Below are 57,237 nucleotides of genomic sequence, written 5' to 3' on the forward strand. Positions count from 1 at the left end.
TGAATTTAAATTCATTTTAAGCAAATAATTAATTTGTTTGTGTACCAGCGCCGTGCGCTGAACGACCCGCGGTGCGACCCAGACAATACTGCTACCGGCAACGACGCCGAGAATTTCCGGCAATGCGTGGTAATCCAGAATTCTCGCGACGACGCGACCATAACCTGCCGCCGTATGGATAAGGATAAATTCGCTATTATGTTCAACGCTGACGACCATTTCGGCTATTGAACGTCCGGCATCCGGCGAAGGACGCCGCTGGGGATTTACGGAATAAATCTTTTGTCCCTTCGTATTTCTGATTTTTATTGCGCCCAGCAGCTTGAGCAGGCGCGAAACCGTAGACTGACTGATACCTTCAAATCCCTCATTTTGTAAATCGCGGCGAATCTCCTCCTGGGACAGGTAACTTTTTTCACTAATCAGGCGCTGACAAACCGCCAGTTGCTGTTGTTCTTTGGCGGAGTAATCATCGTATTCCTTCATAAATGCACCTTATCTTTATTATTAATATCAACGGACTGGCGAAATTCATCACATTTGTCACATTGATTGCGGATCAATCGGGCGGTTTTGCAGGAAAATGAGAAGCCGATCAAAAAAGGTGACGGCGTGCCTGATGGCGCTGTGCTTATCAGTCCTGTCGGATAAGACGCGTCGCCATCTGGCTCGTTACATCATCGCTCCGATGCTCAGTACCGCCATATTCAGCAATGTCAGGATCAGCAACAGCGGCGCGACCCATTTCAGATAGCGAACATAGGGAACCCGCGCGATAGCCAGACCGCCCATGACCACGGCGGAGGTGGGCGTAACCAGGTTCACAATCCCGGAGGCCGACTGGTAGGCGGTTACGACCAAATCCCGCTGTACGTGGGCAAAATCCGCTAACGGCGCCATAATGGGCATCGTCAATACGGCAAGACCGGAAGAGGAGGGCACCAGGAAGGAGAGCAATACTTCCAGCCAATAGGTTACGTTTATGAAAATGGTGGTAGAGAGGCCGGAAACCAGACTTTCCGCGCTGTGCAAAATAGTGTGGGTAATCATACCGTTATCCATGACCACCACAATGCCGCGCGCGATACCAATAATTAGCGCCACGCCGAGCAAATCCCGCGCGCCGTCGATAAAGGTACTGGTGAACGCTTCCTCGCCCATCCGCGTTATCACGCCAACGATAATCGCCGCCGCCAGAAAGACGCCGGAGATTTCCGCCATCCACCAGCCGAGAACCGCCACGCCGTAAATCATCACCGCGAAAGAGGCGGCGAAGATCAGCAGCACCCATTTCCGGGTAGCCGTAAACTCCAGCAGAGTATTGGCTCGATTGCCGAGGAAATGGGCGCGGTTTTCCTCCATTTTATCTGCCACGATAGAAAGCTCAGGATGGGCGCGGACTTTGCGCGCATAGCGCATTACCCAAAACACGCACAGTACGTAGCCGACAATTAACAGCAGTACTCGCATCAGCATTCCCTGAGTAAAAGGGATGCCGGCGGCGTTGGCGGCAATGACCGTGGCGAAAGGGTTAATGGTCGAACCGAGCGTGCCTATCCCCGCGCCGAGCAGTACGGTTGCCGCCGCCACTAACGGATCGAAGCGGGCCGCCATCATGACCGGCACCAGCAGCGTGTAGAAGGGCAACGACTCCTCCGCCATGCCATAGATAGTGCCGCCTGCGGCGAACAGCGCCATCAGAATGGGGATCATCCACTCATCTTTGCCGTTGAGTTTGATAGTTACCCGTTCAATACCGGCATCAATCGCCCCCGTTTTATTCACCACCCCCAGAAAGCCGCCGATAATCAAGACAAACAGCGCGACGTCAATGGCGCCGGCGGTGTAGGTTTCGTGGTTATAGAGGCCGTCAATCGGCGCCAGTAAAACAGCGGTAATCCCTTGCGGATGCGCGTCCACGGGGGCATACGTTCCCGCCACCGGCACCTCTTTTCCCAGCGTGGCGTTCATCGCCATTTGGTATTTTCCCGCCGGCACAATCCAGGTCATCACCGCGACCAGGGCAATAAGAATAAACAGGATGGTATAAGCGGTGGGAAATTTAAATTTACCCATGATGTTCTCTCCTGATATCACGGATATGCGCCGCGAGGGCGCATATCCTGTGGGATTAGTCGCCGAGCGTCGCCACCATGACTGCTTTGATGGTGTGCATCCGGTTTTCCGCTTCATCGAAGACTATCGAGCCTGCGGACTCGAACACCTCTTCCGTGACCTCCAGTCCTTTCAGGCCGTAAGCCATTTCGATTTCGCGTCCCACTTTGGTGTGCTCGTTATGGAAGGCGGGCAGGCAGTGCATAAACTTCACATCAGGATTACCGGTAGCGTTTACCACCTGCTGGTTGACCTGATATGGCGTCATCAGACTGACGCGCTCCGCCCAGGCTTCTTTGGGTTCTCCCATCGAAACCCAGACGTCGGTATAGAGGAAATCCACACCGTGAACGCCATCTTCAACGCTCTCCGTTAAGGTGATACGAGCGCCGGTAACGCTGGCGATTTCCCGGCACTGCGCGACCAGCGCGGCATCAGGCCAGAAGGACTTTGGCGCTATCAGACGGATATCCATGCCCATCTTCGCCGCGCCCACCATCAGCGAATTGCCCATGTTGTTGCGCGCGTCGCCCAGGTAGGCGAAGCTCAGTTCCGGCAGCGTTTTGCCCGGCGCATGTTCCAGCATGGTCATCAGATCGGCCAGGATCTGTGTGGGGTGAAATTCATCGGTCAGGCCGTTCCAGACGGGAACGCCCGCGTATTCCCCCAGCTCTTCCACAATGTGTTGACCAAAACCGCGATATTCGATGCCGTCATACATCCGCCCCAGGACGCGAGCAGTATCTTTCATGGACTCTTTATGGCCGATCTGCGAGCCGCTTGGGCCGAGATAAGTCACCTGCGCGCCCTGGTCGAACGCGGCGACTTCAAACGCGCATCGGGTGCGGGTAGAGGTTTTTTCAAAAATCAGCGCGATGTTTTTGCCGATCAGTGTTTGCTTTTCGCATCCGGCTTTTTTTGCGGCTTTCAGCTCAATAGCCAGATCGATGAGGTGTTGGATTTCCGCCGGGGTGTAGTCAAGCAGCTTCAAAAAGTTACGATTTTTCAGTGAAATAACCATTACAATATCCTTGTTAAAATGAATTGCCTGATGGCGCTGCGCTTATCCGGCCCACGGTTATGCGCGCTCTGTAGGCCGAATAAGGCGGAAGCCGCCATCCGGTAAAAAGCCTTATGCGTCAACGTCGGCGGTTTCACACCGAATCAAAGTACCTTTCTCGCCCGCGAGAATGGCTTGCCCATCCGCCAGCGAGCCGATTCCGGCAATGCCGCGGCAATGGCTGACAAACTCAGCGCAGGCGGTCACTTTCGGGCCCATCGAACCGGCGTCGAACTGCATTTCACGAAGCAGCTCCGGCGTAACCTGCGCCAGCGGGCGTTGGGTGGGCTTACCCCAGTCGAGATACACCGCGTCGGCATCGGTCAGAATGAGCAGCGCGTCGGCGTGAATTTGGCTGGCAAGTAGGGCGGCGGACAGATCTTTGTCGATCACCGCCTCGATACCGTGGTAGCCATCGGCTTTTTCCACGACCGGTACGCCGCCGCCGCCGTTACAGATAACCAGGTGATCGCGGCTAATCAGCGCGCGGATGGCATCGTTTTCCACAATGCGTTTCGGCTGCGGGGAGGGCACAACGCGGCGGAAGGCGTTACCGTCGGCTTTGAATACCCAGCCCTTTTCTGCCTGTAACGCACGGGCTTGCGCTTCGTCGTAAATGGGGCCGATATATTTGGTTGGATTGAGGAATGCCGGGTCGTTGGCATCGACTTCGACCTGGGTGAGCAGGACGCTGATTTCACGCTCCGGCAGATGATTCTTCAGCGCCTGTTGCAGCATGTAGCCAATCATGCCCTGGCTTTCCGCACCGAGAATATCGAGCGGGTAGGGCGTAACGTTAGCGTAGGCGCTATTTTGTAGCGCCAGCAGTCCTACCTGTGGGCCGTTGCCGTGCACTAACACCACGCGCCATTGCCGCGTAAGCTGGGCGATGGTTCTGGCCGCCAGTTCGATATTTTTACGCTGAATATCAGCCTCCAGCGGTTCGCCGCGTTTGAGCAGCGCATTGCCGCCCAGCGCGACGACCAGTGTGCGTTTGTTTTCCATAACGTCTCCTTTAAATACCATCGCGTTCCAGTGGACAGCTCATGCAGCGTGCGCCCCCGCGCCCGCGACCCAGTTCATCGCCGGGAATGGGAAGGACGGTAATGCCGGCTTTGTCGTATTTTTCGTTGGTCCAGATGTTGCGCTCATAGCCCACCACCACGCCGGGACGCAGGGTGAGCACGTTATTGGCGTCATTCCACTGTTCGCGCTCAGCTTCAAATGCGTCGCCGCCAGTGGTGATTAAGCGCACCTGATCGATGCCAAGCGCTGTTTCAAGAGCATGAACCAGCGTGCTCTCCTGGGTTCGTTTCAGACCGCCGCGTCCGTCTGGCGTCAGCGTCCAGCACTGAACGTCCGGGCGAACGACTTCCGGATAGACGGAGAAGGTGTCGATATCAATGTGGGTCATGACGGTGTCAAGGTGCATGCAGGAGCGATGTTTTGGCAGTTCAACGGCAATGACGCGTTCCGCCTGACGATGTTTAAACAATGCCTGCGCCAGGAACTCGACGCCCTGCGGCGTAGTACGTTCAGACATACCGATCAACACCGCGCCGCGGCCAATCACCAGCACATCGCCGCCCTCTAAAGTGGCGTGGTCGTAATTAATGTCCTCGTTGCCGAAATATTTAATGAAATCACCGCCTGCGAATTGAGGATGCCAGCGATAAATAGCACGTAAATTATTCGTTTCACGTTGGCGTGCAGGTTTCGCCATGGGGTTAATTGAGACGCCGTTATATATCCAGCAGGACGTGTCACGGGTAAATAGGTGATTCGGTAATGGCTTCATAATAAAGTCATTAATATCGTGAGTATCGACCACCATATTTTTTATGGAGGCGGGGATTTCGCCGTAAGTTAAACCGCCGCTTAAATGGCGAGCCAGTTCACGGTGCGGCATATCCGCCAGCCAGGCGCGAATATCTGCGGCAAAGGTGGGCCCAAGGCGATAATCGGAAATTTGCGTATCCAGTAGCCAGGCTTTAGCGTCAGCCACATCCAGCGTTTGGGTGAGCAGGTCGGTTAACAGCAACACTTCTATCCCTTGCTGGCGCAGCGTGTTGGCAAAAATGTCATGCTCTTCGCCAGCGCGCTCTACGGATAATACATCGTCAAAAAGTAATTCCTGACAATTTGAAGGGGTAAGTCTTTTTAGGCTGAGATTGGGCCGATGCAACATTACGCTGCGTAATTGACCGATTTCAGAACCGACAAAATGCTTTTCCATCATTATACCTTTTACATAATTTCAAGAATAAAGAAGGAGTGGCTGCAAATATTTAGCGTGCTTGCAGTCGCGGCGTTTCAGTTAAATTCGGGAGCAATGATTGAATTTTATTTGGGTTGTTAATGTGATGAGATTCACATCAATCAAGGAGTGCTATTTTTCTTACTTAATATATGAGCTGGGTCAGAGAAATTCAAAAAACAATAAGGCATTAAATGAATTACTACGCAGCTATATGGTTTGTTATTTTTCTATTGTTAATTATTTGTTTGCTGTATTGAATGATATTTAAATCTTAACTCATTGAAAATAAAGTGATTATTTTTAATGATTGCATAACTATGCGTGAGGGGGATTTTATTATCGGGGATATTTAAATAATTTAAAAATAACTATGGATAGAGAAGTCATTTATGCAGGGAGAGCGAATTGTGATCGCTAAAACGTTTTTATGTTAACGCCTTTAATATCAAAGCATTGTTAGTGATGGCAATTTGGCGCCGCTGGGGTTTATGCATAGGCACTGCATAAAGTTGGGCGAACTATTAACAATATAGAAACACCGCTGGCGATAAACATGCGCTGGCGCAAAATCGATGAGAGTAAGGGTAGTATGGCAGCCATTTTTCTCGTATAAAGAGAAAAATAAAACGCTGTTTTAACTAAGGGGATGCGATGATTATTGGCAATATTGAACATCTGGAGGCCTGGCTGCCGACGGCGTTACGGCAGGCGATTGAGCACGTCAATGCGCATGTCACGGCAACGACCGCGCCAGGTAAGTATGATATTGACGGTGACAGGCTGTTTTATATGATTTCTGAAAATATGACGGAGCCGGGCGAATCGCGCAGCGCAGAGTATCACGCCCGTTATCTTGATATTCAGATTGTGCTACAAGGTCAGGAAGGGATGGTATTCAGTACCCGGCCTGCGGGAACGCCGCACACGGACTGGCTGGCGGATAAAGACATTGCATTTTTACCGACGAGCGTCGACGAGAAAACCGTCGTCCTGAACGAAGGCGACTTTGTGGTGTTTTATCCCGGCGAAGTGCATAAGCCCCTGTGCGCGGTGGGAGAACCGGCGCGGGTACGTAAAGCGGTTGTGAAAATGCTGATGGCGTAATATTTTGTGCCGGATGGCGGCGCCTGCACGTTGTGATTTTGTAGGCCAACCGCCATCCGGCATCATAACGACATTATTTAGACAGCGTCGCTACCATTACTGCTTTGATGGTATGCATTCGGTTTTCCGCTTCATCAAAGACAATGCTGGCCGCAGACTCAAAAACCTCGTCGGTCACTTCCATCCCGCCATGTAAACCGTACTCTTCGGCCATTTTTTTGCCGAGCGTGGTTTCGTCATCATGGAACGCAGGCAGACAATGCAGGAACTTAACCTGCGGATTGCCGGTTAACGCCATCATCTGGCTGTTGACCTGATAATCACGCAGCAGGGCAATACGCTCCGCCCATTTCTCTTTGGGTTCGCCCATAGAGACCCAAACATCGGTATAGATAAAATCCGCGCCTTTTACGCCTGAGGCGATATCTTCGGTCAGGGTGATGGCGCCGCCGTTCTTTTTCGCCATGGCGCTGCACTCCGCCACTAACGCGGCTTGCGGCCAGCAGGCTTTTGGCGCGACCAGACGGAGATCCAATCCTGTTAACGCGGCGGCTTCCAGCATGGAGTTACCCATGTTATTACGCGCGTCTCCGGCATAGACCAACGTCATCTCGTTAAAGGCTTTACCCGGCAGATGTTCCTGCATGGTGAGCAGATCCGACAGTAATTGCGTTGGGTGATACTCATCGGTTAAACCGTTCCATACCGGCACACCGGAATATTCAGCCAGCGTTTCGACGATCTCCTGGCCATATCCTCGATACTGAATACCGTCAAACATCCGGCCCAGGACGCGGGCAGTATCTTTGATGGACTCTTTATGGCCGATCTGGCTCCCGCTGGAACCCAGGTACGTCACGCGCGCCCCCTGATCGTATGCGGCAACTTCGAAAGAGCATCGTGTCCGGGTCGAGTCTTTTTCGAAGATGAGCGCAATATTCTTACCCACCAGCTTTTGTTCTTCTTTACCGTTTTTCTTATCGGCTTTCAGTTTGGCGGCAAGCTGCAACAGAGCAGTGAGCTCGCTGGCGGTGAAATCAAGTAACTTTAAAAAAGGTTTTTGGTAAAACGTAGACATACTTCCCTCACATGGCTTAGGCCTCTCATTGAATTAAAATTCACTTTATATGAATGATTATTCATTTGCAACCCTGTTTGATAAAACTTTTCTCGATAAGGTGGAGGCAACGTCGGCGGTATGTGACAATAAGAGTATCGGCAGGACATCTATGAGGAACGAGCTATGGCAAACCCGGAATTACTGGAAGAGCAGCGTGAAGAAACGCGGTTAATTATTGAAGAGTTACTTGAGGACGGCAGCGATCCGGATGCGCTGTACACTATCGAGCATCACCTTTCCGCTGACGATTTCGAAACGTTGGAAAAAGCCGCGGTAGAAGCCTTTAAACTCGGCTATGAAGTGACGGAGCCGGAAGAGCTGGAAGTGGAAGAGGGCGATACGGTTATTTGTTGCGACATCCTCAGCGAGTGCGCGTTGAACGCCGAACTCATCGACGCTCAGGTTGAGCAACTGATGAACCTGGCGGAAAAATATGATGTCGAATACGACGGCTGGGGAACCTATTTCGAAGACCCTAATGGCGAAGAGGGTGACGACGACGATTATGTCGATGAAGATGACGACGGCGTTCGTCACTAAAGCTGCATAGTATGACGGTACGGCAGCGTCTGCTGTCGTATTTTTTTACAGGTTACGTATGAATTACCCGCAAATACTCTCTCCGGTGCTTAATTTCCTGCATTGCCCGACGCCGCAGGCGTGGATTGTCCAGGCCCGCGATCCGCAAAATCTTCCTCTTCTGCTTACCGATCACCTGATCTGCGAACTGAAGGCTGCGCAAACCGCGTTGCTGTTGGTGCGTAAATATGTCGCCGATAAATCGGGCGCTGACGCGCTGCTCGCCTGGCTGCAACCTTACGAGGCGTTCGCGTTTCGTCAGGGGCCGGAGCCGGATTTTGTTGCCCTGCATAAACAGATTAGCAAAAGCGCCATGCCGCAAACTGATGACCCCTGGGGTCGTCAGCTTATCGACCGTATGGTGTTATTGATTAAAGAGGAGTTGCACCATTTTTGGCAGGTACGCGAGGTCATGCAGGCCAGAAACATTCCTTATGTGAAAATCACCGCCAGCCGCTACGCGAAAGGAATGTTGAAAGCGGTACGCACGCACGAACCGCTCACCTTAATTGATAAGCTGATTTGCGGGGCGTACATTGAAGCCCGCTCCTGCGAACGTTTTGCCGCTCTGGCGCCCTGGCTGGATGAGGATTTACAGACGTTTTATCTCTCGCTTCTGCGCTCCGAAGCGCGGCATTATCAGGATTACCTGGCGCTGGCGCAGCAGATTTCCGCCGAGGACATTTCTGCGCGCGTGCGCTATTTTGGCGAGGTAGAAGCTGACCTTATCTTGTCGCCAGACCGCGAGTTTCGTTTTCATAGCGGCGTGCCAGCCGCCGGATAAAGGGTAAAATTAAAGATTAGCGTTTTTATCTTTTACGCTGTCGCCACCTGCGTGGTCATCCGCCCGACATCAAACTGCTGGCGAGCAGAAAAAGTCATTTTCATGATATTCTGTCCTGAGTAAAGCCTGCCCTGCGGCAGGCAAAAAGAACTCACTCAGTGTTATATTCCCGAAAGGTGACCGTGAACAATGCCATTTTTGCATCATCACTACGGGTTCTTGTGTTGAAATACTTACTGTTTCACGCCTTTTGACGCTTCAGAGCAGGTCTTGCCAACAAAGGTTTGTTTAATTTTGTTGATGGAGGTTGTTTTATTACCTCCTGCATCGACATCCGATTTCATGGTCATCGCAAATTCTGTATCGCTTATTTTCGTCGTTTCTACAATAGAGTGCGATTTGACATCAGGATTATTACACACAGTCTCATTGATCAGTTTGGTATCCGTACTTTCTACAAATGTTGTCGTGCAACCGCCTGCACTGGTAGAAAAACCCTTCACCATTTTTTTAGAATCTTCAGACATTTTAGGGGTATAACACATAAGCGTCGCTATGCCCGAATTTTTTTCATCCATTAATACTTCTTTTGTATCTGGATTGATGGTGCGCATTTCTATATTTTCCATTTTCCATTCGCCGGGCTGTATATCTAATGCATATACATTAGAGATACTAATAAACATAGCGGGGAAAACAATTGCTGATAATAGGCGTTTCATTTATAACTTCCTTGAATAATAAGTGATTCCCGGATAACAGGATGTTTCCGGGATTACTTATATCAGCAAAAATAATACCTGGCGAGGATAAATAAACGCCTGGCTTTCAGAGATCCTTTAACATCCTCACTTCGCAATCGACATGTCCGGTGCAGCCGAGCGGTTCGCTAATATGTTCAAATCCTAAACGTTCGTATAGCGCAATCGCCTCGCGTAAAAAAGCCGTTGTTTCCAGATAGCAGCGTTTAAAACCCTGTTCACGGGCATGATCCAGCGCCATTAGCGCCAGCTTTTTCGCCAGCCCCTGACCACGAATCACCGGTAAAAAATACATTTTTTGCAGTTCACAAATGTCTGGTTCGCTACAGGATAACGGCGCCACGCCGCCGCCGCCCACCACACAACCGTTTTGCTCTACCACCCAGTAGGCCGCGCCCGGTTGGCTATAAACCTGATACAGCTCATCCAGATTGGGGTCGGCAACGGTATAACCTTTATCGGCGGTAAGTCCGTATTCCGCTGAAACCTGACGGATGACACGGGCAATAGCGGCATTGTCAGCGGTAGTGATTCGGCGCACCGTGAGCGTTGGCGAGGCGACATTATTCATAATATGGCTCAATTTTTAAAATTTATTTATAGATTACTTTAATACCACCGTCTTGAGTTACGCGCAAGGAGATCCTGAATCAGACAAAATAAAAGGCGGAAAAATTAAACAAAAATAGTATCGTAGTCAAATCAGTAACAATTTACTGGTTTTTATTATTAATTCTAATAGATTGTAATTCAGGGATATGATTCATGAATAACGTTATCAGTAGTAAAGATAACCATAATCACACGTTGGTGTTTACAGGCAAGGGCGGAAAGTATTTTGTTATTTGCCTTGTGAATTTCTTGTTGACGTGTATCACGTTGGGAATCTATGCGCCGTGGGCGATGGTGAAATGTCGACGTTATATTTATACTAATATGACGCTAAACAATCAGCCTTTTGCTTACAAAGCCACGGGCGGCGCATTATTTATTAGTGTGTTGTTAGTTTTTATTATTTATATTGTTAGCTTCTCTCTTATTGAACACGGTCATCCCGGTCTCGGTTTTACGCTATTCGGCTTATTAATTGCGATTATTCCTTTTATGGCGGTGAAAGGATTACAGTATCAGGCGATGATGACTTCGCTTAATGGCGTACATTTTGGATTCCAGTGTTCCATGCGGCGCGCCTGGTGGTACATGTTCGCTCTCCCGGTACTCCTGATGGTGGCGCTTTATATTGTTCTTTACATTATCTCACTGGTAACCATCGCCGTCGGCGGTTTAGTGTTCAATATCGTTTTTCTCGGTTTGCTGGCTATTATTGGGATAGGGGTCATTAACGGTATTACCTACAGCAAATGGATGACCTTGTTTGGCAATGGCGCAAACTTTGGCATTCATCGTTTCTCGATTCAGGTTAATGTTAAAACGTGCATCAGAGGGTGCGTGTTGGCAATGTTGACCCTTTTCCCTTTTGCTGTCGTGATTGGTTATCTAATCGCGCCGGTGTTCACCGACATGATTCTTTTGAGTATGATGGGGAATGCGCAGGCAGGAGGGGCGCTTATTCTGCAATATTATGGCCAGATAATGGCATGTTATTTCCTCTATTTTCTCGCGATTATTGTGGTAACCAGTTACTTATATGTGGCGTTACGCAACCTGTTTTTAAACAATTTGTCACTGGCGAACGATTCGATTCGTTTTCATTCCTCTGTCACTGCACACGGTATGCTGTGGCGGTTACTGGTGGTGTTTGTGATTTCCGGCGTGACCTTAGGGCTGGCTTATCCGTGGTTGAAAATTTGGCTGGTGAGCTGGCTGGCGCAGAATACACAGGTCCAGGGCGATCTGGATTCGCTTGAGTTAACCAATGATGAGAAGCCGCTGGAAAACAGCCTGCTAATGTGGATTTCTCGTGGCATCATGCCTTACTTCCCGTTTATCTGATGTAAAAAGGCCGACGTTTACGTCGGCCCATAATTCATGTTGTCGGATGGCGGCGTGAATGCCTTATCCGGCCTACCGATCGCGCCATTTCAATAAGCGAACGTGTAGGCCTGGTAAGCGAAGCGCCATCAGGCTTTCAGATTACAGCGCGCTAATAACCGCCTGCTGCTCAATCAGCTTCGCTTTTGCTTCTGCATAGCCTTCCAGCTTCTCACGCTCTTTGGCAATGACCGCTTCCGGCGCGCGAGCAACGAAACCTTCGTTGGACAGCTTGCCTTCGATACGGGCAATCTCACCTTCGATTTTTGCCACTTCTTTCGCCAGACGCGCCAGCTCATCGTCTTTGTTGATGAGGCCAGCCATCGGGATCAGCAGTTCAGCGCCGTCGATGATTTTGGTCACGGAAACCGGGCCTTTGTCATCGGCTGGCAGCACGGTGATGCTTTCCAGACGCGCCAGGGTTTGCAGGAAGCTACGGTTGTCGTTAACACGACGAACGGCTTCTTCACTACAGCCGCGCAGCAGCAGTTCCAGCGGTTTGCCCGGGGCGATGTTCATTTCCGCACGAATGTTACGTACCGCAACGATCGCCTGCTTCAGCCACTCGGTATCGGCCAACGCGGCTTCATCCACCTGTGCGGCGTTATATTCCGGGAACGGCTGCAGCATGATGGTGTCGGCAGTAATACCGCAAATGACCTTCACACGCTGCCAGATGGTTTCGGTGATGAACGGAATGATCGGGTGCGCCAGGCGCAGCAGACCTTCCAGTACGGTGACCAGCGTATTGCGGGTACCGCGCAGTTCAGACTCGGAACCCCCGGTCATCACCGGCTTGGTCAGCTCCAGATACCAGTCGCAGAACTGGTTCCAGGTGAATTCATACAGAATGCCCGCGGCGATATCGAAGCGGAAGCTGTCCAGCGCGTCGCGGTAGGCTTTAACGGTCTGGTTGAATTCCGCCAGGATCCAGCGGTCCGCCAGCGACAGCGTCATTTCGCCGCCGTTGAAGCCGCAATCCTGCTCTTCGGTGTTCATCAGCACAAAGCGGCTGGCGTTCCACAGCTTGTTACAGAAGTTACGGTAACCTTCCAGACGCTTCATATCCCAGTTGATGTCGCGGCCGGTCGAGGCCAGCGCCGCCAGGGTGAAGCGCAGCGCATCAGTGCCGTGCGGCTCAATGCCGTTCGGGAACTGCTTCTCGGTACGCTTGCGAATTTTCTCCGCCATCTGCGGCTGCATCATATTGCCAGTGCGTTTTTCCAGCAGTTCCGGCAGGGAGATGCCGTCCACCATATCCAGCGGGTCGATAACGTTACCCTTGGATTTGGACATCTTCTGGCCTTCGTCGTCGCGAATCAGACCGGTCATGTAGACGGTATGGAACGGCACCTGCGGCTTGCCGTTTTCATCTTTGATGAAGTGCATGGTCATCATGATCATGCGGGCAATCCAGAAGAAGATGATGTCGAAGCCGGAAACCATCACGCTGGTCGGGTGGAACTGACGCAGGGCGTCGGTGTTTTCCGGCCAGCCGAGGGTAGAGAAAGTCCACAGCGCGGAGGAGAACCAGGTATCGAGAACGTCTTCGTCCTGACGAAGCTGAACGTCGGCGCCGAGGTTATTTTCCTGACGCACTTCTTCTTCGGTACGGCCAACGTAGACGTTGCCGTCGTTGTCATACCATGCCGGGATACGGTGACCCCACCACAGCTGACGAGAGATACACCAGTCCTGGATATCACGCATCCAGGAGAAGTACATGTTTTCGTACTGCTTCGGCACGAACTGAATGTCGCCGTTCTCAACCGCTTCCACCGCCGGTTTCGCCAGCACGTCAGCACGGACGTACCACTGGTCGGTCAGCATCGGTTCGATAACCACGCCGCCACGGTCGCCGTAAGGGACGGTCAGATCGTGCGGTTTAATTTCTTCCAGCAGGCCCAGCGCGTCGACGGCAGCGACGATGGCCTTACGGGCAGCAAAGCGTTCCAGCTTTTGGAACTCAGCCGGAATCTCGCTGGAGTAAACGTCGGATTCCTCACCTTTGGTATCGAACACTTCCGCGCTTTCGCGAATGTCGCCGTCAAAGGTCAGGATGTTGATCATCGGCAGGGCGTGACGTTTCCCGACTTCATAGTCGTTAAAGTCGTGCGCCGGGGTGATTTTTACGCAGCCGGTGCCTTTTTCCATATCGGCGTGTTCGTCGCCAACGATTGGAATGCGGCGGTTAACCAGCGGCAGAATAACGAATTTGCCAATCAGATCTTTATAACGCGGATCTTCCGGGTTCACGGCCACGCCGGTATCGCCCAGTACGGTTTCCGGACGGGTGGTGGCGACAACCAGGTAATCTTTACCGTCTGCGGTTTTCGCGCCGTCGGCAAGCGGATAGCGGATGTGCCACATCGAGCCTTTGGACTCGCGGTTTTCCACTTCCAGGTCAGAGATGGCGGTACGCAGTTTCGGGTCCCAGTTCACCAGGCGTTTGCCACGGTAAATCAGGTCTTCTTTGTACAGGCGGACAAAGACTTCTTTCACGGCATTGGAAAGACCTTCGTCCATGGTGAAGCGCTCGCGCTCCCAGTCAACGGAGTTGCCGAGACGGCGCATCTGACGGGTAATGGTGCCGCCGGATTCCGCTTTCCACTGCCAGATTTTGTCGATAAACGCATCGCGGCCGTAGTCGTGACGGGTTTTACCTTCTTCAGCGGCAATCTTGCGCTCAACCACCATCTGGGTGGCGATCCCGGCGTGGTCGGTGCCGACCTGCCACAGGGTGTTTTTACCCTGCATACGCTGGTAACGGATCATGGTATCCATGATGGTTTGCTGGAAAGCATGTCCCATATGCAAACTGCCGGTGACGTTCGGCGGCGGGATCATGATGCAGAAGGACTCTTTGCTTTCGTCGCCGTTAGGCTTGAAATAGCCCTGCTTTTCCCAGTGCTCGTAAAGCGGCTGTTCGATATCTTGGGGGTTATATGTCTTTTCCATTATTTCCAGGTTGCCGTATTCAGGTTAAAACCAGCCACGCGGTAGGCTTTGTAGCGTTCGCGCGCCAGTTGTTTCAAAGTTTCTTCGTAAGGGACGAAGTCTACCACTTCTGTGAAAGCGGTGGCAAAATCTGCAAAGCTTGTACGCAGGCTGATTAAAATATCGCGCGGGCTGCTGTTGCGTTTTTGCGGCCAGGCGATTTCAACCGGCGCGCCGCCGCGTGGGCCTTCGCCTGCCAGATTGTGCGGGACAAAACTTTCCGCCGGTCTTGCCCACAGCGCTTCATCCAGCCGAATGGCCTGCTTCTCATCTTCGCAGGCGATCAGCACGCGCTTGCCGGCGCGCCAACGTTCTGCGGCAATTTCACACACCAGTTGTTCAACGGCGCTTAAACCGTTGACGGTGGTGTCATTGTCCAGAAGATAGAACGTCGCATTCTTCATATATGGGGCTTCTTGTGGTGGATTTAAATGCGTTGCCATGATGCCTCCCGTAGGCCGGATAAGCGCAGCGCCATCCGGCAAAACGCCTGATGGCGGCGCTAATGCGCCTTATCAGGCCTACGGGGTAATCTCAAACTTACTCTTCGCCGTTAAAGCCCGCACGATTGAGCAGGAACTGCGACAGCAGCGCTACCGGACGACCCGTCGCGCCTTTCGCTTTGCCGGATCGCCAGGCGGTGCCGGCGATATCCAGGTGCGCCCAGTTATACTTACGGGTAAAGCGCGACAGGAAGCAGCCCGCGGTGATAGCGCCGCCAGGACGACCACCAATATTCGCCATATCCGCAAAGTTGGACTCCAGTTGTTCCTGGAACTCATCGCCCAGCGGCAGACGCCACGCGCGGTCGCCCGCTTGCTCGGACGCGCCGATCAGTTCATGCGCCAGCGGGTTATGGTTCGACATCAGACCGGTAATGTGATGGCCCAGCGCAATCACGCAGGCGCCAGTTAGCGTCGCGACGTCAATGACGGCTTCCGGTTCGAAGCGCTCAACGTAGGTCAGCACGTCGCACAGTACCAGACGGCCTTCGGCGTCGGTGTTCAGGACTTCAACGGTTTGACCAGACATGGTGGTCAGCACGTCGCCCGGACGATACGCGCGTCCGCCCGGCATGTTTTCACAGCCCGCCAGTACGCCGATAACGTTAATCGGTAGCTGAAGCTCGGCGACCATACGCATCACGCCGTAAACCGCCGCCGCGCCGCACATGTCGTACTTCATCTCGTCCATCCCTTCAGATGGCTTGATGGAGATGCCGCCGGAGTCGAAGGTCAGGCCTTTACCCACCAGCACGATCGGGCGCGCGTCTTCGGACGGATTGCCCTTGTACTCAATCACCGACATCAGCGATTCATTCTGCGAACCGTGGCCGACCGCCAGATAAGCGTTCATACCCAGTTCGCGCATTTGCTGTTCGCCGATGACGCGGGTGATGACATTTTTGCTGTAGCTGTCAGCCAACTGGCGCGCCTGTGACGCCAGGTAGGCGGCGTTACAGATATTGGGCGGCATGTTGCCGAGATCTTTCGCTGCCTTAATCCCGGCGGCGATGGCCAGACCGTGCTGAATGGCGCGTTCGCCGCTGGTGAGCTCACGGCGGGTCGGCACATTAAAGACCATCTTACGTAGCGGGCGGCGCGGCTCGCTCTTGTTGGTCTTGAGTTGATCAAAGCTATAAAGCGTCTCTTTGGCCGTTTCGACGGCCTGACGCACTTTCCAGTAGTTGTTGCGGCCTTTAACGTGCAGTTCGGTCAGGAAACAGACGGCTTCCATCGAACCAGTATCATTCAGAGTATTTATCGTTTTCTGAATAACCTGCTTATACTGACGTTCATCAAGCTCGCGCTCTTTGCCGCAACCAATGAGGAGGATTCGCTCGGAAAGAACGTTAGGAACATGGTGCAGCAACAGAGTCTGCCCCGGTTTTCCTTCCAGTTCGCCGCGACGCAGCAATGCGCTGATGTATCCGTCGCTAATTTTGTCGAGCTGTTCTGCAATCGGAGAAAGGCGACGCGGTTCAAAGACGCCCACGACAATGCAGGCACTCCGCTGTTTCTCCGGGCTACCGCTTTTTACACTGAACTCCATGCACTATGCTCCTGAATCTTAAAGACAACAGTGGTGGCTACAGCTATACTCGTCGTCTTTCAAGTTGCAGATGCGTTGGCTGCGCCTGCTCACCCCTGTCACTTACCTGATGTAAGCTCCGGGGCTCCACAGTTCTGCCGCCTGCCTGCAACTCGAAATCCATTAGAGTATAGAAATTGAAAGCTTTCGTAACTCATGTCCGCTGTTGCGGTGACTTCGTGTTAATCTTAACGTTATTACGGCATTGGCACGTCAGAACAAGTTCTGAGAGGTGAATCCGCTGAGTATAATGATCTTAGCGATGATTTCGACGACTCAAGAGAATAAATGACGTTTAAGCCATGAAACAAGCTAAATTCCAGCAAAAAAATGGGTTTTTACGGGCGTATTTAAAGTGATAATCATAAGATATCTGGTGCGGGAGACGCTCAAAAGCCAGCTGGCGATACTCTTCATCTTACTTTTGATCTTCTTTTGTCAAAAGTTAGTGAGGATTCTCGGCGCGGCGGTTGACGGCGATATTCCCGCAAATCTGGTGCTCTCGCTTCTGGGGCTGGGCGTACCGGAAATGGCGCAGCTCATCCTGCCTTTAAGCCTGTTCCTGGGGCTGCTGATGACGCTGGGCAAACTGTATACCGAAAGTGAAATTACGGTCATGCACGCCTGTGGGTTGAGCAAAGCCGTGCTGGTAAAGGCCGCCATGGTACTGGCGTTATTTACCGGTATCCTTGCGGCGGTTAACGTGATGTGGGCCGGCCCCTGGTCGTCAAAACACCAGGATGAAGTGCTGGCGGAGGCGAAAGCGAACCCCGGTATGGCGGCGTTGGCGCAGGGGCAATTCCAGCAGGCGACCAACGGCAGCTCGGTGCTGTTTATCGAAAGCGTTGACGGCAGCGACTTCCACGATGTTTTCCTGGCGCAAATTCGCCCTAAGGGCAATGCTCGTCCTTCTGTGGTAGTGGCCGATTCCGGACACCTTACTCAGTTGCGCGATGGTTCCCAGGTTGTCACCTTAAACAAAGGGACGCGTTTTGAAGGGACGGCGTTGCTACGCGATTTTCGCATCACCGACTTCCAGAACTATCAGGCGATTATTGGTCATCAGGCCGTGGCGCTGGACCCGAACGATACCGACCAGATGGACATGCGCACGCTGTGGAATACCGACAACGATCGCGCTCGCGCCGAGCTGCACTGGCGTATCACGTTAGTCTTTACCGTATTTATGATGGCGCTGATGGTCGTGCCGCTCAGCGTGGTGAATCCACGTCAGGGGCGCGTCTTGTCTATGTTGCCCGCTATGCTGCTTTATCTGCTGTTCTTCCTGATCCAGACCTCCATTAAATCGAATGGCGGTAAAGGCAAACTGGATCCGGTTATCTGGATGTGGGCGGTCAACCTGATCTATCTGGCGTTGGCGATTGGTTTAAACCTGTGGGATACGGTGCCGGTCCGCCGTCTGCGTGCCCGTTTTCTGCGTAAAGGAGCGGTATAATGCAGCCATTTGGTGTACTTGACCGCTATATCGGTAAAACCATTTTTACCACCATCATGATGACGTTGTTCATGCTGGTGTCGCTCTCCGGGATCATCAAGTTTGTCGATCAGCTGAAAAAAGCGGGGCAGGGTAACTACGACGCGCTGGGCGCGGGTATGTACACCCTGCTCAGCGTACCTAAGGATATCCAGATCTTCTTTCCTATGGCGGCGCTGCTTGGCGCGCTGCTGGGACTGGGGATGCTGGCGCAGCGTAGCGAACTGGTAGTGATGCAGGCATCGGGTTTCACCCGTATGCAGGTGGCGCTGTCGGTGATGAAAACGGCTATCCCTCTGGTGCTGTTAACCATGGCGATCGGCGAATGGGTCGCCCCGCAGGGCGAGCAGATGGCGCGTAACTATCGTGCGCAGGCGATGTATGGCGGTTCGCTGCTTTCCACCCAGCAAGGTCTGTGGGCGAAAGACGGGAATAACTTTGTCTATATTGAACGGGTGAAGGGCGACGAGGAGCTGGCCGGCATTAGTATTTACGCTTTCAACGATCAGCGTCGTTTGCAGTCGGTGCGTTACGCCGCTTCGGCAAAATTCGACCCGGAGCATAAGGTCTGGCGTTTGTCGCAGGTAGATGAGTCCGATCTGCAAAACCCGAAACAGATCACCGGTTCGCAGACGGTGAGCGGCACCTGGAAAACGAATCTGACGCCGGATAAGTTAGGCGTGGTGGCGCTGGACCCGGATGCGCTTTCCATCAGCGGTCTGCATAACTACGTTAAATATCTGAAGTCGAGCGGACAGGACGCCGGACGTTATCAGCTCAATATGTGGAGTAAAATCTTCCAGCCGCTCTCCGTGGCGGTGATGATGCTGATGGCGCTGTCGTTTATCTTTGGCCCGCTGCGTAGTGTGCCGATGGGCGTGCGCGTGGTGACAGGGATTAGCTTCGGCTTCGTCTTCTACGTCCTCGACCAGATTTTTGGCCCGCTGACGCTGGTATACGGCATTCCGCCGATTGTCGGCGCGCTGCTGCCGAGCGCGTCTTTCTTCCTGATTAGCCTGTGGCTAATGCTGCGTAAGTCGTAATCACAGGCCGCCATCCGGCAATGCAGTAAAGCGCAGTGCCTGATGGCGCTGCGCTTATCAGGCCTACTCCGGACCCGTAGGCCGGATAAGGCGTTAGCGCCGCCATCCGGCAGATAGCATGGTATTCCTCGAATGATGTAGTGCGTAACCTGACGCGTGGCGCTTTTGGCTACGCGTTAAGCTCAGGCAAGCTGCGGGAAAAAGTAGAACAAAAAATTTATAACGTGCTGCCGTGATAAATCTGATAACCCAAATCAATCGTATTATGGTTGAGATCGTTATTTTTAATTTTGTTGAGCAACATCTGCGCGGCTCTGCGCCCGATCTCAAAACGAGGGGTAATTACGCTGGCGAGGCTCGGTATCATTTGCCTGCCCATCTCCAGACCGTGGAAGCCAGCGATGGAGATCTGCTCCGGTACGGCCAGTTGACGCTCTCGGCACCACAGTAGAGCGCCCATTGCGATATCGTCGTTAGTACAAAAGACGCCATCCACGTCCGGGTGCGCAGCAAGCGCATCACGCATTAGCTGTATCCCCAGATGGATAGAGGAGATAGCGCGGGGATTGATGCGCAACGGCGCCAGCCCCCGGCGCGTCATCGCATCGCAGTAGCCGTGATAACGCTGCTCATCACGGATATCGTCTTTTGAACCCAGATAGAGAATTTTCCGCCGCTGGCGTTTATCCAGCATGGTACTGACCATATCAAAGGCGGCCTGACGGTTATCAAATCCCACCTCCATATCTAAGCGATCGCCCTGGATGTCCATAAGTTCTACAATCGGAAGGGTTGCTGAGCGCAGGAATTTGACGGTTCTGAGGGTATGATATTTTTCTGAAAGAATAATGCCGTCGATATTGTAGGACAGTAAATTGATAACGGACTCTTCTTCCGAATCGCGATTGTAATTGTAATTCGCAATGAGAGTTTGGTAGTTATGACCCGACGTTACGGATTCAATCCCGGCAAGAATGTCGGCAAACAACTGGTTCTGAAAAGAGGGGATCAGCACGCCCAGAGTGTAACTTTGCGCGTTTAACAGCATAGCTGGCGCGCGATTTGGTATGTAGTTAATTTCCTCCATGATCTGCGCAATACGCTCGCCGGTTTCCCTGGCGACTTTTTTCGGCGAGCGGATGTAACGGCTCACCGTCATTTTTGTCACGCCAGCAAGCGTAGCGATATCCTGCAAAGAAATTCTGTGATTCCTCATGTTTTCTCCAGTACCGGGGGCGGGAACGTCGCCCCCATGGTTAATTGGGCTGCGGATGATGAATTAATGCAGAACCGCATTCAGCGCCAGTACGCCCAGCAACCCCATGACAGAAATCAATGTTTCCATAACGGTCCAGGTGCGTAGGGTTTCCCCGACGCTAAGATTAAAATACCCTTTAAACAGCCAAAAACCGGGATCGTTAACATGTGATGCAATAACGCTTCCTGCGCCTGTCGCCAGTACCATTAACGCCGGATCGGCGTGGGTTACGTTAATAATCGGCAATACGACGCCCGCTGTGGTTATCGCGGCCACGGTCGCGGAACCTAACGCAATACGCAGCACGGCGGCTACCGTCCAGCACATTAATAACGGAGATAGCGAGGTGCCGGTCATTAATTGCGAGATATATTGGCCCACGCCGCTATCCACCAGCACTTGCTTAAACGCGCCGCCGCCCGCGATGATAAAAACAATCATCGCAATAGCGCCAATGGACTCGCCGACGATATCCATCACCTGCTCAACCGTACGTCCATTGCGTCGGCCCAGCGTAAAAATGGCGATGATAATGGCAATAAACAACGCCACTGCTGGATTACCAATAAATTCGAAGAAAACCCGCACGGCATTCGTTTTTGGCAGCGTGATTTCACATACCGCTGCGATGGCCATCAGAATGACCGGGATCACGGCGGCAAAAATACTGTTCCAGAATGACGGCATCTCCTCTTCACTGAATAGGTGAGGATTAAATAATCCTTCAGGCGGCGCTTTCTCAAAGCGCGCCAGCAATTTTGAAAACAGAGGGCCGGCAACAATCACGGTCGGTATGGTAATGATTAACCCATACAGCAGGGTCGTACCGAGATTTGCCTCAAAAATTGTCGCAATAGCGGTAGGGCCGGGATGCGGCGGCAGGAAGCAGTGCGTAACGGATAAGGCGGCGACCATTGGAACCCCGACATACAGCAATGGCAGTCCCGATGAGGCCACAATCGTAAAAACGAGCGGCAACAGCAGTACGAATCCGACTTCAAAAAACATTGCCAGGCCGACGATAAGCCCGGTGATCACCAGCGCCCATTGCACGCGTTTTTTGCCGAACGTATTAATGAGCGTCGTCGCAATGCGCTGCGCGGCGCCGGTATCGGAAATTAATCTTCCCAGCATCGCGCCAAAACCGAGGATCATGGCGAGTCCGCCCAGAGTACCGCCAATTCCGTTTTGTATGGAGTGCAGGACGTCTTGCGCGCCCATCCCTTCGGCAAATCCCACCACGGCGGCAACCAGAACAAGGGCGATAAAGCCGTTAACTTTAAAGCCAATCATTAAGACCAACAGCAGCGCAACGCCTGCCGCAATAATTATTAATGGCATATTCGTCTCTCTTATTAGCGCCAAAATAGCAGCGCTTACGCGCTGCGTCGTATTTCCCTGCTCAGACGGCAACCAGCATACCGCCATCGACAAACAGCAGATGTCCGTTAACAAAGTCGGAGGCTTTTGACGAGAGAAACACCGCTGCGCCAATAAGCTCCTGGGGATCGCCCCAGCGTGCGGCAGGCGTACGTTTGCATAGCCAGGAGGTGAAGGCTTCATCTTCAACCAGCGCTTTGGTCATCTCCGTTTTGAAGTATCCTGGCGCAATACCGTTGACCTGGATATTATGACGCGCCAGCTCCACGCACATGCCGCGAGTCAGCATCTTCACGGCCCCCTTCGACGCGGCGTATGGCGTAATCGTGTCGCGGCCCAGCTCGCTTTGCATCGAACAGATGTTGATCACTTTTCCTGCCTGCCGCGCCACCATACGGCGCGTAACGGCCTGAGAGACGAGAAAAACCGCGGTCTGATTTACGGCGATGACGTCATTCCACTCCTGTTCGGGAAACTCAGTAAACGGATGACGGCGCTGGATACCGGCGTTATTTATCAGGACGTCAATGACGCCGATATCTTTTTCGATATGTTCAACCGCAGCTTCAATATCCTGTTTATGGGTGACATTAAAGGGAGCGGCAATAGCTTTTATCCCTTCCTGCTGAAGTTTCGTCACGGCTGTTTCGGCGCGCTCCGGGGTGATATCGTTAACAATAATGCGCGCGCCATAGCGACCAAGACCGGTCGCCAGCAAATAACCAATTCCCTGAGCGGCTCCGGTGATAAGGATATTTTTACCTGCCAGTGAAAAAAGATCGTTCATGATAGTGTCCCTTATTTTACTTTCTCAGAAAACGAGCTGAACTTTTGCCGCCTGTGTTTTGTCTCCGGCAAAGATCAGCGCCGCTTCCAGGTCGGTAAATGGATATTCCGCGCTCAGTAACGGCAGCGGATTGATAACGCGGTTGGCAAGCCAGGAAACCGCAGTATTAAATTCGGTAGTAAAGCGGAAAGAGCCTTTCAGCGAGATCTCTTTGCTTATTAGCATCATCATCGGGAAGTTGGGGACTGCGCCGCCCATGCCAACCTGCACCATCATGCCTTTGGCCCGTGTGACTTCCAGACACGTTGAGATAGAGGAAGGATGCCCAGAGACTTCAAAACTGATATCGAAATACCCTTTTTCTGCTTTCCAGTCATCGAGAGAATCATGCTGTGGGTTCACCAGCGTATCCGCGCCCATCTGCCGGGCCAGCGAGAGAGAACGGGTACTGATATCGGCACATACCACTTCCGCCGCGCCCAGCGTTTTTACCGCGCTAACAATCAGGCAGCCGATAGGGCCAACGCCGGAGATAAAGACGCGTTTGCCCTGCAGATCGCCCGCCTCATGAGCCGCATGAATGGCAACCGCCAGCGGCTCGGCAAAGGCCATGGCTTTTTCGTCCGCCTGTTCCGGCCAGGGAATGCACTGAGCGGTATCGACAGCTTTAAATCGGGTAAAACCGCCATCGACATGCGGAAAATACATGGCGCTGCCAAAGAAACGCATTTCAGTACAGTGGTTTTCTTCATGCTGCAGACAGTATTTGCAATGACCGCAAGGCTTCGATGGATTAATTGCTACCGGTTGTCCTTCACGTAATAAATCTGAGTCGCTATGAACGATTTTGCCAATCACTTCATGACCTAAAATCATTGGCGCTTTTACTGTAAAATTGCCGACTTTGCCTTCCTGATAATAATGTAAGTCAGACCCACAAATGCCGCCTCGGGTAATTTGTACGAGTGTTCCTTTATTATTCCATTCAATATTTTGTTCCGTAACGGCAACAGCACGCTTACCCGCAACAACGCAGGATTGAGTTTTTACTTCCATAAATTCCTCACTGGTCAGGTAGTTACCCTGAACGCATTTAAGCGGTTTTATTTGTCACTATTTGTGACTTATGTCACGCTGGAAAATTGTTACACTACAATGTTACGCATAACGTGATGTGCCTTAGAGTTCTTCTCTATGGAAATTAAAAAACGTGAAATTGTCGAACGTAGAGGCGTAATATTGTGGAGTGGAATATGACTCAGAGGTATTTAAATGGCCGGGGAAAGCTATATTTTAATGGGTGTTTCAGGTAGTGGTAAGTCTTTAATAGGCAGCAAAATTGCAACATTATTTTCTGCGAAGTTTATTGACGGCGATGATCTCCATCCGGCGAAAAACATTGATAAAATGTCTCAGGGAATACCGTTAACTGATGAAGACCGCTTACCCTGGCTGGAACGATTAAATGACGCTTCATACAGTCTTTATAAAAAAAATGAGACGGGATTTATTGTCTGCTCATCATTAAAAAAACAGTACCGCGATATTTTACGTAAGAGCAGCCCTAACGTACATTTCCTGTGGCTGGACGGCGATTACGCTACCATTCTGCAGCGAATGCAGCGTCGTGCCGGGCATTTTATGCCGCCAGACCTGCTGCAAAGTCAGTTTGACGCGCTGGAGCGACCGTGTGCCGATGAACATGATATTGCGCGTATCGATGTTAATCATGACATCGAGCACGTGACGGAGCAGTGCCGACTGGCTGTACAGGCTTTTCGTCAGGCACTCAGCGCTTCCTGATCATTGTCAAAGCGCTGAGTCAGGCGGTCAGAAGTCAGCTTTTAGCACTACACGATAGCGGGCTTTGCCGTCGCGAACGTGCTGAATAGCCTCGTTGATTTGTGACATTGCGAACAGTTCCGTGGTGGGCGCGACTTTGCTGCGACCGGCGAATTTCATCAGTTTGCGAAGTTCATATGGCGTTCCGGTTGCCGAGCCTGAGATACTGCGATCGCCGGCAATTAATGTAAACGCCGGTACGGGCAGCGGCTTCAATACGGCCCCAACGGTATGGAAGTTGCCGCCATAGGTCAGCGCTTCGAAGTAGGGTTGCCAGTCGAGATCGACGTTGACCGTGTTGATAATGAGATCGAACTGACCCGCCAGTGCTTTTAACGCTTCCGGATCGCGGCTGTTCACCACGTTATTGGCCCCCATCGCCAGCACTTCCTGCTCTTTCGATGGATTTGAGCTGAACGCGGTGACTTCGCAGCCCATTGCGTGTAACAGCTTTATGGCGATATGCCCCAACCCGCCAATACCGATGACGCCAACGCGGCTGGTAGCAGTAATATGGTGCATCAATAGCGGTTTAAAGACCGTAATACCGCCACATAACAGCGGGCCTGCGGACGCCATATCTATATTCTCCGGAAGAGGAATTACCCACTGCCAGCCTGCGCGAAGCTTCTCGGCAAAACCGCCACGATTGAGGATAGTGGGCACAGCGCCTTCCAGGCAGTTAATTTGATTGCCGCTGATACAGGCATCGCAGTGTCCGCAGCTGCGCGCCGTCCAGCCGATTCCAACGCGCTGGCCGACTTTTAGCCCCTTATCCTGTGCCGCGCTGCCGAGTGCGGCCACCCGACCGATGACCTCATGTCCGGCAACCAGAGGGTATTGAGAGAACCCCCATTCATTGTCGATCATCGACAGATCGGAATGGCAGATCCCGCAGTAGTCGACCCGTACCTCGACATCTTCCGGTTGGAGTTCTCCCGCGTCATATTCATAGAGTTCGAGTTCGCCGCCCGCCTCTTTGGCGGCGTAGCTTTTTATTATCGTCATTGTGCTTCCCTTAATGTGGTGTTGAACTGAAAAGTGTAGAGCATGGAGGCAAGGGACGCCCGGCGTTAATCTGCTGGAGAAGGCGGGAAGTAGCCTGATTATTCTATTTAATCCTCAACGCTGCTGAAATTTTCAGCACTTAGCGATACAGGTGTATGCTCGTGCTTGCATGGCGGCGTATGACAGGTATAATCCACAACGTTTTCCGCATACCTCTTCAGTGCCGAAGTGGCGAAATCGGTAGACGCAGTTGATTCAAAATCAACCGTAGAAATACGTGCCGGTTCGAGTCCGGCCTTCGGCACCAATCAAGTCTTTTTTTTCGTCTACTAAAGTCTATTTACGTATACAAAATCAATAAGTTAGATATCATACCTCTCGTTTCAGGTCTATTAAAGTCTACTGTCGTATATCAACATCTACCAACAAATGATGGTATAACTGTTGGTAGCTTCGGTTCGATTGAAATTGATACCAACACGGGGAGGGGGATCTATGGCTCTTACTGATATTAAAGTCAGAACAATTAAGCCTGCAGACAAACCTTTCAAACTTACCGATGGGGAGGGGATGCACCTGTTGGTTAACCCCAATGGCGCAAAATACTGGCGTCTTCAATATCGTTTTAGTGGCAAACAGAAGATGCTGGCGTTAGGGGTTTATCCAATGGTTTCATTGGCAGAGGCTCGTAAGAGGCGCGATGCTGCAAAGAAACTGGTATCTGATGGTATCGATCCCTCTCAAAAGAAAAAAGAGGACAAGATTGAAGAAAGCGGAGCACTAACCTTTGAGGCTGTAGCAAGAGATTGGCATGCATCCTGTAGCAAAAAATGGTCGGAGTCCCATAGTGAGCGGGTGCTTAAAAGCTTAGTGGATAATCTTTTCTTTGCGTTAGGTAAACGTAAGATTTCGGAACTGAAAACTCGGGATCTACTCGCTCCAATAAAGGTAGTAGAGGCGAGTGGGCGGTATGAAGTAGCTTCGCGCCTCCAACAGCGAACGACTGCAATTCTGCGTTTTGCGGTACAGAATGGTCTAATTGAATATAATCCAGCTCAAGACATGGCTGGCGCAATCGCTGTAGCTAAACGTGTGCATCGCCCAGCTCTGGATTTCGAACGCTTGCCCGAATTGCTTGATCGTATCGAATGCTTTAAAGGTCGAAAGTTGACTAAATTGGCAGTGAAACTAACACTGCTGGTATTCATACGTTCAAGTGAACTGCGTTTTGCAAGATGGGAAGAAATCGATTTTAAAAATGCGCTTTGGACGATACCTGCAGAACGAGAACCTCTGAAGGGCGTAAAGCACTCACATCGTGGTTCTAAGATGCGTAGCCCTCACCTCGTGCCTCTAAGCCGTCAGGCATTGGAAGTGTTAAAAGATATAAAACAAATCAGTGGGGATTACGAGTTGGTCTTCATCGGCGATCATCAGCCGGATAGGCCGATGAGTGAGAACACTGTTAACAAGGCTCTTCGCTCAATGGGCTATGACACTAAAACGGAAGTTTGTGGACACGGGTTTAGGGCGATGGCCTGTAGTGCGTTGACCGAATCAGGGTTATGGTCAAGGGATGCTGTTGAGCGGCAAATGAGCCATCAGGAACGCAATACCGTTCGCGCGGCTTACATCCACCTTGCTGAACATCTCGATGAGCGCAGGCTAATGCTACAGTGGTGGGCTGATTATCTAGATGCGAATTGCAATAACATGGTTAGGCCGTTTGAGTTTATCTATCGAGAATAGAAACTTAGATAAGAGTAGTAACTTAACTCTTGTAAAAATGTAACACTATGTTTTTTTAATATATTTTAATACTTCATTAAAAACCAAGTGCTTTAGGGTACAATCAGAAGCACTTGATAGATTGGTTTAGATTGGTAAATTACTATGCTCAAAAAAACAGCTCGTTCTGGAACATTTGCAGACAATATGAAACTGCCTGTTCATCGTTGGTTTCGATACTCAGCAGGGTTTTCTGCTGAGTGGGTCAATTCTGAGATTTTAAAATACCAAGAAGAAACTGGTAATAAAGCTATAGTACTTGAACCGTTCACAGGTTCAGGAACCACAAATATATCTTCTGACTCATTAAAAGTTAAGTCTTATGGATTTGAAGGACATCCTTTTATTGTAAGAATTGCTAAAGCAAAACAGTTATGGGATACAAGTATATCAGATTTTAATGAGGCAGGAAAAGCGACCCTTAATTATGCAATGTCTATTAAATCGGACGCTAAAATTGATAGATATGAAAATGACAATCTTCTTGGAAAATGTTATTCGTTTGAATCATTCGAAAAACTGGATCGGTTGAAAAGAGCCTATGAAAAATTATCAACAACAGAACCCGTTTGGGAGCTAATTCGATTAAATATTACATCGATCCTTCGAGCTTGTAGTCACGTAGGTACTGCACAGTGGCAATATGTATTGCCAAATAAGTCTAAATCTAAGGTTCTTGATCCCTTTGAGGCTTTCTCAGGAAAACTAGAATTAATGAAGTCTGATATGTTGCATGCTGTTTCTTCTGGATGGGAAAGCTGTTCTAAAATAGAACATCAAGATGTAAGACGTCCGTTTCAAACTGAAAAATGTAATTTGCTCATATCATCACCACCATATCCAAATAATTACGATTATGCTGATGCTACGCGATTAGAAATGATGTTTTGGGGAGAGATCAATGGCTGGGGTGATCTAAAGGATGTTGTAAGACCATCTCTTATGAGGTCTTGTTCTCAACACTCCGCTGCTGATAAAATTGACTTAGATGAATACATTTGCAATCCATTATTATCCCCAATCAAAGATGAAATAGCTGATATTACAAAGCAATTAGATATTATTCGTCACACAAAAGGCGGAAAAAAAACATACCACACCATGATTGCTGCTTATTTTTTGGACTTGGCACAGACATGGGTAAATTTACGAAAAAATATGGATAAAGGGTCAAAGGTCTGCTTCGTTATTGGTGATTCAGCACCTTACGGAATTCATGTTCCAGCAGAACGATGGCTGGGAGATTTAGCTCTTTCCGCTGGTTTCTCTGAGTATAGTTTTGAGAAATTAAGGGATAGAAACGTTAAATGGAAAAACAGGACACATACAGTACCTTTACATGAAGGTAGACTTTGGATAAAAGGATAAAAAATGGCTACATCCCCATCACATAAATTAGGTCAGCTTTTAGGTAATATGCTTGAAAGCATTTTCATCCCTCTACTTCAGGGAGTTGCAGATAGACATGGCATGTATCTGGATGTTGTTGGGCAACCACGGGAAGGAAGAAAGGGCAAAAAAATAACTTGGGCCGATTCTTACGGAAGCACTCATGACTTGGATTTTGTGTTTGAATATGGTGGATCATCTACACAATTAGGAAGACCTGTCGCATTCATTGAATCGGCGTGGAGAAGATACACTAAACACTCCAAAAATAAAGCTCAGGAAATTCAAGGGGCTATTCTACCAATTGCAGATAAATATTATATCGAATGTCCTTTTAAAGGGGCTATACTTGCTGGAGAATTCACTGAACCTTCACTAAAGCAACTAGCAAACTGTGGGTTTCATGTGTTATATATCCCTTATTCAAATATAGTTTCGGCTTTTTCTCAATCTGGCATAGACATGTCTTTTGATGAGAGCACTTCTGAAGTTCTTCTTAGCCAAAAGGTTTCTGCGATTGAAAATATAAGCCAAGAGCAGCTTCTTTCCATTAAAAAAATTATTATTGATTCAAATAGAAATGATATAACTACTTTTATTAATATACTGGAAGGGAAAATAAGTAAGTCTTTGAAAAAGGTAGTTATAACTCCACTTTATGGAAATAACTATGAATTCAATAGTTTAAGTGATGCTAAGAATTTTATTAGTGGTTATAATATACAACATTCTGCAACAGAGAATTATGTATTTAATAATTTTTTAATATATGTTGTTTACATGAATGATGACCATATAAAAGCTGAGTTTTCATCAAGCACAGCTGCAATTAATTTTCTAAATGCAGTAATAGTATGAGAATAGAGTATTGATTTTTTTAATCAATCATAACGCTGTCAATATTTTAGGGCCTATTGGCCCTATGCCATCTCTATTAAGAGAACTAATTACATGTTTCCCCTGATGTGGGACAACCAAATCAACCCATTAGGTTGTAAACAACTCCCCATATGTTGGGCAATCAAGTATTTCATGAAGTGAATGTTCTCGATGAACTCTTATTAGAGTATTGATTGTCAAATTTATATTTCTGTTGAAATAGAATACTGTCATAACAGCTCAACAGTAAATTAATTTAACCACCCTGCATAATTTTTTAAGGATCGAGTGAGTCAAATTCTCAATTACAATTTACAATAAGCATGATTTTATTATTAATATGTCTCTGCTTGATGAATAAATATAATTATCTGTATATTGTCTTTTTCATAAATATGAATGTCTTGTATTAGTGGTTTTTTAATATACGTCATGGATTCTAGCTTCCATATCTGAACAATATGATAAATTAAGTATCATGGATTTATTTAACTGAAGAATATAATACCACTATATCCGTGTAATGTAGGTACACCCCTGAATATTTTTTCAATCTACCTTAGCCTAGGGATAATTATAATTAGACACTAGTAAATATGTACTCTTATATTTAATGGAAATAATAAATTCATTATATATCAATACTTATGTTGGGGAGTAATTCATTTATAGATGTTTAATAAAAAATATTGTATAATGTAAAATAGATTTTATGAAAAAATTCGTAGGTGTTGAATGTATACTAAAAATAATAATGCTGAATATAAAAAAATAGATTTTTCCTATTTGATGTTGAAATTTAAGTACGAAATGAAATATCTTGAAGGTTATTTATCTTTTACGAAAGATTTAGTAAATGACAAAGGTACTCGATTATCTGAGGAAATGTACAATGACACCAAACTGGCCCCAGAAAATGAAAGTTTGATATTGGATATTTTTGAGAACGAAGGTAAGTCTTTATTGTGCTACTATCACCACTCTGCTGTAGTTTTGATTTATTCAGTTCTTGAGACGGTGCTATCTGAAATCTGCTATGAAATTTTTACAAACACTAGTGCGAAATTTTCTCATGATGATTTATCAAGTGGTAGTTTAATAGGTAAAGCAAAAGACTATCTTGTCATTACTTCTGGTTTGGATTTTTCATTAATTAGTGGGGAATGGGCTGAAATAGGAAAGTATCAGAATTTACGTAATATTATTGTTCATCAGAACTCTTTTTTTACAAAAGGTAGAAAAGGGTTAAAACAAAAAACGAGTATTAAAAATAACTTCCCAGATATTGAGATCTCTAATCTTGGAGATAAGTTTTATATAGTTAAAAGTAGCACTTTATTGAAGTTTATAAGAACAATAGAGATATTCATCTATAAAATATTAAGCTATGTGGAGCAGGTTGATTTTCTCACTAAATATAATGATTATCCTATTAACTTGTCAAATGAAGATATGCCATTCTAAATTAATTTGAAAGTAATGTCCATCTCAGATTCTGTTTTAGAATATTATTGTCTCCCTGAGATATCATCAATGAATTTTTCTTCTTGTATTTTAAATACAACCTTATCCTCATTACTGACATTTTGAAAATAGATTAATATCCCTGCACAAACTCCTTGTAGAAATCTTCTATTTTACAGCCGACAACTTTAGCTACTTCTGCAGATGTGTTTGATATAAGATCATATGATCTACTTGTATTAAAACATAATCAACCCCAAACCCAGTTTGCGGTGCAGTCTGTAGTGCCTGATTGATTATTATTCTCAGGTGTGCTGCCAGTTATAGAAATCCCCTTAAAGTCAACAAATACGTTGAGAGTACCTTTAGCCCAACCAGTATCCATACCAAAATTTGAAGATACTCGTGTATATAACTGACCTGATTCATCGATTTTAGCCATATAGATTCTTCTCCCGCTACCTGAGCTATTTCGGGAAGTACACTGTATGGTTTGAGGCGGTGGTGCTTTAAAGAAGCCACTTCCTGTTCCTTGCCACACTCCATTAACACAAGATAATAGTTGTCCAGTACTGGTCCTTCCCTGTAAACCATTTGGTGAACAACCTCCGCCACTAACGGCAACACCATTGAGTTGAAGATATTCACCAGCACTTAATCTACCATTAGCGTCTATATTCCCGTTAGAATGAATATAATTAGAATTGACATTTCCTGATGCCCATACATATGCTGTGTTTAACGTGCCATTAGCATCTATATTTCCGGTTGACTTTAAATAACCACCATATATACCTGCAGATGTTTGAATATTTTTACCTCCATATGCTTGTATGGTATTAGCATCTATCATATTCCACCCACCACCCCATTTCTGGAAATATACACCACCATCGCCCATTGTTCTGAACCAGTTCTGCGTGTAGGTTTCACCACGAGACGTGAGCGTAGTACCTGAAACAGTGTTATTTGAATTGATAGTTCCATTTACTTGAGCATTACCTCCAACGTTCAAATTTACTCCAATATTTGTATCTCCGGTAGAATGCAATGTGTTTGTTGTTATCGTTCCTGCTGCTGTTATATTTCTGGCATTATTTATATCCTGATTACCCATGTTTAAATTACCTGTCATAGGTAATGTGCCATCACGACGCAAATACACTGAGTACATTGAAGAATCGTACCCAACACGATACGCCAGTAGACCCGCTGCAGTAATATTATTAAAAGCTGATGATGTCTCTGTCCATGCCCCCTGTAGACCTGATACTAAAGCAGCTGATTTCGTCATTCCACTATCAATACCAGCAATTTGCATAGCCTTTCCTAACAAGTCATAACGATACCTCCCGCCTTCCAGCCAAGGAGAGGTTGTTGTAATAAGACCATTGATAACATAGTTAGGAGCTGTTCCTGAACGTTTTAACATTATCTTGTAAGAAGACTTTTGCATGTTAACGCCTGTATAACCTACAGGTAGAAACCCTTCGTTTACTAACGTTTGATATGTAATTTCACAACCATTAGAGGAACATGTTCTTGGTCCCGGATCACTGGACTGACTGCTACTTGATGAAAGTGTTGATAATCTGTCATAGTGGATACTAATATAGCGATTTACCGCCTCTCCTACCTGTTTTATCTGATTACCAACAGTATCAGCCATCATGTTTTCTTGATTAGTTTTCATGTCTTGAAATTTTACGAAAGCAATCACTGTTCCAATACTTAAAACCAATGTTAGCTCCAATAAAGAAAATCCCTTATTATTTATTCCTTTCATTTTTATCATCCTCTTTGACCCCATCATCAATTAATTAACAAAAATAAAAAATTGGTCAATGGACGTTGTGTTATTTATGATAAAAAATGATTGTTAGAACAATCAATAGTTTTTATTAATGGTATGGGATTACATAACGCCTTTTGATTAACTTTCTACTATCCTACTCTGTTAATAGTCCATAAACTCAACAAGCCAATATTTATACTCCACATTATAACGTTTGTACTCATTAAGATTAATGCGATATTATCCAGTTCACCAAATTGCACATTCATATCCTTATTATTTAATAATAGCACAGTTGTTATTCTTGTCTGCCAATCATATCTGCAAGGAATCTTTTTCCAAGTATCTGAAATTTTATCTTATCTTCAGCGCTCACGCTTTGAAAATATAATATTAGTCCAAGCACAAACTCCTTATCGACATCTTCTACTTTACAACCTACTGCTTTAGACACTTCTGCGCCAAGAATGATCTTCAAACGTGTCTCGGCACTCTTTGTTAATAATTTCTCTTTAGTCTTTAGACGATTCAAACGCATCTGCGCTGATGCTATTTTTTGCTTTACTGTTTTTTCTGATCTTGGTTTTCTGTTTTTATCACTATCACTCATAATTACTTCTCCTTCTAGTTATTAAAAACATGCAATACAATTAAAAAGGAGAAAGGTCAAACCATAGACAGTAAGATGAACGTTTTTATTTAAGATTCAATCTCGCAGCACCAAAGGATTGTTTAAAACAATCATTGCTGAACAAGTTTATCTTGTCCATGATGGGATTCATCCCGAAAAATGGTGTTTTGGTTTTGAAAATGAGATAACAGTAAGGTCAAAATAAAAGTGTGCAACACATACGAGCGCAACCACTGACTTAAAATATCTAATACTCTCCGCGTTACTTATTTTATTAAAACAATAAAAACAATGTCATCTGTTATCTTTTGATTCTTATTTCTGTTCTTAACCTGTGAATTGTGCAACACGTAAAAATAATTTTTATTTTAACTATTTTACCTTAATTCAGTTTTCCCGCCTTACGGCGGGGGGGAAAAGTACTCTTTTTGTCCTTACGGGTGCTATCTAAACACAAAAAACTAATATTATTATACTACTTCAGCCGTTAATCCGATTCTAGCCTTATTAATTTCACAGGCATTGAAACTAGCGTTATTATTTAACTGTAGAAAAACTTTATACATAGTCGTTATTTTTAGCTCCTTTAGGAGATATAAAAATAAAGCAATGCCCACCTATACACTCACTTCGTGAGCGTGTGGGGTCTACCGACGGTTGCCTGCCGCAGGCTAACACCGTTTCCTACGGAAACAAGGTCAACGTCAACACCAGAGTTTTTCTTGCGAAAAACTAAAACCAGCATAGTCGCATTGGAGATTTATATTTTAGTTTGATATTTAAATTTATATTGAGGTTGTTTTTATTGTATGGCTATTTTTCATCTTGATTTTAAAATTGTGAAACGAAGTGAGGGCAAATCTTCCGTTGCGAAAGCTGCCTATCATGCTCGTTGCAGAATCACAGATGAAAGAACAGGTGATACCTATGATTATAGTCGCCGTACTGATTTATGCGGGCATTTCATTTTAGCACCTGTTAATGCTCCAGAACATATTGTTAAAGATTCTACAGCATTGTGGAATGAAGTTGAAAGGGTCGAGCGCCAGCAAAATGGTCAGACAGCCCGTTATTTCGATGTTGCCATTCCTGCCGAGTTAAATAATGATGACAAGAAAAGATTTGTTCTTGAATATTGTCAGAAAAATTTCGTTGATAAAGGCATGATTGCTGATATTGCTTTTCACGATCTCGATAGCGATAACCCACATGCTCACGTTATGTTAACATTAAAAACCATAGGCCCGAAAGGTTTTGGTAAAAAAGAAAGAAGCTGGAATGACCGAAAAATGTCTGTCCTTTGGCGTGAATCATGGGCATCAATGGCTAATAGCTATCTTGCTGCTGCTGGTTCATCAGAACGTATTGATCATCGTTCCCTTCAGGTCCAGCACGAAGAGGCATTAGAAAAAGCGGCGGTTGCTCTGGATAATGAAGAAAAAGCACTATGGCTTGCCAAAGCCGCTGAAACAAACCGTCTTCCAATGAAGCGTATCCACAGTGCCAAATGGCGTAATAAAGCTGTTCAGGAACAAAGAGCCGCAGAACAGGCTGTTCGTGACGCAGCGAAGCAGGAAGCGGTTGAAGTCTATAAGACCTTCAGCGAACTTGACCTTGAAATCGTCGTTGATGTCAGAAGCTTTACTGTTTCTGTTCTTGCTGAACCAGAACAGATTGTATTACCAGAAACGCACTCTGGTTCGTCTACCAGTGAAGCGCAAAGACCTGTACTGGTAGTCCCAGCACCTCATATTCGTATGCGTGGAGTTAAGTCTTACCGTGATAAAACAAAAATCAGTAAGGTCGTTGCTGCTAAGAAGCCATCTGTCAGTATTTCTGACTCTGGAACAAATACTCTTTTGAAAACAACCTTTTCTAAAACCTCAAATAGGGCATCCAGAAGCGCCCCTAGCAAAATTAATAAGAAAACAGCTACTCTGCGTCAGGATAATATTTTCAAACGTTTCACTGCCATTTTAGTTGGTTTTATCAGGGATAAATTTATATGGGCTAAAACAGACAAAACTAAAGTTGATATTATCAGTAAGGAACATGATAAACGCATTGCTGAAAATTATTTCTTTGACGAAGTATTAGGTCATCCTGTTCCACGTGCTGAATACGAGAAACGAGCTAAGTTTAACCAAGATGACTACAAGCCAACACCGGATGAGATCAGGCGTTTTCCGAGTCGTCCCAAAAATGAAATACCGAAACACGATAATAGTTTTGATCTCACTCAATCTATAGATAATACATTAAAGTTAAAATCCCCGGGCCACAGAGAATGAGAATAAAAGACTCTTTTTAATTCTCAGCCAATAATGTATATTACCAAAATAAATCATCTTACCCAACCAAGGATATATGTTGCTAACGATTACCGAAATTCAAGATGAAGCTGTAAAGTTTCGAAAATTGATTGAGACATGTGATAAAGAAAAAACCAGTCTTGTAATAAGCGACTTCCCTGTTATGAGTTGCAAGCTTACTTCAATGCTTCTTTCCTTTCATTTTCTACAATTATGCCCTGAGCTTGTGATAAAAGGTATAAGCGCAGAAACAGGCAAAGATGATCACATAACTCATTACTGGCTTGAGATAAATGACATTGTGATTGATATCACTGGCGACCAATATAACATTATTGATGATAAAGAACTTAATAATAAGATTATAAACAGCAGACCTTTTCCTGAAGTTCATGTCGCACATAAGAAAGACAGTTATTTACACAAGATATTCAAGAACCGTGAAGAAGAATATCTGATTTCAGGATTTCCAACTATTAAAGAAAGTTTTATTGAAAAAATGAAACGTGGATATAGCCAGTTATTAAATAATAAACATATTGAAAAATAATTTAATCCCAAGAAAAATAAATCATCGTAAATTAATATATTGGCGTGGTTTATTAATTTGTCGGCGACATCCTTAACATGGCTATATCATTATCAGAGAAAATCGCCTTACCCACTATAACACCCACAATAGCAATGAGCGGCAAGCTGATAGCAGCCCCAGCCATTGCTGGTTTTAACAAGAGTCGTAACACTATCAGAAATTAGCATTCATGCCCTGTCATTGGTGAGTGTTTATGTTTTTTATCTATACAAAAATCCGTTAATCAGATAAGGATTTATCTCATTCAGCCCTGTCGTAAAAATAAAAGGACCAAGCATCACAAAACCATTTGATACTTTTATCATCAGATGGATATTCATATCCTTTAAGATTTTCTTTGAAAAAAGATATTTGTGATGGCGTCAACTTCCCAACAAGTATCCTTATTAGGTCTTCTGAAGGATATTTATCAAACTCATCTTTGTTAATACCTGTTTTTTCTTCAATGATTCCTACAGCTTTAACTATCTCACATAAAACATCATCTTTTTTATTGTTCATTATTATCTCCTTTTTTGTTTTATATTTAATACCATATAAATAAAACAAATGTCAAAAAAACTTAAAGATTATTTAAAGATAATTAACATGAAATTTATTTAACATATTACCCAGTACAATAAGCCCTGTATCAAACAGGGCCATATGAATTAAAGATTACAAATTAAAACAGCTTACAAGTTATCATTATTTCGCGTTTCAATAGCATCACGATAACGCTGTTGTTCCACAATATCCAGATTTGGATCAAATAATACACTTGATCCTTTCACAGCTATATCGGCATCAATCTCTGATTGGGGAGCGTAGGCTATATGACCATTAGGCTGTGAAGTGGCTGTGTGGATATATGTCCCATAGTTTTTGCTATTCCCGGAACAACCGATATAAGCCAACAGGCAGGCGAACAGGAAGAAGAATGTCCATACTGTGTTATAGCCGTTAATCGTATATCCACTTCCATCCACATCTGAAAACACGCCATTAAATCTGATGGCATAGACAATCAGGAATGATGTGAGGATAACAGCCCTGCTTTTACCTACGGTTAAATGCTTACGCATGAATTTCACCGTTGGAAGAAGTGTGACCACAAACAGCCCAATAGCAACAACGACCAGCCATACAGGAAACAGCCCGTATTTTTGCGTGGTGTTCTGCGATAGCGTCACAAGGGACAGCACCAAGAAAGCGTTAAGCAGAAACAGTCTGAATGCCAGCGATACCTTCACCTTCTTTGATATCTTATTTAGAAACAGCATCGGAATCAGTGATGGTATGTTTATCAGCAGCCCCATGAAAATCACCCAAGAGATCGAGTTCATAGCTTCTTCCTGTAATTACCTTGCGGCTTAGCCGTTATTGGTTTTCACCAGAACAATTTTGGCTTCTTCTGGTTCAGACATCCCTTTCACGCCAGAGAAGGCATTTTTATCAACCCAGCCCGGCACGCCATCCAGTTTCCACGTATAGGTCACTTGCGTCATTTTAACGCCATTACCCTCACTCGGTTCAGTCCAGCTTTTAACCTCAGCTACGGCACGGTGACCAACACAGGCACCTTTCTCACGGTCCCAAAACTCAACCTCTTGGCCTTTGTCTGTTACTTCCAGAACATCGACACTACTGAAACCATTAGCTTGTTGAGAAACATCAAGCAATCCCTGATTAGCCAGACCTTTTAAGATTTCATCGCTGGCACTGTATCCAGTAGAACGATAGCCGTGATTAACCCGGATGGGGAAACCTTTATTAAACACAATGTCATTGTCCTGCAGTGAGTAGCACAGCTTTGATTGCGATATTTTCGCGTTGATCGCTTTCTCAAAATCCCCTTTTTCACCGCATCCCGATAAAAGAGCAGCAAGACCTGCTACGAGTAAAAATTTACGCATCGTGTTATCCCAGAGTTATTTGTTGATAGTGCCGTTTCTCAGAACAACCAGACGAACTGGCATATCGGCGTTGTTGACGGTAGCGAATCCCCGGACTTCGAAATTGTTTACCGTTCCGGTGACGCTGACTTTCTGGCCCTTCTTATAAGTGAGAACGGCATCATCAAGGCCGGAGTAGTAATCGATCCATACCATGCCGCCGCAGTAGCTTGTATCAGCTGTTTTAAAGAGCAGATAATAGTTAGGGTTAGATTTGGGCATTCCCGTCATCATATCGCTGGCACTTCTGCCCTTCGTAACTTCAAGAACAGTGGCATTGGTGATAGAGATCCTTTTGCCAGTCCATTTCTTTTCTGTTGCCATCGCATTTTCTTCATAGTCTTTGCAGACAGCACCAAGGCCAGATACAGACGATACCGGGCCAAGGCTTTGAGTGGTGGCGGTTCCCCCCAGCGCTTTACCTACTGAAGACAACGAAGAACTGATTGCTCCATTAACTGTATTCACGCCATCGTTGAGCTGCTGGCATCCTGTCAGTGCCATTCCTGCCACAAGTAAGATTCTCTTCATTTTCATATCCCATAGGTCAATACATACAAAACGGTATGTACTGGTATGGGTCGCGTGAACTTCTCCAGATATCGCTTTTGATAGCATTGAGGTTATCTGTATCGGCAAACCAGTACATCATCACAAGCAAATACTACGTTAAACGTAGTATCGAAAACAAGGAAAAACTACGATTCTCGTAGCTCTTAATGATGAGAGTATTTATGAACCAGCGAGAATCCCATAGAGACATCTTTTGTAAGCGTTTAAAGGAAGCGCGGCTTGCTGCTGGTTTGTCTCAAAAGAAGCTGGGCATTGCAGCCGGGATTGACGAATTTGTAGCAAGCACCCGCATTAACCGATATGAAAAAGGAGTACATGAAGCAGATATCCATACCGCTCAGAAATTAGCACAGACGCTAAATGTCCCATTAGCATATTTTTATGTGGAAAATGATCAACTTGCTACTATTGTGATGAATTTTGATAAACTATCTGAGGAAGATATAGAAAATATAATTATCAAAATCAAAAAATCTAATTAGTAGAAGTTATAGAGACCGCTTCCTCGTTGTTAATAATAACTTGTATCTTCCCTCGGATATAGACGACTCACACATTAATGAACTCATTATTTACTTTAAACATGTCAAACATCAATTTCCCGTATGGGCCTGTAATATATTATTGGTATATACAGCTCTATATTCTCATATAGGCTAATAGGTATATTTTTGATGTTGATAGAATATCTATTTTAGCGATAAAGTTTTAATCAATATTTTCTCATACCATCTAAAACACAGTTCAAAAATATTATACCCCAATATATCATCTAAAAGTTTCATACATTCTTTAAATGTTATCAAAGTTAATCGAAAAATTCATGATGAAATAACTTATTTAAATAAAGCAGAGCCATAACTCTCACATGGCCCTAACTTATTTCATGCATAAGTGTTCAATCCATCCAAGTCACCCTTATCCATTTTGGATGTCTTTTTTTATTCTTATTGCCAACTCAACAATTTCTTTCAGATATAACTGATGATTTGCTACTTTTTTTAACATCAATGCCCCCAGAGATATACCTAATAAAAATGCTAATCCGAACATGATGACAGTATTAGTGGAGTTCGTGTTAGAAAGATCACCGATAAATGTTTTACTCAATGTATCAAATCCAATTGATGCCTGTACTGCCGAATAGCAAAGACCCAAGATTGATAATACCGCTGTTTTTTCACCAAAAAAACTACTAACCCTCACTGTTATTCTATTTATCTTAAGTTGTAGCCAATGAATTGCATATAGAAGTTCAATTTCTGAATAACTTATAAGTAGTTTTGCATTTTCTTCATCATGCGAGATTTCACAAGTAAAATCATTAAATGATTCTCTTTTCCAGTCTATTAAATGCTTTACTCCTAAGATAGGTGGCAATATCATTATTATTAGCCCAATAAACATTATAGTAAAATATAACCCATAGATAACATTTACCATTACATCAGTTTTAGCGAAACTAGTTAACTTATATAAAGCAATGCATAAAGCTAGCGCAGCAATAATAATAATTACAATTGCAAGCAATCTACCATGTATTTTGTCGATTACTTTATCTGTTTTACTTTTGTATGTATAAGGTGCATACGGCTTCATATCACTAAGAATTTTAATTATTTGATTAATCCTTAATATATCATCTCCTATTAATAGCTTAATGTGTTTTTTATTTCCTCTTGCATTCATATAACTTAACACAAATCGAATAAAAATACTTCATTTTTAAAACACACAAAAGTATGATTAGTAAATTTGATGACAAAAAAATTACTTATAACGAACAATAGTCAAGGTATTAAGAGCTTAGCTATATTAGCTTCATGGCAATGATACAATAGAGTTTGCTTTTTAAAGTTCGAAAATTAATCATTCATTTCCTCCGCATTATCAGATAAATTATTTTACCAGACACTGCTTTTTACCACATTCGACTTTAACCTGACGCATTTTCATTGATAAATATGGATATAGGTTCAGTTAAAAAATTGATTTATGAATAATTACACTAACTATTTAATATCATACAGCAGGTTTGAGAAACATATATAATACCTGTAAGATATTGTAACTAATAACTCAGATTATAACATCTGTGATTTTATAGTTTCTTCACTTATCAGAGTGGGTTCTGAAACCATACGAATATAAATATTCTTTATCCTGTCTTTTTCGCAACGACTTACAGACTCAGATAACAGCTATAATTATTGACACAAATGTCATTACCATTTTCAAGAGTAAGTTTTATTCCATGTTCGGTATCTTCCACTTTGTTTACAATACAGATCATGAATGGTGTTTTCTCATAAGGATGAAATAGTGTTATTATTTTAATATTGTTCATTTCGTTATCTCCTATTTTATTTATTACTATTTAATACTCTAGCGTAAGCATTAAAATCAAATATATTTGTGTTTTATCCAAATTTTTAAACTTCTTTTTGAAAAGATCTTTATCTCTGTGCTTACGCACGGCTACGCCCTGATACTGGCATTTATTCATTAACTTCAAGATTGTGGTTTTTTAGAATAATCTATCCGGTCATTATTAAATTTATTTTCACTATCAAGTTAGAATTAACATTCTATGTTTAAACATATTTTTCCCTTTAGATATATAGCATTTGCTCTTAAACGTATAGGAAAACTATATCCTTGGCAGCAGCACTTCGTGATTGTTCGCAACAATCACTCTGCTGAACAGGGCTTGCCCCTGTTAATATTGGATTTATCCAAAAAAGATCTCGTCGAAGACGCACACAAAGTAAAAGGAAAACTAATTAATCTCTCACAATAAAAGCAGCAATTCGTGATTGTAGAAAACAATCACTCCGCTGTAATAACATTATAGTAAAAATAAAATAGGTAGCACAAGGTACCATTTTCATAAGGCACAAATAAACTCCGTCGCAAAACATTTCTGAACATAACAATTAAGGAAAGTTTTAATGCCACTCATTTTCATACTGAAAACCTCCAACGCCTTTCATAAAACAGCAGGTGCCATTCAACAGGCACACATTCCCTTTTACTATATTAAACTTATTACTATATTACAGCCATTATTTCTTATACAAAACAATAGATTACTGAGGAAGGGTTATAGATTCCTATAACTATGTTTATCGATATCTATAACTCGGGTTATAGTTTTCTATAACCATAGTTAGCAAAAGCTATAACTATAGTTCCGTACTGAAACTATTATTTAATAACTGGCGGATATTCCATTCTCAGTAAACTTATTCCAGCCAGAAAGTAATGAGCCTTTATCCATCATACTCAATGGATAGCTCTCCACTATTTTAAAACTTTTTCCATTTATTTTTGACTTTGTTATTGATCATAGTGTTTAATCTGTTATGTATTAATAAAAACAATAACAAAAGGAAAAATACAATGACACAAATAGATTTTCAATCCCTTAGCAGTTTATCCCCCTTTCAGCTAACACAGTATATTGATGATCATCTTTTCACTAATGAACAGAAAGTGCAAATATTCGAACATTATCACAGCACACATAAAGACACTACCAATATCTATTCGAGAAAAGAAAACATTAAATCTATTAAGAAAGATGTTGATTATGTCCATATGTTCACAAAAAACTTCCAGCAACTCGCAGAACTTGATATTTCCAAGAATGAGTTGAAGGTTATCGCAAGGATTTTAAACATCATGGAATTTGGAAACTGCTTTCATATATCGCAAGCAAAGCTATGCCGCGACTTAGATATTAAAAAATCAAATATGTCTCTTGTCTTTAAAAAGCTCAAAAAGAAAGGGATCATTATTGATAAAGATGGAGATCTCTTTATGAACTCCAACATATTTCTTAAGGGACAAGCGCATTCTATCAATGCCAAACAACGCCCTAATGTTAAAAAGGCACAGGGATTTAACGCTAATAATGAACCAGTATTTGATAATGTTTATATATTTAATAAAACAAATGATTCTGACAATCAACCTACAGAGGGAACGACTATATCTGAGCCACCAAAAACATCTGATAGCTGTTCTAACAAAGAAACAGATCCAGCACTGACGCTGCAGTATCCTAAAACAGCAGAGCCAGCTTATGATGATGTTTAATATATAAGCGAAGAAGCAACATAGTGACTGGCTACTGCCAGTCAATGAGATCCTCTGGTGATATCCTATCCTTCTCCATCAATTTGAGGATCTTTTTCATTTTTAACTTACGTGCCTTTTTCTCACCAATCTCCAGATAGTATTCTTCCCGCCGTTCCGCTACTACCTTGCGGAACTTCTTCAAGAGTTGGTTCAATGTCTTTATATCAGTGGTAGCCGCTTCAGCTTGGATTTTTCTATACATATACATAACGTGGAATTCATCAATCATATTGGTTATCTCCGATTCTTTACAGGATTATTTCCCTCTGCACGAGGGAATGTTCATCATGCTTTAATATCAAATCACTGTGAACTTTAACTTCCAATAAATAGGATCTTGATTTTTATCTTGCTTTAGATTTCTCATAACAAGTTCAATAATGTGTTCTTGATGCCAATATAATATTGTGGCTTTTAAATCTCTTCTATTGATATCAGATACATCATTTTTGACAGAGTATTTCTTCATCTCACGAGCAATCAAAACGTCATATGTGATGCCTGAAAGGAAACCATCATTCAAAATATCTATTGCTGTTTCAGGATGTTTTTCATAAATACCATATATCTCATCACAGTATCCTTGTAAGATGTTAGCAATAAGTTCGTTTTTTGTTTCCTCATAACTATTCAATATAATCTCTTTCATCTTTAATCCTTTTATTTTGTTAATGGTTAGTAAAAATAATTAGTTGTTATAACCGATATTGATGATAACGGAGCCATATTCCAAATCTAACTCATCAACTAAATCGTTATTGACATGTCTATTTAAAGCATCAATCAAGTTCTTATCCCCTATCATTTCTTCAACTGAATACCCACTTAGAGCAACAAATACATCAAAGCTTTCTTGAATAGTATTCATTACGTTAGGAGTTCCTTCGCACAGCATACTTACTACTACAGATATTTTATTTGTCATTTATATTTTCCTTTATTAATAATCTTAGCCCCTTGCGGGGCAAAATGGATTCTTATTTTCTGAAGCTGTCTGAATATCTAACCAACATAGCAGCAACCATTTCAAAGTTAACCTGATTAATATCACCGTTATTACCCTCTTGGGCAGTGAATATTTCAAAGTTGTTCTGAATGTGGTCAATCACATGGATAATAAATGGACTCATAAAATCCGGGTCATCTAGATAATCATTAGCATCCCCATCGCCATTAACCTCCATGAACATATTCCAGCTTGTGGCAAATGATCTACATGCAAGGTCATAGAACAGTTCAGTTGATTTATTAATACCTATCTTCTCTTTAAACATATTTATATCCTCATAGTTAATGCTTATTTAATTCATTGTGTTTTTTATTAGCCCCTTCCGGGGCCGAATACGCGGTTATTAGCTCATACTAAAAAGTAATGCTTGAGTATGTACATATCTCATTTCATGCATAACTTTATCCATATCAACATAAATCAGTCTTTCTCTTTTACCTGCCTCTTCCATATGTTCATCAAAGCGCTTTTCCAGATATTCTTTAACATGCAAAAGATATGATTCAGTTCTATTACTATCTAACATTATAGCTTCCAATACCTCATACTCTTCCTGCTCTTTATATATACGTATTCCTGTGATATAAAGATTCTTCGCCATAGCAGTAAAAACTTTAGTTGATGAGTCCTTAATGTTATTTAGTTCTTCAGTATTCATATAGTTACTCCTTATTTTTTAAATGTATAACTCCCTGCATTTGCATGCATTACTTTGAGAGCAGATTATTTTTTCGTTTTATTATGATGCTAAGTTCGATTGTGTTTACATATGACCTCCTACGTTTATATTTTTAGTTAATAGACTAACCAGCTACCGAAACCATTATGATTTTGTTTTTTATGCTACTTTATTACGTGATATAGAAATCTTTTCATCAATCCACTTATCTATATCACTCTCTAAGAATGCTATTGCTCTTTCACCAAGTTTTATTGGCGATGGGAATTCATTACGGCTAATCAGGCGATAAATCCAAGCCTTACAAAGGCCAGTTCTATTTAGTACTTCAGGTAAACGGATAAATCTTTTTCTTTCGTTCATATATTTCCTCGTCGTTGTTTTGATGAGGTTATTATTCGAATCTCGCTTATGACAATCAACACCTGTTTTTTCGGAATTATTGCGTAAATGAGTGTTTTTTGTACAAATCAGAAAGGAATGGTTTGAATGCTGTTACAAGACGGGGCTTAGAAGGCTTTAGCAAAAAGTGCTATTTTTAGAAGCGGAAAAAGGATTTTAGAAATGTATCTATTTATCAATTAATTATGATAATTCAGTTTAAATTCTGTACTGCGGAGGATACCCCTTGTACAGCGCATCCCTCTTTGCTCGCAAGAATGCGTTTCATCTGTTGTTCACTTCAAAGCCCGTATGAGTTAGTAGCTGTCAGCATCGTGCACAGAGTTTCCGTACGCAACCACATAGATACGATTCCGGGTATGAAGTGGAACACTGACTTCGCGCATGACCTAGGGGACAATAACTGACACGCCATTTCTATCTAATATTACTTTAGCTTCCTTATACGGAATGTCAGAGTTGTTCTTGCCAACAGCTCGTTAAGAGATTTAAGCTGTAGGTATACTAATGAGTTATCACGCTGTTCGATAATCACTGAATGGGACTGTTGGTATATTTGTTGGTACTGAAAATTGTCTTTTAAATTTTATTACATTTTAACATAGGGTTAAATGCGATGTTCGAGTCCGGCCTTCGCACCAAAAGCATATAAATGGACCTCAACTGAGGTCTTTTTTATGCCTAAAATCCAGAAGTTACCTACCTTTCTCGGTTGAGCGCTGTGTTTTTTCCGTTGTTATCAGAATGCTAACTGTCAGTACAGAGCCGACAGACAAAAAGTATGTCTGCAATAATGTCTTGAATGTACATATAGTTGCGAGCATCATCGCAACTATGTGCTCATGGATTCTTCAACGTAATGACCTCTGACAAAACCCTAAAGCAAGCGATATCAAATATTACTATTTGGCGCAAAGGCGAACAGCGAGCGCCGCATAAGCCGTTATTGCTGTTATATGTCCTCTCGCACTATCGGCAGGGTCACGATCGCCTGTTTGATTATGGTTCTGAAATTCATGAGCAATTGCTGGATTTGTTGGAGCGCTATGGGCCACAGCGCCGTGAACAGCGCCCGGATATGCCGTTCTGGCGTTTGAAGGGCGATGGTTTCTGGGAATTGCAAAACGCGGAATTCTGCTCAACCAGCGGTAGCCGCCAGCCACCTAAACGTGAACTCATTGAATATAATGTTGCTGGTGGGTTTGATACCGTCAATTTCGCGTTGGTAACAAAAAAACGTAAGCTAATCGACACGTTGGCGCAGCAGATCCTTGAGGCGCATTTTCCGACCAGTATTCAGGAAGACATCGCTGACGAGATGGGTTTTGATATTCGCACCTCTCTCCGTCAACGCGATCCGAAGTTCCGCCAGGCGGTGCTACGAGCTTACAATTATCAATGTGCGGTTTGCGGCTTCAATATGCGCCACGACAACGCCCCTATAGCCCTTGAAGCAGCCCATATCAGATGGAAGCAGCATCATGGTCCTTGTGAAGTGCCTAATGGCCTGGCGTTGTGCGCAATTCATCATAAAGCGTTCGACCGTGGTTCGATTGGCCTGGATGAAAATATGCGTGTGGTGGTTTCCGACGCGGTGAATGGTGGCGGGGTGGTACAGCGGCTGTTCTGGGATTTTGCGGGGAAAGAGATCGCGTTGCCGCAGATGAAAGAAAATTATCCGGGTGAACGGTTTGTGGAATGGCACAAGAGGGAGGTGTTCAGAGGAGGGCATTGATCTGGGGGAGTATTTTGAGTGGGGTATACGTTATCTGTAAAAAATAGCTCCACATCAAAGGCATCAAAGTAATCGGCCACGGTTCTCGCACTATGGTCTGTAGCGCGCTGGTGGAGTCACACCTGTAGTCAAGCGACGCGTAGAGCGCCAGATGAACCATTACGAGCGCAAGCAGAATTTATAAGGGCGGTGCCTTAAAGAGCACAGGGAGATTGTAAGTAGCCCGATATTGCTGGCTTTTGCTTAGCTTGCTGACGGGATTCGTCGTATGAAACATGAAAATTACCTCATGTTTTATATAAGGATTCGACACTATATCAAAACCGGTAACTCTCAATCTTTCAAAGCTATGTGTCAGATCAGGTCGTGATAAGACACATAAATTTAAAGATCTATATATCTGGCCAGATAGACTTTTTTATAACAGCTTTATAAATTAAACAAATCTGCCATAGAGACAGATTTGTTTAATTTATAATTAGAGGTTTGCAACGTTATGATATACTTTTTGCACATCATCATCATCTTCAAGGGCATCAACAAGTCCTTCAAAGATTTCTAAATCTTCTGGTGAAAGTTCAACTTCTGATTGAGCAATCATTTCTAATTCTGTTGTTGAAAATTCAGTAATTCCAGCTGCTTTTAGCGCTGCAATTCCTTTGTGCAGGTCTGTCGCTTCAGTATAAATAACGATGTTTCCTTCTTCTTCGGTTACATCACGAACATCAACTTCAGCATCAAGCAAAATTTCAAAAATATGGTCAGGGTCTGTTCCTTTAAATACAATCACTCCAGTATTGTCAAACATATAGCTGACAGCACCTGCCGCTCCGATATTCCCGCCTTTTTTATTAAAAATTGTGCGGATATTAGCAATCGTACGGTTAACATTAGACGTCAACGTTTCAGCGATAACCATTGAACCATTTGGTCCAAAGCCTTCATAACGCCCTTGCACGAACGTTTCATCTCCGCCACCTTTGGCTTTATCAATGGCTTTATCAATAACATGTTTTGGAACCTGTGCTTGTTTCGCACGTTCAATAACGAATTTTAAAGCTGAGTTTGATTCCGGGTCTGGTTCACCTTGTTTAGCCGCAGCATAGATTTCTACACCAAATTTTGCATATACTCTGGACGTTGCACCGTCTTTAGCCGTTTTTTTAGCAACAATATTTGCCCATTTACGTCCCACTGGAAACATCTCCTCAAAGAATTATTTACATTAATGGCAGGTTAATAACCTGCATGTTTTTCTGCCGTATTATATCATAATATATAAATTCTCGTCTATGAGAAATAAAAAGTTCCAGCTTTTACGGAGGATTACTTTGATTTTAACAATGGCTAATATGGTGGGTAAGTCATTTTTTAATTTTCTTCTGGTTCTTTTTTTATTTTTAATAATTGAATCGCAGCAATAACGTCTTATTGATGGTGGTTTCGCTCATCAGGTGAGGTGGAACGCTTGCACGTCTTGCGACATATTGTGGCAGAAACTTAATGGCGAAATTAAGAGCCTATCCCATTAGGGCTATTTTACTTGCCATTTTGGACCTGGGCAGTGCTCAAAATCCTCACGTACTACGTGTACGCTCCGGTTTTTGTGCGCTGTCCGTGTCCAAACTGGCTGCGCCAATAACGCCTGGTGGGATAGTCTCTAAGACGATATATTCCCGCCATGAGCCGTGTTAATTTGTTGAATACTTTTAAATGGAGGTATACCTCTTGTAGGCTATACCTCCTGCTTTACGTTATCGCGCGATTAACGCAAATACGCCCCAGCCAAAGTATTCTCGCGTCCAGGTGACGTGGCGTTTGGGAGCTACCGTCAGTTCTGTTCGAACCTCTTGTGCAAACGCATCGTCAGGGTTTTCCTCCAGCCAGCGGCGCATGGTCATCCACTTCGCGGCTTCATATCTGTCCCAGCCTTGCGGGTCTGCCAGCACCATTTCCACTACGTCATAGCCGAGTTGGTCGAAAAAGGCGACCAGCTCGGGCAGGGGACGAAAATCGGCGACGGATGAGACGCCACAGGCGTGGGCGATCTCTTCCGTTGCGGGGATCCGACGCCAGTACGGTTCACCGATGAGAATGATCCCGCCTGGTTTGAGGCTTTTGGCCAGCAGATCTATTGTCCCCGCGACACCGCCCGCAATCCAGGTAGCGCCTACGCAGGCCGCCACGTCATATTTTTCCTCGTCGATATAACCGGCCGCGTCGTTATGAATAAAATGTACATATTCACTGACGCCGAGCTCTTCTGCACGTTGTTTTGCCTGTGTGGTGAAGAGCGGGCTTATATCAATGCCAGTACCTGTAACACCGTAATCGCGAGCCCAGGTGCAGAGCATCTCACCCGAACCGCTACCGAGATCGAGAATCCGCGTGCCTGGTTTCATGCGTAACGCATGGCCCAGCGTGGCGTACTTTTCCGCTGTAAACGGATTATGGATACGGTGTTCGCTTTCGCTAATGGTAAAAATACGTGGGATATCCATTGGGTTATTCCTTTTACTGAGGGCGATTCCCTCAGCGGGAGGGGCTTTTTCAGCCAGCAGCGCAAACAGCTTGCCTGCAAAAGTCTCGCCGACCGGCCAGGTGTGACTGTCCGGGCGCTGCAACACAGTGAAGCCAGCATCACCAAGCAGGCTGATATATTCATCATCGCGCCAGGCCTTCATTTGACTGCCGAAACGGGTGGTACAGCCGTTTTCCGCTATCGCCCAGAACTGCGTTGAGCTGGTTTGGGCCTCTTCATCCCAGGCATTTTCCGTTAACAGCAGATGAGGCACGGCAAGAAACAGGCCGTGCGGACAACGCTGCCAGCCTGGCTGCGCCATGCCCTGGCGTTTAACTTCATCGAAGGTATGCGCTTCAACAAGCAGTTTGCCATCCGGTTTCAACCACTGAGCGCAATGACTGATGAGGCTTTGCGCATCCGCAGCGCTAAAGACATTCAGTTCCCCAAACGTCATCATAATGAAATCAAAAGGTTCCGTGGGGTGGTATGTACGAATATCCTGCTGAATGTAGTCAATATTCAGGTTTGCGGCTTGCGCCTGCTGGCGAGCCCATGTGATGGATGCCGGAGAGAAATCTACGCCTGTGCAGTGAAACCCACGCTCCGCTAACAGGCGGGTATAAAAACCGGGGCCACAGCCGAGATCCAGAATGCGGGCGCCAGCGGGTAACTGACGGGTAATCCATGTTACCTGTTGCTCAATCACGGTTAGCCGGCGGCTGGCCCAGTCGTGGTCCTGCGACAGATGATTTTCCAGCATGCGTTGGCTGAAGGCTGGCTCGTCCCAGGGGATTTTGCCTTCATCGGGTAATAGCCGAATGTGATGCGTTGCAAAAATAACGGCGCTGATATCCATCATCATCTCCTTAGCGATTGTCAGGCTGGGCGCGAACGCTGTTCAGCCCGGTTGTATTAATGCGGTAGGGCTGACCGTTAACGGATTTGATCAGCTTTTTGGTTTTGAGTTTTTTGAATACAGCGAGCGTGCAATCGGCGAGCAACAACCCTTCGCGGCTATAGCACTCAACGGCGGTGACGCGGCCTGACGCATCGCGGATGTGCGTAATGCGTCCGCCTTTGGCGAGAACGTGTAAGGTACGTTGTTCCTGACGGGATAAATTCATGCTGAAGAACCTGTTTAATCATCATAGGCAAAACGTGCAAACACACTGTAGTGTCCGCATTCGATTTCGGCGCATTGATAATCAGCCCGGCCTGAAAAGGTCGGGGAACTGATTATCAGATGATGACATTCTCCAGCATCAAAGCCTCGGGTTGAGTTGAAAGGTATTTACGTCGTGAATGATAACACCTGATTTCTGTAAGTGAATAACCGGGAGTGAAAAGTGTGATCTCAAAGGGAGGATCATGCGTTTAGTAAGTCAGTTGAATAGATCCCGCCGCTACCATAATGAATATTGATTAAACTCATATACCCGATAATGGCCGCTTTGATAATCTCGGCGTATCTTTTGGCCATTGACAGGGTTGTAGCGTTGGAAATCTTTTTTTAACCCACTGAAAAATATCACTTAAATATTTTTCATACATAAACATTTATGGTCCGCTGAGTTCGGATCCGGTTTTGTATGGGTTAAAAAAGGTACGTTATGAAAGTCATATGGACTGTCACTCCTGTGGGGTATCAGCGCATAGCGAAACGTTGCCCTTCATGCAGCGTAAAACGGGACTTCACGCCTTCTGGGGCATTTCGGGTTAATTCGCAAAAGAAGGTACTCGATGTCTGGAGTATCTATAAATGCACACACTGCGATTACACCTGGAATATCTCCCTGTTCTCGCGCCTGCCAGTCAGCAAAATTAACCGCGATCTTTATGGCCGACTGATGGCGAATGATGCCGCCACGGTGCAATATTTTGCTTATGACAACGCGATCCTGAAGCGAAACAATGCTGAATTATCGGGGCAGCCTGATTTTCACATTCAGGAACGGTGGCTGGTCAGTATCGCCTCCCACAAGCAGGTCAGTGTTAGCGTCAGGATTTCCCGTTCTTTTCAGGTCAGCCTGCTGTCGATTTTGAAGAAGCAACTCCTGCTAAGCGCAGCCGAAATCAAGAGACGGATTGAAACAGGGCAAATAAGTGGCGTCACGATGAAAATGCTTAAATCGCGAAAACTGAAGAATGCGAAATATGATTTGCAGCTCTCAGTTGAAACACTGTATGACCGGCGAAGGATTGTTCTGACCCGTCGATAAAAATAATAAGCTCACCTTACGTTTAAGTGTGCTGGTATGGCAACGACGTAACGGAATGAAAGAAGGACTAAGGGACAGGTGAGCTTTAGTTGAATAACCCTTGTCTGTGGCATTCAGTGAAGGCTGAATGCCATGGATAATCCAGATTTTCGCACCAGTGATGATCAGCAGAATGACAAATGGCGATGGGTTATAATTAACAGTAGAGTAAATAAATATTCACTCAACACCATTAAAAAATAAGAAAAAATGGCTCACTGTTGAGCTGATATTAATACCTGAACCACTGAATTAGAGTAATGTGGCGCTATTCATAGCGTAATCTGTTCTGTTGCGGTTACAGGGGGAGGAATGCACACCTTTAGACCATACTCACTAAGGCATAGCGATCTGTTATATGAAGATATTCCGTTAGAAATACGCGAGCAAATAATCTTATTGATTATCAATACGCTAGGAAACTGCTCCTCTTTTTATGATATGACATTATACTGCTATCATAATAGTCATTCTGACGAAGTTTATCGAAGAATATGTAAAACGTTGCGCAAAGAGTATGGCTTATTCACCTTATATGCGCATTCAACGTCATATCTGGATGAAATGAGTAATCTGTTATTAAAAACAGATGATAAAAGAAAGCATATTGATACCATTGAGCTTGCTTTTAACTATATAGATACCTACCTTCGGACCTATGAAGTTACGCTTGGGTTAGAACCGGATAAGGCGATTAGTGAATTAAATAATATATTTCATGAGCATAGTTTAAAATATCGCTATGAAAATGGTAGAATTGTAAGGTTGCGCAGAATAAAACGGCTTAAAAACATATGTTATTATTTGTACTCCCCTGGAGAGTATGGCTTTGTCGAATATGATCTTATGGAAGCGTATAATCGCCTGATGCTTAATGATTTTGCCTGTGTCGTAAAGGAATGTCATGCAGTCTTCAGAAGCGTTCTTCTCAGAATTCATGAGAGAAAAGGTATCGTATATCATGAACAAGATAGTTTAAATACCTTAATGACTAATCTGATGGCGAGAGGCGTTATATCTGCTGAATATGCACATAAATTTCATTTTTTAAGTAACGTGCTGGAGTCAGAAATATTTCTGCCGATGGCGCCAGAAAAATCGCATCATCACTACGCAATGATGCTCCGTATCTCTGAAGAGTTGGCCTGTAGTATTTATTATCTTACTGAGCGGAGTATATTTTTTCTTACCCAGCGGGCTGAAGAAGATAGTGTCTCGCCATAATAATGATCGCGCTGTCGCTCAGTCAGACTGGATCATCGTTATTTAAATTTGTTCAGACGTCGGAATTTTTTGTTCTGCCGTCTGTTTTTTTAGTGATGAGCTGTTCAGTGCAACAATAAGGGGTACAGTACGATGACTGATTTTTAAACTGCATATCATCTGTGTCGCATTTACTCATGGGTATTGGGTCAGGGAGAGAGAAGAATGAGCACTATTTTAAAGCCTTTTTTATTGGCGGTAACCCTGATGTTAATCTTAATAAGGCCTGGCTTTGCAACGGAGGATGGAGCGATAACCATGGTTAAAACCTACAGCGCTTATGACTATTTGCAGACCCGAGCGCGGTTGATGCACGCTGTCGCCGATCACGGTCTGGTGTTATTTGGGGAATTTGACCATGCCAGAGCGGCACAGAATGTTAACCTGAAAATGCCGCCGACAACGGTTCTGGTCTTTGGCAATCCTAAAGGCGGAACGCCTCTCATGCTGGCGCATCCCGAACTGGCGCTGGATTTACCGTTTCGGGTGCTCATTAGCCAGCAAGCCGATGGGCGAACGTTGGTCAGTTATCATCCCGCTGAAACGCTGCAATGTTATGGTCTTGATGCCGCAGATATACAGGCTTTGAAAAAACTGGAACAGCTCGTTGAAAAAAGTCTCCACTAAAGCTGAAAATCGGGCGATGTGTTTGCACGGGTGATGTCGCGAATAAAGGCGCTCACATCGTCCATTACCTGATGCGACAAGGCGGCATCGAACGTGGCGCTATCAGCATCACAGAACCCGTGCCGCGCATCGTACATTTTACACTGCACCCGGGGGCGCTTTTCCAGCGCCTGTCGCATGGCGAGGGGATCAAACGCCGGCTCATAACGCGCGATAATAACCAGTGCCGGACAGAGAGGCGCAAGATGAAGGTACTGGCGTATACGGGAACCGTAATAGCAAACGACGCCATCGCATAACCCACTGGCTGCACTTAGCCATGCGAGCGTTGCGCCGACGCTATATCCTACGACGATTAGCGTCTCGTACTGCGTTCTGAGCTCGTGGAGTAATGTGGTAACGACGGCGGGATCAAAGCCGACATTTGCTGAAAAGTGACGGTAAGCCTCCTGCTGCTGTTCATAGCGAAAGGGGGTATGGTGAGGAAACAGCGCGGGAATATAGATGTCGAATCCGCGCGTCATCCATTCATGGCCTGCGCGTTGGATATGAGCGTTAATACCATAAATTTCATGCAGAATAATCGCTGCCCGGCGATGGCGGCTCGACAAACTGGAGGCGTTGCTTCCCCCGGATACGCCTGGGGCGAAAAACACGGTGTCTTTTATCATAACGCGTTCTTGATACAAAGAGAGCGGCTGGATTTTCGCCGATCACGCTATGTCAGAGACATTGTTCCTGTCAATGTACAGACACATTTTATGGCCTGATTTTTGGTTGATAAATTTTATATTGGTAAACCAATGTGCTGTTCATATTCAGGCATCAGGGCTAAAGGTGGAACATCAGTCGTGTATTGTCTACTGCCTTTCCTTTCATCTGGCCTCACTAGCGAAACGGGGCGCATTATTGTTTTGTTGGTTGACCAGTTTCGCGTTTTTGGTGTGCTACGCGTGCTATCCCTCTTTACAAATGCTATAGTCTGATACCGGGAAATCGCATCGGACGGGCACGACCAATATGAAATCAAACACTTCTCAGCAAAGACCTTACCAGGAAGTGGGCGCAATGATACGGGATCTGATTGTTCAGACGCCGTACCGCCCCGGGGAGCGCTTGCCGCCGGAAAGAGAGATCGCTGAGAGGCTCAATGTGACGCGTACCGTCGTGCGTGAAGCGCTGATCATGCTGGAAATTAAAGGTCTGGTTGAAGTCCGCCGCGGCGCCGGGATCTACGTGCTCGACAGCGCGGATAATAACGAGATGGAAGGCGCTGACGTCAATCACTGTAATGACGCCGGGCCTTTTGAACTGTTGCAGGCGCGTCAGTTGCTGGAAAGCAATATCGCTGAATTTGCCGCTCTGCAGGCCACCCGCGAAGACATCATTAAAATGCGCCAGGCGTTACAACTGGAAGAGCGAGAGCTCGCCTCCAGCGCGCCGGGCGGCTCAGAAAGCGGCGATATGCAGTTTCATCTGGCCATTGCCGAAGCGACCCATAACAGTATGTTGGTAGAGCTCTTCCGTCAGTCCTGGCAATGGCGTGAAAATAATCCGATGTGGCTCCAGCTTCATAGCCATCTGGGCGATACGCTTTACCGTAAGGAGTGGCTGGTCGATCATAAGCAGATCCTCGCGGCGTTAATTAAGAAAGACGCCCGCGCAGCGAAGCTGGCGATGTGGCAGCACCTGGAAAACGTGAAGCAGCGTCTGCTGGAGTTTTCCAATGTTGATGACATCTACTTTGATGGCTATCTGTTTGAGTCATGGCCGCTGGACAACGTTGATGCCTGATTATACCTGGAATAGCGTGGGCAGGCCCAGTCCACGTTTTACTTCCTGTAGCGTCTTTTGAGTGACCTCATGCGCCCGCTCGCTACCTTTTTTCAGTAATTCCATTAGCATTCCCTTATCTGCAATAAAGGTTGCCCGTCGTTCGCGTATGGGCGCGATCAGTTCTTGCAGGCAGGTCTCCAGCTCATTTTTACAGACACGGTCGCCTAATCCGCCTTGTTGATAATGTGCTTTCATCGCCGCGACTTTGGCTTTATCCGGATGGAACGCATCCAGCCACGTAAAGACGACGTTACCTTCTATTTTTCCCGGATCGCTAATTTTTAAATGACCGGGATCGGTGTACATCGCGCTGACCGCACGGTGGATGGTCTCTTCGCTGGCGGAAAGAAGCAGGGTATTGCCGAGCGATTTCGACATCTTGGCGCTGCCGTCAATGCCTGGCAGACGGCCCGTATCGCTCAGGAGCGCCTGACAGGGTCGCAATACCGGCGAGGAGAAAAGACTATTCATCTTATGAACGATCTCATTCGTTTGCTCAATCATGGGCAATTGGTCGTCGCCAACCGGTACCATTTCGGCCTTAAAGGCGGTGATATCTGCCGCCTGGCTAATGGGATACGCCATGAACCCGACCGGCAGGGAACGGGTAAAGCCTTTTTGGGCAATCTCATTTTTTACCGTAGGATTACGCTCCACTCGGGCGACGGTAACAATATTCATATACAGCACCGTTAATTCAGCGAGGGCGGGTAACGCGGATTGCAGGCAGATCGTCGTTAGCGCGGGATCGATGCCGACGGCCAGATAGTCAGCTAACACCTGCGGAATATTATCGCGGATTTTTTGCGGATTACTGCCGTTATCGGTGAGTCCCTGCAGGTCGGCAATCAGGACATACTGTTGGTGATCCTGCTGTAGCGCGACGCGCTGGCGCAGTGAACCGACATAATGGCCGAGGTGCAGCGAGCCGGTGGGGCGATCGCCAGTCAGAATGATAGGAAGGGTGTTCATTAAGGACTCCTTTATGCTTGCTGTAAAGCCGAAAGACGTCCCGAAACACAGTAGCCGCCTTTCGGCGGCTACTTAAAGAGGGATAGTGATCCGTGCCGCCTTCAGGAAGGCAGCCACCAGCGGAGATGACGTTGCGTAGCGTTGGATCGTTTCGTGTTCATGTGATCTAACGTATCACGACTAAACGTAAGGGTAAAGCGGCTGGCGTGTCGTCCGGGCATAAAGTCATATCGCCTGAACAGAGAACATGTTACTGACTTTGAAACGCGATTTTATAATTTGCTGCCCAAAAATACGTGGCGCTGAAAGGCGCATTTTTGATGCAAATCATTTATTACTGTGATAACACTGTGCGCGATAAAAACATTAAATATATTCACATAGTAAATATGTTCTATTGGAATGGTTGTTTTCGATATGACAAAAGTCTAAAAAACCCATTGATGTGAAAAGGAATAAGAATTGTCTATATTCCGATTCGGTGTAATTAAGTAATTTCTCGGATAAAAATAAGAAATGATATTGATATTTCTTTTTTGATATGGTTCTTATAGCGGCTATGGTTATTCAGGAAGCGATGCTTGAATGCCTGGCGTAATAGATTTCAGGTCAGTAGCGCTATTGTAAAATGGATTGTTGATGGCAGAAGGTATTTAGCAAGAATCCAGTTATAGCAGATTGTCGGTATTTAATCTGGTATACAGAGACACCAACGAAATGGCTGGAAAATGGAACGTTCTTTCATTGTTGGCGTTC

The 57,237-nt window shown here is 45.4% G+C and carries 56 protein-coding genes, 1 tRNA gene and 3 pseudogenes (3 of these 60 only partly in view); 24 read left to right on the forward strand and 36 right to left on the reverse strand.

Going from position 1 to position 57,237, the window contains the following annotated elements; all coding sequences use genetic code 11:
- Window positions 1–28 (forward strand): annotated as a pseudogene (locus tag ACLJRS_RS15285) (hypothetical protein) (it extends 114 nt beyond the left edge of the window).
- Here the strand turns inward: ACLJRS_RS15285 and ACLJRS_RS15290 are convergent.
- The 5 genes from ACLJRS_RS15290 to arcA form a co-directional block, all read right to left on the reverse strand.
- A protein-coding gene (locus ACLJRS_RS15290; protein WP_000666053.1) for an arginine repressor crosses the window boundary here: on the reverse strand, window positions 1–486 show its 5' portion. The gene continues 3 nt to the left of window position 1, outside the view; 486 of the gene's 489 nt are visible here — the first part of the coding sequence; its start codon is at window positions 484–486; the stop codon falls past the left edge of the window. The pseudogene ACLJRS_RS15285 and the gene ACLJRS_RS15290 overlap by 31 nt on opposite strands.
- Before the next feature lie 186 nt (window positions 487–672).
- Complete coding sequence (locus ACLJRS_RS15295) at window positions 673–2,076, reverse strand: YfcC family protein (RefSeq protein ID WP_000514424.1); 1,404 nt, start codon at window positions 2,074–2,076, stop codon at window positions 673–675.
- Window positions 2,077–2,131: 55 nt separating this feature from the next.
- Window positions 2,132–3,136 (reverse strand): ornithine carbamoyltransferase, encoded by a 1,005-nt coding sequence (gene argF / locus ACLJRS_RS15300; protein WP_000237031.1) that lies wholly within the window; start codon window positions 3,134–3,136, stop codon window positions 2,132–2,134.
- 111 nt (window positions 3,137–3,247) lie between these two features.
- Entirely contained in the window at window positions 3,248–4,180 is a 933-nt protein-coding gene (gene arcC / locus ACLJRS_RS15305; protein ID WP_000428751.1) for a carbamate kinase, read from the reverse strand.
- A 10-nt stretch (window positions 4,181–4,190) separates the two neighbouring features.
- Window positions 4,191–5,411, reverse strand: a complete 1,221-nt coding sequence (gene arcA / locus ACLJRS_RS15310) for an arginine deiminase (RefSeq protein WP_000410848.1) — start codon at window positions 5,409–5,411, stop codon at window positions 4,191–4,193.
- Window positions 5,412–6,086: 675 nt separating this feature from the next.
- On the opposite strand from arcA, the gene ACLJRS_RS15315 reads away from it, so the two are divergent.
- The gene (locus tag ACLJRS_RS15315) at window positions 6,087–6,539 is read left to right on the forward strand and encodes a YhcH/YjgK/YiaL family protein (RefSeq protein ID WP_000583458.1); all 453 of its coding nucleotides are present in this window, start codon (window positions 6,087–6,089) and stop codon (window positions 6,537–6,539) included.
- A 73-nt stretch (window positions 6,540–6,612) separates the two neighbouring features.
- Here the strand turns inward: ACLJRS_RS15315 and argF (ACLJRS_RS15320) are convergent, their stop codons facing one another.
- Together argF (ACLJRS_RS15320) and argL are read right to left on the reverse strand one after the other, a co-directional pair.
- Window positions 6,613–7,617: an ornithine carbamoyltransferase gene (gene argF, locus ACLJRS_RS15320; protein WP_410957839.1), complete on the reverse strand. Its 1,005-nt coding sequence runs from the start codon at window positions 7,615–7,617 to the stop codon at window positions 6,613–6,615.
- Complete coding sequence (gene argL, locus ACLJRS_RS15325) at window positions 7,587–7,766, reverse strand: putative translational regulatory protein ArgL (RefSeq protein WP_371915320.1); 180 nt, start codon at window positions 7,764–7,766, stop codon at window positions 7,587–7,589. Before argL ends, argF (ACLJRS_RS15320) begins: the two co-directional genes overlap by 31 nt.
- A 16-nt stretch (window positions 7,767–7,782) precedes the next feature.
- On the opposite strand from argL, the gene rraB reads away from it, so the two are divergent.
- Window positions 7,783–8,199, forward strand: a complete 417-nt coding sequence (gene rraB / locus ACLJRS_RS15330) for a ribonuclease E inhibitor RraB (protein WP_000002940.1) — start codon at window positions 7,783–7,785, stop codon at window positions 8,197–8,199.
- A gap of 11 nt (window positions 8,200–8,210) precedes the next feature.
- Window positions 8,211–9,022 (forward strand): annotated as a pseudogene (miaE, locus tag ACLJRS_RS15335) (tRNA isopentenyl-2-thiomethyl-A-37 hydroxylase MiaE).
- Window positions 9,023–9,255: 233 nt separating this feature from the next.
- Here miaE and ACLJRS_RS15340 read toward each other — a convergent pair.
- Both ACLJRS_RS15340 and ACLJRS_RS15345 read right to left on the reverse strand, forming a co-directional pair.
- Window positions 9,256–9,744 carry a DUF3617 domain-containing protein gene (locus ACLJRS_RS15340; protein WP_000826193.1) on the reverse strand — a complete coding sequence of 163 codons (489 nt, stop codon included), beginning with the start codon at window positions 9,742–9,744 and terminating at the stop codon, window positions 9,256–9,258.
- Window positions 9,745–9,850: 106 nt separating this feature from the next.
- Window positions 9,851–10,354 (reverse strand): GNAT family N-acetyltransferase, encoded by a 504-nt coding sequence (locus ACLJRS_RS15345; protein WP_001519079.1) that lies wholly within the window; start codon window positions 10,352–10,354, stop codon window positions 9,851–9,853.
- 194 nt (window positions 10,355–10,548) lie between these two features.
- Between ACLJRS_RS15345 and ACLJRS_RS15350 the strand changes: the two genes are divergently transcribed.
- Window positions 10,549–11,736 carry a YjgN family protein gene (locus ACLJRS_RS15350; protein ID WP_001066973.1) on the forward strand — a complete coding sequence of 396 codons (1,188 nt, stop codon included), beginning with the start codon at window positions 10,549–10,551 and terminating at the stop codon, window positions 11,734–11,736.
- 141 nt (window positions 11,737–11,877) lie between these two features.
- Here ACLJRS_RS15350 and ACLJRS_RS15355 read toward each other — a convergent pair whose 3' ends face one another.
- From ACLJRS_RS15355 to pepA, 3 genes are all read right to left on the reverse strand, one after another.
- On the reverse strand, window positions 11,878–14,733 hold the full coding sequence (locus ACLJRS_RS15355; protein WP_000416334.1) for a valine--tRNA ligase: 2,856 nt from the start codon (window positions 14,731–14,733) through the stop codon (window positions 11,878–11,880).
- Window positions 14,733–15,176: a DNA polymerase III subunit chi gene (gene holC, locus ACLJRS_RS15360; RefSeq protein WP_001523689.1), complete on the reverse strand. Its 444-nt coding sequence runs from the start codon at window positions 15,174–15,176 to the stop codon at window positions 14,733–14,735. Before holC ends, ACLJRS_RS15355 begins: the two co-directional genes overlap by 1 nt.
- Window positions 15,177–15,312: 136 nt before the next feature.
- The gene (gene pepA, locus ACLJRS_RS15365; protein WP_000397158.1) at window positions 15,313–16,824 is read right to left on the reverse strand and encodes a leucyl aminopeptidase; all 1,512 of its coding nucleotides are present in this window, start codon (window positions 16,822–16,824) and stop codon (window positions 15,313–15,315) included.
- A 280-nt stretch (window positions 16,825–17,104) separates the two neighbouring features.
- On the opposite strand from pepA, the gene ACLJRS_RS15370 reads away from it, so the two are divergent.
- The 3 genes from ACLJRS_RS15370 to lptG all read left to right on the forward strand — a co-directional run bounded on the left by ACLJRS_RS15370 (window position 17,105) and on the right by lptG (window position 19,401).
- On the forward strand, window positions 17,105–17,155 hold the full coding sequence (locus tag ACLJRS_RS15370; protein WP_212724070.1) for a hypothetical protein: 51 nt from the start codon (window positions 17,105–17,107) through the stop codon (window positions 17,153–17,155).
- Between the two features lie 63 nt (window positions 17,156–17,218).
- Window positions 17,219–18,319, forward strand: coding sequence for an LPS export ABC transporter permease LptF (gene lptF / locus ACLJRS_RS15375; protein WP_000584132.1), 1,101 nt, complete (start codon window positions 17,219–17,221; stop codon window positions 18,317–18,319).
- A complete protein-coding gene (lptG, locus tag ACLJRS_RS15380; protein WP_001182242.1) occupies window positions 18,319–19,401 on the forward strand; it encodes an LPS export ABC transporter permease LptG in 1,083 nt (360 codons plus the stop codon). Before lptF ends, lptG begins: the two co-directional genes overlap by 1 nt.
- A 217-nt stretch (window positions 19,402–19,618) precedes the next feature.
- Here lptG and ACLJRS_RS15385 read toward each other — a convergent pair whose 3' ends face one another.
- The 4 genes from ACLJRS_RS15385 to idnD all read right to left on the reverse strand — a co-directional run bounded on the left by ACLJRS_RS15385 (window position 19,619) and on the right by idnD (window position 23,882).
- Window positions 19,619–20,617 (reverse strand): LacI family DNA-binding transcriptional regulator, encoded by a 999-nt coding sequence (locus ACLJRS_RS15385; protein WP_001244061.1) that lies wholly within the window; start codon window positions 20,615–20,617, stop codon window positions 19,619–19,621.
- Between the two features lie 63 nt (window positions 20,618–20,680).
- Window positions 20,681–22,000, reverse strand: a complete 1,320-nt coding sequence (gene idnT, locus ACLJRS_RS15390; RefSeq protein WP_001128356.1) for a gnt-II system L-idonate transporter — start codon at window positions 21,998–22,000, stop codon at window positions 20,681–20,683.
- 61 nt (window positions 22,001–22,061) lie between these two features.
- The gene (gene idnO, locus ACLJRS_RS15395) at window positions 22,062–22,826 is read right to left on the reverse strand and encodes a gluconate 5-dehydrogenase (RefSeq protein WP_000998688.1); all 765 of its coding nucleotides are present in this window, start codon (window positions 22,824–22,826) and stop codon (window positions 22,062–22,064) included.
- 24 nt (window positions 22,827–22,850) lie between these two features.
- Window positions 22,851–23,882 (reverse strand): L-idonate 5-dehydrogenase, encoded by a 1,032-nt coding sequence (gene idnD, locus ACLJRS_RS15400; RefSeq protein ID WP_000453350.1) that lies wholly within the window; start codon window positions 23,880–23,882, stop codon window positions 22,851–22,853.
- Window positions 23,883–24,098: 216 nt separating this feature from the next.
- On the opposite strand from idnD, the gene idnK reads away from it, so the two are divergent.
- Window positions 24,099–24,629: a gluconokinase gene (idnK, locus tag ACLJRS_RS15405; RefSeq protein WP_000896756.1), complete on the forward strand. Its 531-nt coding sequence runs from the start codon at window positions 24,099–24,101 to the stop codon at window positions 24,627–24,629.
- A gap of 27 nt (window positions 24,630–24,656) precedes the next feature.
- On the opposite strand, the gene ACLJRS_RS15410 is transcribed toward idnK, so the two are convergent.
- Window positions 24,657–25,676 carry an NAD(P)-dependent alcohol dehydrogenase gene (locus ACLJRS_RS15410; RefSeq protein ID WP_000152557.1) on the reverse strand — a complete coding sequence of 340 codons (1,020 nt, stop codon included), beginning with the start codon at window positions 25,674–25,676 and terminating at the stop codon, window positions 24,657–24,659.
- Window positions 25,677–25,898: 222 nt separating this feature from the next.
- Between ACLJRS_RS15410 and ACLJRS_RS15415 the strand changes: the two genes are divergently transcribed.
- From ACLJRS_RS15415 to ACLJRS_RS15435, 5 genes are all read left to right on the forward strand, one after another.
- Window positions 25,899–25,983, forward strand: a tRNA-Leu gene (locus ACLJRS_RS15415).
- 188 nt (window positions 25,984–26,171) lie between these two features.
- Complete coding sequence (locus ACLJRS_RS15420) at window positions 26,172–27,425, forward strand: tyrosine-type recombinase/integrase (protein ID WP_410957840.1); 1,254 nt, start codon at window positions 26,172–26,174, stop codon at window positions 27,423–27,425.
- A 144-nt stretch (window positions 27,426–27,569) separates the two neighbouring features.
- Complete coding sequence (locus tag ACLJRS_RS15425) at window positions 27,570–28,832, forward strand: hypothetical protein (RefSeq protein ID WP_410957841.1); 1,263 nt, start codon at window positions 27,570–27,572, stop codon at window positions 28,830–28,832.
- A gap of 3 nt (window positions 28,833–28,835) precedes the next feature.
- Window positions 28,836–29,711 (forward strand): hypothetical protein, encoded by an 876-nt coding sequence (locus ACLJRS_RS15430; RefSeq protein ID WP_410957842.1) that lies wholly within the window; start codon window positions 28,836–28,838, stop codon window positions 29,709–29,711.
- Window positions 29,712–30,467: 756 nt separating this feature from the next.
- A complete protein-coding gene (locus ACLJRS_RS15435) occupies window positions 30,468–31,196 on the forward strand; it encodes a hypothetical protein (RefSeq protein ID WP_410957843.1) in 729 nt (242 codons plus the stop codon).
- A 250-nt stretch (window positions 31,197–31,446) separates the two neighbouring features.
- On the opposite strand, the gene pilV is transcribed toward ACLJRS_RS15435, so the two are convergent.
- Both pilV and ACLJRS_RS15445 read right to left on the reverse strand, forming a co-directional pair.
- A complete protein-coding gene (gene pilV / locus ACLJRS_RS15440) occupies window positions 31,447–32,982 on the reverse strand; it encodes a shufflon system plasmid conjugative transfer pilus tip adhesin PilV (protein WP_410957862.1) in 1,536 nt (511 codons plus the stop codon).
- A gap of 307 nt (window positions 32,983–33,289) precedes the next feature.
- Complete coding sequence (locus tag ACLJRS_RS15445) at window positions 33,290–33,601, reverse strand: conjugal transfer protein TraD (RefSeq protein WP_410957844.1); 312 nt, start codon at window positions 33,599–33,601, stop codon at window positions 33,290–33,292.
- An 830-nt stretch (window positions 33,602–34,431) separates the two neighbouring features.
- Here ACLJRS_RS15445 and mobQ point away from each other — a divergent pair.
- Both mobQ and ACLJRS_RS15455 read left to right on the forward strand, forming a co-directional pair.
- Entirely contained in the window at window positions 34,432–35,913 is a 1,482-nt protein-coding gene (gene mobQ / locus ACLJRS_RS15450; protein ID WP_410957845.1) for a MobQ family relaxase, read from the forward strand.
- A gap of 76 nt (window positions 35,914–35,989) precedes the next feature.
- On the forward strand, window positions 35,990–36,484 hold the full coding sequence (locus tag ACLJRS_RS15455; protein ID WP_410957846.1) for a hypothetical protein: 495 nt from the start codon (window positions 35,990–35,992) through the stop codon (window positions 36,482–36,484).
- A gap of 282 nt (window positions 36,485–36,766) precedes the next feature.
- Here the strand turns inward: ACLJRS_RS15455 and ACLJRS_RS15460 are convergent, their stop codons facing one another.
- From ACLJRS_RS15460 to ACLJRS_RS15475, 4 genes are all read right to left on the reverse strand, one after another.
- A complete protein-coding gene (locus ACLJRS_RS15460) occupies window positions 36,767–37,027 on the reverse strand; it encodes a hypothetical protein (protein WP_410957847.1) in 261 nt (86 codons plus the stop codon).
- Between the two features lie 173 nt (window positions 37,028–37,200).
- A complete protein-coding gene (locus ACLJRS_RS15465) occupies window positions 37,201–37,851 on the reverse strand; it encodes a hypothetical protein (protein WP_410957848.1) in 651 nt (216 codons plus the stop codon).
- A 27-nt stretch (window positions 37,852–37,878) separates the two neighbouring features.
- On the reverse strand, window positions 37,879–38,421 hold the full coding sequence (locus ACLJRS_RS15470) for a DNA-directed RNA polymerase subunit beta (RefSeq protein ID WP_410957849.1): 543 nt from the start codon (window positions 38,419–38,421) through the stop codon (window positions 37,879–37,881).
- A gap of 15 nt (window positions 38,422–38,436) precedes the next feature.
- Complete coding sequence (locus ACLJRS_RS15475; protein ID WP_410957850.1) at window positions 38,437–38,991, reverse strand: hypothetical protein; 555 nt, start codon at window positions 38,989–38,991, stop codon at window positions 38,437–38,439.
- A 203-nt stretch (window positions 38,992–39,194) separates the two neighbouring features.
- On the opposite strand from ACLJRS_RS15475, the gene ACLJRS_RS15480 reads away from it, so the two are divergent.
- The gene (locus ACLJRS_RS15480; protein ID WP_032741560.1) at window positions 39,195–39,515 is read left to right on the forward strand and encodes a helix-turn-helix domain-containing protein; all 321 of its coding nucleotides are present in this window, start codon (window positions 39,195–39,197) and stop codon (window positions 39,513–39,515) included.
- A gap of 436 nt (window positions 39,516–39,951) precedes the next feature.
- Here the strand turns inward: ACLJRS_RS15480 and ACLJRS_RS15485 are convergent, their stop codons facing one another.
- A complete protein-coding gene (locus ACLJRS_RS15485) occupies window positions 39,952–40,722 on the reverse strand; it encodes a hypothetical protein (RefSeq protein ID WP_410957851.1) in 771 nt (256 codons plus the stop codon).
- Window positions 40,723–41,117: 395 nt separating this feature from the next.
- Window positions 41,118–41,380: pseudogene (locus ACLJRS_RS15490) on the reverse strand (hypothetical protein).
- A gap of 1,055 nt (window positions 41,381–42,435) precedes the next feature.
- Between ACLJRS_RS15490 and ACLJRS_RS15495 the strand changes: the two are divergent.
- Window positions 42,436–43,134 carry a DNA-binding protein gene (locus ACLJRS_RS15495; RefSeq protein WP_410957852.1) on the forward strand — a complete coding sequence of 233 codons (699 nt, stop codon included), beginning with the start codon at window positions 42,436–42,438 and terminating at the stop codon, window positions 43,132–43,134.
- 31 nt (window positions 43,135–43,165) lie between these two features.
- On the opposite strand, the gene ACLJRS_RS15500 is transcribed toward ACLJRS_RS15495, so the two are convergent.
- The 6 genes from ACLJRS_RS15500 to ACLJRS_RS15525 form a co-directional block, all read right to left on the reverse strand.
- On the reverse strand, window positions 43,166–43,405 hold the full coding sequence (locus ACLJRS_RS15500; RefSeq protein ID WP_410957853.1) for a DNA-binding protein: 240 nt from the start codon (window positions 43,403–43,405) through the stop codon (window positions 43,166–43,168).
- 69 nt (window positions 43,406–43,474) lie between these two features.
- The gene (locus tag ACLJRS_RS15505; RefSeq protein ID WP_410957854.1) at window positions 43,475–43,825 is read right to left on the reverse strand and encodes a hypothetical protein; all 351 of its coding nucleotides are present in this window, start codon (window positions 43,823–43,825) and stop codon (window positions 43,475–43,477) included.
- Between the two features lie 39 nt (window positions 43,826–43,864).
- A complete protein-coding gene (locus ACLJRS_RS15510) occupies window positions 43,865–44,101 on the reverse strand; it encodes a hypothetical protein (RefSeq protein ID WP_000182398.1) in 237 nt (78 codons plus the stop codon).
- Window positions 44,102–44,153: 52 nt separating this feature from the next.
- Complete coding sequence (locus tag ACLJRS_RS15515; RefSeq protein WP_109183688.1) at window positions 44,154–44,450, reverse strand: hypothetical protein; 297 nt, start codon at window positions 44,448–44,450, stop codon at window positions 44,154–44,156.
- 78 nt (window positions 44,451–44,528) lie between these two features.
- Window positions 44,529–44,843, reverse strand: a complete 315-nt coding sequence (locus tag ACLJRS_RS15520; RefSeq protein ID WP_021553003.1) for a hypothetical protein — start codon at window positions 44,841–44,843, stop codon at window positions 44,529–44,531.
- 180 nt (window positions 44,844–45,023) lie between these two features.
- Window positions 45,024–45,227, reverse strand: coding sequence for a helix-turn-helix transcriptional regulator (locus tag ACLJRS_RS15525; protein ID WP_187259164.1), 204 nt, complete (start codon window positions 45,225–45,227; stop codon window positions 45,024–45,026).
- 898 nt (window positions 45,228–46,125) lie between these two features.
- Between ACLJRS_RS15525 and ACLJRS_RS15530 the strand changes: the two genes are divergently transcribed.
- Window positions 46,126–47,001: a phosphorothioated DNA-binding restriction endonuclease gene (locus ACLJRS_RS15530; protein WP_000199884.1), complete on the forward strand. Its 876-nt coding sequence runs from the start codon at window positions 46,126–46,128 to the stop codon at window positions 46,999–47,001.
- Window positions 47,002–47,479: 478 nt separating this feature from the next.
- Here ACLJRS_RS15530 and ACLJRS_RS15535 read toward each other — a convergent pair whose 3' ends face one another.
- From ACLJRS_RS15535 to ACLJRS_RS15545, 3 genes are all read right to left on the reverse strand, one after another.
- Window positions 47,480–48,196 (reverse strand): YebC/PmpR family DNA-binding transcriptional regulator, encoded by a 717-nt coding sequence (locus ACLJRS_RS15535; protein ID WP_410957855.1) that lies wholly within the window; start codon window positions 48,194–48,196, stop codon window positions 47,480–47,482.
- 559 nt (window positions 48,197–48,755) lie between these two features.
- Window positions 48,756–50,387 carry a methyltransferase domain-containing protein gene (locus ACLJRS_RS15540; RefSeq protein ID WP_410957856.1) on the reverse strand — a complete coding sequence of 544 codons (1,632 nt, stop codon included), beginning with the start codon at window positions 50,385–50,387 and terminating at the stop codon, window positions 48,756–48,758.
- Window positions 50,388–50,391: 4 nt separating this feature from the next.
- Entirely contained in the window at window positions 50,392–50,649 is a 258-nt protein-coding gene (locus ACLJRS_RS15545; RefSeq protein WP_001054381.1) for a YjhX family toxin, read from the reverse strand.
- Window positions 50,650–51,135: 486 nt separating this feature from the next.
- On the opposite strand from ACLJRS_RS15545, the gene ACLJRS_RS15550 reads away from it, so the two are divergent.
- From ACLJRS_RS15550 to ACLJRS_RS15560, 3 genes are all read left to right on the forward strand, one after another.
- Complete coding sequence (locus ACLJRS_RS15550) at window positions 51,136–51,744, forward strand: DUF1062 domain-containing protein (RefSeq protein WP_000864865.1); 609 nt, start codon at window positions 51,136–51,138, stop codon at window positions 51,742–51,744.
- 351 nt (window positions 51,745–52,095) lie between these two features.
- Entirely contained in the window at window positions 52,096–53,007 is a 912-nt protein-coding gene (locus ACLJRS_RS15555) for an STM4504/CBY_0614 family protein (protein ID WP_000556778.1), read from the forward strand.
- Window positions 53,008–53,211: 204 nt separating this feature from the next.
- Window positions 53,212–53,673, forward strand: a complete 462-nt coding sequence (locus ACLJRS_RS15560; protein ID WP_001672566.1) for a DUF302 domain-containing protein — start codon at window positions 53,212–53,214, stop codon at window positions 53,671–53,673.
- On the opposite strand, the gene ACLJRS_RS15565 is transcribed toward ACLJRS_RS15560, so the two are convergent.
- Window positions 53,670–54,344 carry a dienelactone hydrolase family protein gene (locus tag ACLJRS_RS15565; protein ID WP_000588700.1) on the reverse strand — a complete coding sequence of 225 codons (675 nt, stop codon included), beginning with the start codon at window positions 54,342–54,344 and terminating at the stop codon, window positions 53,670–53,672. The two genes, ACLJRS_RS15560 and ACLJRS_RS15565, sit on opposite strands and share 4 nt — an antisense overlap.
- Window positions 54,345–54,693: 349 nt before the next feature.
- Here ACLJRS_RS15565 and uxuR point away from each other — a divergent pair, with 349 nt between their 5' ends.
- Window positions 54,694–55,467, forward strand: coding sequence for a Uxu operon transcriptional regulator (gene uxuR, locus ACLJRS_RS15570; protein ID WP_000841654.1), 774 nt, complete (start codon window positions 54,694–54,696; stop codon window positions 55,465–55,467).
- Here uxuR and trpS read toward each other — a convergent pair whose 3' ends face one another.
- Window positions 55,468–56,481, reverse strand: coding sequence for a tryptophan--tRNA ligase (trpS, locus tag ACLJRS_RS15575; protein ID WP_001094609.1), 1,014 nt, complete (start codon window positions 56,479–56,481; stop codon window positions 55,468–55,470). It abuts the gene before it with no gap.
- Window positions 56,482–57,198: 717 nt separating this feature from the next.
- Between trpS and ACLJRS_RS15580 the strand changes: the two genes are divergently transcribed.
- A protein-coding gene (locus ACLJRS_RS15580) for an Hcp family type VI secretion system effector (RefSeq protein ID WP_000907671.1) crosses the window boundary here: on the forward strand, window positions 57,199–57,237 show its beginning. Its footprint extends 492 nt past the window's final position; 39 of the gene's 531 nt are visible here — the first part of the coding sequence; it begins with the start codon at window positions 57,199–57,201; the stop codon falls past the right edge of the window.

The organism is Salmonella sp. SAL00670 (assembly GCF_046552235.1).
Lineage (GTDB): Bacteria > Pseudomonadota > Gammaproteobacteria > Enterobacterales > Enterobacteriaceae > Salmonella > Salmonella enterica.

Coding starts and splice junctions, on each gene's coding strand:
- ACLJRS_RS15295 (WP_000514424.1), bottom strand. CDS start 2,076: ATGGGTAAATTTAAATTTCCCACCGCTTATACCATCCTGTTTATTCTT.
- argF (WP_000237031.1), bottom strand. CDS start 3,136: ATGGTTATTTCACTGAAAAATCGTAACTTTTTGAAGCTGCTTGACTAC.
- arcC (WP_000428751.1), bottom strand. CDS start 4,180: ATGGAAAACAAACGCACACTGGTCGTCGCGCTGGGCGGCAATGCGCTG.
- arcA (WP_000410848.1), bottom strand. CDS start 5,411: ATGGAAAAGCATTTTGTCGGTTCTGAAATCGGTCAATTACGCAGCGTA.
- ACLJRS_RS15315 (WP_000583458.1), top strand. CDS start 6,087: ATGATTATTGGCAATATTGAACATCTGGAGGCCTGGCTGCCGACGGCG.
- argF (WP_410957839.1), bottom strand. CDS start 7,617: ATGTCTACGTTTTACCAAAAACCTTTTTTAAAGTTACTTGATTTCACC.
- argL (WP_371915320.1), bottom strand. CDS start 7,766: ATGTCCTGCCGATACTCTTATTGTCACATACCGCCGACGTTGCCTCCA.
- rraB (WP_000002940.1), top strand. CDS start 7,783: ATGGCAAACCCGGAATTACTGGAAGAGCAGCGTGAAGAAACGCGGTTA.
- ACLJRS_RS15340 (WP_000826193.1), bottom strand. CDS start 9,744: ATGAAACGCCTATTATCAGCAATTGTTTTCCCCGCTATGTTTATTAGT.
- ACLJRS_RS15345 (WP_001519079.1), bottom strand. CDS start 10,354: ATGAATAATGTCGCCTCGCCAACGCTCACGGTGCGCCGAATCACTACC.
- ACLJRS_RS15350 (WP_001066973.1), top strand. CDS start 10,549: ATGAATAACGTTATCAGTAGTAAAGATAACCATAATCACACGTTGGTG.
- ACLJRS_RS15355 (WP_000416334.1), bottom strand. CDS start 14,733: ATGGAAAAGACATATAACCCCCAAGATATCGAACAGCCGCTTTACGAG.
- holC (WP_001523689.1), bottom strand. CDS start 15,176: ATGAAGAATGCGACGTTCTATCTTCTGGACAATGACACCACCGTCAAC.
- pepA (WP_000397158.1), bottom strand. CDS start 16,824: ATGGAGTTCAGTGTAAAAAGCGGTAGCCCGGAGAAACAGCGGAGTGCC.
- lptG (WP_001182242.1), top strand. CDS start 18,319: ATGCAGCCATTTGGTGTACTTGACCGCTATATCGGTAAAACCATTTTT.
- ACLJRS_RS15385 (WP_001244061.1), bottom strand. CDS start 20,617: ATGAGGAATCACAGAATTTCTTTGCAGGATATCGCTACGCTTGCTGGC.
- idnT (WP_001128356.1), bottom strand. CDS start 22,000: ATGCCATTAATAATTATTGCGGCAGGCGTTGCGCTGCTGTTGGTCTTA.
- idnO (WP_000998688.1), bottom strand. CDS start 22,826: ATGAACGATCTTTTTTCACTGGCAGGTAAAAATATCCTTATCACCGGA.
- idnD (WP_000453350.1), bottom strand. CDS start 23,882: ATGGAAGTAAAAACTCAATCCTGCGTTGTTGCGGGTAAGCGTGCTGTT.
- idnK (WP_000896756.1), top strand. CDS start 24,099: ATGGCCGGGGAAAGCTATATTTTAATGGGTGTTTCAGGTAGTGGTAAG.
- ACLJRS_RS15410 (WP_000152557.1), bottom strand. CDS start 25,676: ATGACGATAATAAAAAGCTACGCCGCCAAAGAGGCGGGCGGCGAACTC.
- ACLJRS_RS15420 (WP_410957840.1), top strand. CDS start 26,172: ATGGCTCTTACTGATATTAAAGTCAGAACAATTAAGCCTGCAGACAAA.
- ACLJRS_RS15425 (WP_410957841.1), top strand. CDS start 27,570: ATGCTCAAAAAAACAGCTCGTTCTGGAACATTTGCAGACAATATGAAA.
- ACLJRS_RS15430 (WP_410957842.1), top strand. CDS start 28,836: ATGGCTACATCCCCATCACATAAATTAGGTCAGCTTTTAGGTAATATG.
- ACLJRS_RS15435 (WP_410957843.1), top strand. CDS start 30,468: ATGTATACTAAAAATAATAATGCTGAATATAAAAAAATAGATTTTTCC.
- pilV (WP_410957862.1), bottom strand. CDS start 32,982: ATGAAAGGAATAAATAATAAGGGATTTTCTTTATTGGAGCTAACATTG.
- ACLJRS_RS15445 (WP_410957844.1), bottom strand. CDS start 33,601: ATGAGTGATAGTGATAAAAACAGAAAACCAAGATCAGAAAAAACAGTA.
- mobQ (WP_410957845.1), top strand. CDS start 34,432: ATGGCTATTTTTCATCTTGATTTTAAAATTGTGAAACGAAGTGAGGGC.
- ACLJRS_RS15455 (WP_410957846.1), top strand. CDS start 35,990: ATGTTGCTAACGATTACCGAAATTCAAGATGAAGCTGTAAAGTTTCGA.
- ACLJRS_RS15460 (WP_410957847.1), bottom strand. CDS start 37,027: ATGAACAATAAAAAAGATGATGTTTTATGTGAGATAGTTAAAGCTGTA.
- ACLJRS_RS15465 (WP_410957848.1), bottom strand. CDS start 37,851: ATGAACTCGATCTCTTGGGTGATTTTCATGGGGCTGCTGATAAACATA.
- ACLJRS_RS15470 (WP_410957849.1), bottom strand. CDS start 38,421: ATGCGTAAATTTTTACTCGTAGCAGGTCTTGCTGCTCTTTTATCGGGA.
- ACLJRS_RS15475 (WP_410957850.1), bottom strand. CDS start 38,991: ATGAAGAGAATCTTACTTGTGGCAGGAATGGCACTGACAGGATGCCAG.
- ACLJRS_RS15480 (WP_032741560.1), top strand. CDS start 39,195: ATGAACCAGCGAGAATCCCATAGAGACATCTTTTGTAAGCGTTTAAAG.
- ACLJRS_RS15485 (WP_410957851.1), bottom strand. CDS start 40,722: ATGAATGCAAGAGGAAATAAAAAACACATTAAGCTATTAATAGGAGAT.
- ACLJRS_RS15495 (WP_410957852.1), top strand. CDS start 42,436: ATGACACAAATAGATTTTCAATCCCTTAGCAGTTTATCCCCCTTTCAG.
- ACLJRS_RS15500 (WP_410957853.1), bottom strand. CDS start 43,405: ATGATTGATGAATTCCACGTTATGTATATGTATAGAAAAATCCAAGCT.
- ACLJRS_RS15505 (WP_410957854.1), bottom strand. CDS start 43,825: ATGAAAGAGATTATATTGAATAGTTATGAGGAAACAAAAAACGAACTT.
- ACLJRS_RS15510 (WP_000182398.1), bottom strand. CDS start 44,101: ATGACAAATAAAATATCTGTAGTAGTAAGTATGCTGTGCGAAGGAACT.
- ACLJRS_RS15515 (WP_109183688.1), bottom strand. CDS start 44,450: ATGTTTAAAGAGAAGATAGGTATTAATAAATCAACTGAACTGTTCTAT.
- ACLJRS_RS15520 (WP_021553003.1), bottom strand. CDS start 44,843: ATGAATACTGAAGAACTAAATAACATTAAGGACTCATCAACTAAAGTT.
- ACLJRS_RS15525 (WP_187259164.1), bottom strand. CDS start 45,227: ATGAACGAAAGAAAAAGATTTATCCGTTTACCTGAAGTACTAAATAGA.
- ACLJRS_RS15530 (WP_000199884.1), top strand. CDS start 46,126: ATGACCTCTGACAAAACCCTAAAGCAAGCGATATCAAATATTACTATT.
- ACLJRS_RS15540 (WP_410957856.1), bottom strand. CDS start 50,387: ATGATGATGGATATCAGCGCCGTTATTTTTGCAACGCATCACATTCGG.
- ACLJRS_RS15545 (WP_001054381.1), bottom strand. CDS start 50,649: ATGAATTTATCCCGTCAGGAACAACGTACCTTACACGTTCTCGCCAAA.
- ACLJRS_RS15550 (WP_000864865.1), top strand. CDS start 51,136: ATGAAAGTCATATGGACTGTCACTCCTGTGGGGTATCAGCGCATAGCG.
- ACLJRS_RS15555 (WP_000556778.1), top strand. CDS start 52,096: ATGCACACCTTTAGACCATACTCACTAAGGCATAGCGATCTGTTATAT.
- ACLJRS_RS15560 (WP_001672566.1), top strand. CDS start 53,212: ATGAGCACTATTTTAAAGCCTTTTTTATTGGCGGTAACCCTGATGTTA.
- ACLJRS_RS15565 (WP_000588700.1), bottom strand. CDS start 54,344: ATGATAAAAGACACCGTGTTTTTCGCCCCAGGCGTATCCGGGGGAAGC.
- uxuR (WP_000841654.1), top strand. CDS start 54,694: ATGAAATCAAACACTTCTCAGCAAAGACCTTACCAGGAAGTGGGCGCA.
- trpS (WP_001094609.1), bottom strand. CDS start 56,481: ATGAACACCCTTCCTATCATTCTGACTGGCGATCGCCCCACCGGCTCG.